This is a genomic window from Nonomuraea sp. NPDC054003 (genome assembly GCF_055585125.1).
Genome location: NZ_JBVJKR010000008.1, coordinates 55398 through 110876 on the forward strand (window position 1 = coordinate 55398; position 55479 = coordinate 110876).

The 55479-nt window shown below is 71.7% G+C and carries 51 protein-coding genes and 1 pseudogene (2 of these 52 running past the window's edge); 21 read left to right on the forward strand and 31 right to left on the reverse strand.

The genetic code is table 11. The features are described 5' to 3' along the window. The 4 genes from ACZ6YG_RS21750 to tnpA (ACZ6YG_RS21765) form a co-directional block, all read right to left on the reverse strand. Positions 1–891: the 5' portion of a glycoside hydrolase family 9 protein gene (locus tag ACZ6YG_RS21750; RefSeq protein WP_466019043.1), read on the reverse strand. The gene continues 1617 nt to the left of window position 1, outside the view; the window shows 891 of its 2508 coding nt (coding positions 1–891); the start codon lies at positions 889–891; the stop codon falls past the left edge of the window. Positions 892–989: 98 nt separating this feature from the next. Further along, the gene (locus ACZ6YG_RS21755) at positions 990–2153 is read right to left on the reverse strand and encodes a macrolide family glycosyltransferase (RefSeq protein ID WP_466019044.1); all 1164 of its coding nucleotides are present in this window, start codon (positions 2151–2153) and stop codon (positions 990–992) included. Between the two features lie 9 nt (positions 2154–2162). Further along, the gene (locus ACZ6YG_RS21760) at positions 2163–2690 is read right to left on the reverse strand and encodes a hypothetical protein (protein ID WP_148034035.1); all 528 of its coding nucleotides are present in this window, start codon (positions 2688–2690) and stop codon (positions 2163–2165) included. A gap of 140 nt (positions 2691–2830) precedes the next feature. Further along, positions 2831–3259, reverse strand: coding sequence for an IS200/IS605 family transposase (tnpA, locus tag ACZ6YG_RS21765; protein ID WP_148034034.1), 429 nt, complete (start codon positions 3257–3259; stop codon positions 2831–2833). A 24-nt stretch (positions 3260–3283) separates the two neighbouring features. On the opposite strand from tnpA (ACZ6YG_RS21765), the gene ACZ6YG_RS21770 reads away from it, so the two are divergent. Further along, positions 3284–4438 carry an RNA-guided endonuclease InsQ/TnpB family protein gene (locus ACZ6YG_RS21770; RefSeq protein WP_466019045.1) on the forward strand — a complete coding sequence of 385 codons (1155 nt, stop codon included), beginning with the start codon at positions 3284–3286 and terminating at the stop codon, positions 4436–4438. Between the two features lie 53 nt (positions 4439–4491). Here ACZ6YG_RS21770 and ACZ6YG_RS21775 read toward each other — a convergent pair whose 3' ends face one another. Further along, positions 4492–5493, reverse strand: a complete 1002-nt coding sequence (locus ACZ6YG_RS21775; protein ID WP_466019046.1) for a hypothetical protein — start codon at positions 5491–5493, stop codon at positions 4492–4494. A 233-nt stretch (positions 5494–5726) separates the two neighbouring features. On the opposite strand from ACZ6YG_RS21775, the gene ACZ6YG_RS21780 reads away from it, so the two are divergent. Further along, complete coding sequence (locus tag ACZ6YG_RS21780; protein WP_466019047.1) at positions 5727–7469, forward strand: hypothetical protein; 1743 nt, start codon at positions 5727–5729, stop codon at positions 7467–7469. 61 nt (positions 7470–7530) lie between these two features. Here ACZ6YG_RS21780 and ACZ6YG_RS21785 read toward each other — a convergent pair whose 3' ends face one another. Genes ACZ6YG_RS21785 through ACZ6YG_RS21805 form a run of 5 tightly spaced genes read right to left on the reverse strand, consistent with a single transcriptional unit; the run spans position 7531 to position 14170 of the window. Continuing rightward, the gene (locus tag ACZ6YG_RS21785) at positions 7531–8754 is read right to left on the reverse strand and encodes an acyl-CoA dehydrogenase family protein (protein WP_364226135.1); all 1224 of its coding nucleotides are present in this window, start codon (positions 8752–8754) and stop codon (positions 7531–7533) included. A gap of 9 nt (positions 8755–8763) precedes the next feature. After that, entirely contained in the window at positions 8764–9741 is a 978-nt protein-coding gene (locus ACZ6YG_RS21790) for an ABC transporter ATP-binding protein (protein ID WP_148034028.1), read from the reverse strand. Continuing rightward, complete coding sequence (locus ACZ6YG_RS21795) at positions 9731–11611, reverse strand: dipeptide/oligopeptide/nickel ABC transporter permease/ATP-binding protein (RefSeq protein ID WP_466019048.1); 1881 nt, start codon at positions 11609–11611, stop codon at positions 9731–9733. The genes ACZ6YG_RS21790 and ACZ6YG_RS21795 overlap by 11 nt, the downstream gene beginning before the upstream one ends. Next, positions 11604–12545, reverse strand: a complete 942-nt coding sequence (locus ACZ6YG_RS21800) for an ABC transporter permease (RefSeq protein WP_308248976.1) — start codon at positions 12543–12545, stop codon at positions 11604–11606. Before ACZ6YG_RS21800 ends, ACZ6YG_RS21795 begins: the two co-directional genes overlap by 8 nt. Beyond that, positions 12542–14170 (reverse strand): ABC transporter substrate-binding protein, encoded by a 1629-nt coding sequence (locus ACZ6YG_RS21805; RefSeq protein ID WP_466019049.1) that lies wholly within the window; start codon positions 14168–14170, stop codon positions 12542–12544. The genes ACZ6YG_RS21800 and ACZ6YG_RS21805 overlap by 4 nt, the downstream gene beginning before the upstream one ends. A 139-nt stretch (positions 14171–14309) precedes the next feature. Here ACZ6YG_RS21805 and ACZ6YG_RS21810 point away from each other — a divergent pair, with 139 nt between their 5' ends. Next, entirely contained in the window at positions 14310–14948 is a 639-nt protein-coding gene (locus ACZ6YG_RS21810; RefSeq protein ID WP_271278127.1) for a TetR family transcriptional regulator, read from the forward strand. On the opposite strand, the gene ACZ6YG_RS21815 is transcribed toward ACZ6YG_RS21810, so the two are convergent. The 3 genes from ACZ6YG_RS21815 to ACZ6YG_RS21825 are packed head-to-tail and all read right to left on the reverse strand — an operon-like array spanning position 14949 to position 18760. Further along, positions 14949–15857 carry a rhamnogalacturonan acetylesterase gene (locus ACZ6YG_RS21815; RefSeq protein ID WP_466019050.1) on the reverse strand — a complete coding sequence of 303 codons (909 nt, stop codon included), beginning with the start codon at positions 15855–15857 and terminating at the stop codon, positions 14949–14951. A gap of 18 nt (positions 15858–15875) precedes the next feature. Further along, on the reverse strand, positions 15876–17396 hold the full coding sequence (locus ACZ6YG_RS21820; protein ID WP_219545603.1) for a long-chain-fatty-acid--CoA ligase: 1521 nt from the start codon (positions 17394–17396) through the stop codon (positions 15876–15878). Further along, positions 17393–18760 carry a PucR family transcriptional regulator gene (locus tag ACZ6YG_RS21825; protein ID WP_271278125.1) on the reverse strand — a complete coding sequence of 456 codons (1368 nt, stop codon included), beginning with the start codon at positions 18758–18760 and terminating at the stop codon, positions 17393–17395. Before ACZ6YG_RS21825 ends, ACZ6YG_RS21820 begins: the two co-directional genes overlap by 4 nt. A gap of 209 nt (positions 18761–18969) precedes the next feature. Between ACZ6YG_RS21825 and ACZ6YG_RS21830 the strand changes: the two genes are divergently transcribed. From ACZ6YG_RS21830 to ACZ6YG_RS21850, 5 genes are read left to right on the forward strand one after another with little or no spacing between them, the layout of a single operon-like run. Continuing rightward, entirely contained in the window at positions 18970–19728 is a 759-nt protein-coding gene (locus tag ACZ6YG_RS21830; RefSeq protein ID WP_466019051.1) for an ABC transporter ATP-binding protein, read from the forward strand. Next, a complete protein-coding gene (locus tag ACZ6YG_RS21835) occupies positions 19725–20435 on the forward strand; it encodes an ABC transporter ATP-binding protein (RefSeq protein WP_466019052.1) in 711 nt (236 codons plus the stop codon). The genes ACZ6YG_RS21830 and ACZ6YG_RS21835 overlap by 4 nt, the downstream gene beginning before the upstream one ends. A 2-nt stretch (positions 20436–20437) precedes the next feature. Beyond that, positions 20438–21319 carry a branched-chain amino acid ABC transporter permease gene (locus ACZ6YG_RS21840; RefSeq protein WP_219545606.1) on the forward strand — a complete coding sequence of 294 codons (882 nt, stop codon included), beginning with the start codon at positions 20438–20440 and terminating at the stop codon, positions 21317–21319. Beyond that, positions 21316–22341, forward strand: a complete 1026-nt coding sequence (locus ACZ6YG_RS21845) for a branched-chain amino acid ABC transporter permease (protein WP_219545607.1) — start codon at positions 21316–21318, stop codon at positions 22339–22341. The genes ACZ6YG_RS21840 and ACZ6YG_RS21845 overlap by 4 nt, the downstream gene beginning before the upstream one ends. Positions 22342–22347: 6 nt before the next feature. Beyond that, complete coding sequence (locus ACZ6YG_RS21850; RefSeq protein WP_219545608.1) at positions 22348–23634, forward strand: ABC transporter substrate-binding protein; 1287 nt, start codon at positions 22348–22350, stop codon at positions 23632–23634. A 69-nt stretch (positions 23635–23703) separates the two neighbouring features. Here ACZ6YG_RS21850 and ACZ6YG_RS21855 read toward each other — a convergent pair whose 3' ends face one another. After that, positions 23704–24600, reverse strand: coding sequence for an NAD-dependent epimerase/dehydratase family protein (locus ACZ6YG_RS21855; RefSeq protein ID WP_148034016.1), 897 nt, complete (start codon positions 24598–24600; stop codon positions 23704–23706). Positions 24601–24622: 22 nt separating this feature from the next. Then, positions 24623–25186: an ArsR/SmtB family transcription factor gene (locus tag ACZ6YG_RS21860; RefSeq protein ID WP_271278122.1), complete on the reverse strand. Its 564-nt coding sequence runs from the start codon at positions 25184–25186 to the stop codon at positions 24623–24625. Between the two features lie 121 nt (positions 25187–25307). Between ACZ6YG_RS21860 and ACZ6YG_RS21865 the strand changes: the two genes are divergently transcribed. After that, positions 25308–27899 carry a M28 family peptidase gene (locus tag ACZ6YG_RS21865; RefSeq protein ID WP_466019053.1) on the forward strand — a complete coding sequence of 864 codons (2592 nt, stop codon included), beginning with the start codon at positions 25308–25310 and terminating at the stop codon, positions 27897–27899. A gap of 206 nt (positions 27900–28105) precedes the next feature. On the opposite strand, the gene ACZ6YG_RS21870 is transcribed toward ACZ6YG_RS21865, so the two are convergent. Together ACZ6YG_RS21870 and ACZ6YG_RS21875 are read right to left on the reverse strand one after the other, a co-directional pair. After that, positions 28106–29602 carry a M28 family metallopeptidase gene (locus ACZ6YG_RS21870; protein ID WP_466019054.1) on the reverse strand — a complete coding sequence of 499 codons (1497 nt, stop codon included), beginning with the start codon at positions 29600–29602 and terminating at the stop codon, positions 28106–28108. Positions 29603–29819: 217 nt separating this feature from the next. Continuing rightward, the gene (locus tag ACZ6YG_RS21875; RefSeq protein WP_466019055.1) at positions 29820–31295 is read right to left on the reverse strand and encodes an alkaline phosphatase PhoX; all 1476 of its coding nucleotides are present in this window, start codon (positions 31293–31295) and stop codon (positions 29820–29822) included. Between the two features lie 127 nt (positions 31296–31422). On the opposite strand from ACZ6YG_RS21875, the gene ACZ6YG_RS21880 reads away from it, so the two are divergent. Next, the gene (locus ACZ6YG_RS21880) at positions 31423–33093 is read left to right on the forward strand and encodes a DUF4434 domain-containing protein (protein ID WP_466019056.1); all 1671 of its coding nucleotides are present in this window, start codon (positions 31423–31425) and stop codon (positions 33091–33093) included. 76 nt (positions 33094–33169) lie between these two features. Further along, a complete protein-coding gene (locus tag ACZ6YG_RS21885) occupies positions 33170–34522 on the forward strand; it encodes a trypsin-like peptidase domain-containing protein (protein ID WP_148034010.1) in 1353 nt (450 codons plus the stop codon). Here the strand turns inward: ACZ6YG_RS21885 and ACZ6YG_RS21890 are convergent. Genes ACZ6YG_RS21890 through ACZ6YG_RS21905 form a run of 4 tightly spaced genes read right to left on the reverse strand, consistent with a single transcriptional unit; the run spans position 34514 to position 38953 of the window. Then, a complete protein-coding gene (locus ACZ6YG_RS21890) occupies positions 34514–35893 on the reverse strand; it encodes a glycoside hydrolase family 5 protein (protein WP_466019197.1) in 1380 nt (459 codons plus the stop codon). The genes ACZ6YG_RS21885 and ACZ6YG_RS21890 overlap by 9 nt on opposite strands. A 2-nt stretch (positions 35894–35895) precedes the next feature. After that, a complete protein-coding gene (locus ACZ6YG_RS21895; protein ID WP_466019057.1) occupies positions 35896–36714 on the reverse strand; it encodes a carbohydrate ABC transporter permease in 819 nt (272 codons plus the stop codon). After that, positions 36711–37679, reverse strand: a complete 969-nt coding sequence (locus tag ACZ6YG_RS21900) for a carbohydrate ABC transporter permease (protein ID WP_148034008.1) — start codon at positions 37677–37679, stop codon at positions 36711–36713. The genes ACZ6YG_RS21895 and ACZ6YG_RS21900 overlap by 4 nt, the downstream gene beginning before the upstream one ends. After that, positions 37676–38953 carry an extracellular solute-binding protein gene (locus tag ACZ6YG_RS21905; protein ID WP_219545617.1) on the reverse strand — a complete coding sequence of 426 codons (1278 nt, stop codon included), beginning with the start codon at positions 38951–38953 and terminating at the stop codon, positions 37676–37678. The genes ACZ6YG_RS21900 and ACZ6YG_RS21905 overlap by 4 nt, the downstream gene beginning before the upstream one ends. Positions 38954–39114: 161 nt before the next feature. Here ACZ6YG_RS21905 and ACZ6YG_RS21910 point away from each other — a divergent pair, with 161 nt between their 5' ends. Beyond that, positions 39115–40128, forward strand: a complete 1014-nt coding sequence (locus ACZ6YG_RS21910) for a LacI family DNA-binding transcriptional regulator (protein WP_148034006.1) — start codon at positions 39115–39117, stop codon at positions 40126–40128. A gap of 40 nt (positions 40129–40168) precedes the next feature. Beyond that, a complete protein-coding gene (locus ACZ6YG_RS21915; RefSeq protein ID WP_466019058.1) occupies positions 40169–40666 on the forward strand; it encodes a DUF6789 family protein in 498 nt (165 codons plus the stop codon). On the opposite strand, the gene ACZ6YG_RS21920 is transcribed toward ACZ6YG_RS21915, so the two are convergent. Continuing rightward, positions 40636–41388: an aminotransferase class IV gene (locus ACZ6YG_RS21920; protein WP_187281357.1), complete on the reverse strand. Its 753-nt coding sequence runs from the start codon at positions 41386–41388 to the stop codon at positions 40636–40638. The genes ACZ6YG_RS21915 and ACZ6YG_RS21920 overlap by 31 nt on opposite strands. A gap of 108 nt (positions 41389–41496) precedes the next feature. Between ACZ6YG_RS21920 and ACZ6YG_RS21925 the strand changes: the two genes are divergently transcribed. Then, positions 41497–41862: a nucleotide pyrophosphohydrolase gene (locus ACZ6YG_RS21925; RefSeq protein ID WP_148034004.1), complete on the forward strand. Its 366-nt coding sequence runs from the start codon at positions 41497–41499 to the stop codon at positions 41860–41862. 26 nt (positions 41863–41888) lie between these two features. Continuing rightward, complete coding sequence (locus ACZ6YG_RS21930) at positions 41889–45023, forward strand: AfsR/SARP family transcriptional regulator (protein ID WP_466019059.1); 3135 nt, start codon at positions 41889–41891, stop codon at positions 45021–45023. A gap of 3 nt (positions 45024–45026) precedes the next feature. On the opposite strand, the gene ACZ6YG_RS21935 is transcribed toward ACZ6YG_RS21930, so the two are convergent. After that, on the reverse strand, positions 45027–45449 hold the full coding sequence (locus ACZ6YG_RS21935; protein WP_466019060.1) for an SRPBCC family protein: 423 nt from the start codon (positions 45447–45449) through the stop codon (positions 45027–45029). A 90-nt stretch (positions 45450–45539) separates the two neighbouring features. On the opposite strand from ACZ6YG_RS21935, the gene ACZ6YG_RS21940 reads away from it, so the two are divergent. Continuing rightward, positions 45540–46226, forward strand: a complete 687-nt coding sequence (locus ACZ6YG_RS21940) for a helix-turn-helix domain-containing protein (protein WP_466019061.1) — start codon at positions 45540–45542, stop codon at positions 46224–46226. On the opposite strand, the gene ACZ6YG_RS21945 is transcribed toward ACZ6YG_RS21940, so the two are convergent. Next, positions 46223–46624 (reverse strand): ClpX C4-type zinc finger protein, encoded by a 402-nt coding sequence (locus ACZ6YG_RS21945; RefSeq protein ID WP_466019062.1) that lies wholly within the window; start codon positions 46622–46624, stop codon positions 46223–46225. The two genes, ACZ6YG_RS21940 and ACZ6YG_RS21945, sit on opposite strands and share 4 nt — an antisense overlap. Between ACZ6YG_RS21945 and ACZ6YG_RS21950 the strand changes: the two genes are divergently transcribed. Further along, positions 46623–47441 (forward strand): alpha/beta hydrolase, encoded by an 819-nt coding sequence (locus ACZ6YG_RS21950; protein WP_466019063.1) that lies wholly within the window; start codon positions 46623–46625, stop codon positions 47439–47441. The two genes, ACZ6YG_RS21945 and ACZ6YG_RS21950, sit on opposite strands and share 2 nt — an antisense overlap. Here the strand turns inward: ACZ6YG_RS21950 and ACZ6YG_RS21955 are convergent. The 3 genes from ACZ6YG_RS21955 to ACZ6YG_RS21965 all read right to left on the reverse strand — a co-directional run bounded on the left by ACZ6YG_RS21955 (position 47427) and on the right by ACZ6YG_RS21965 (position 50382). Continuing rightward, complete coding sequence (locus ACZ6YG_RS21955) at positions 47427–47921, reverse strand: hypothetical protein (protein ID WP_466019064.1); 495 nt, start codon at positions 47919–47921, stop codon at positions 47427–47429. The two genes, ACZ6YG_RS21950 and ACZ6YG_RS21955, sit on opposite strands and share 15 nt — an antisense overlap. Positions 47922–47989: 68 nt before the next feature. After that, positions 47990–49126, reverse strand: a complete 1137-nt coding sequence (locus ACZ6YG_RS21960; protein ID WP_466019065.1) for an aromatic ring-hydroxylating oxygenase subunit alpha — start codon at positions 49124–49126, stop codon at positions 47990–47992. Positions 49127–49212: 86 nt separating this feature from the next. Beyond that, positions 49213–50382, reverse strand: a complete 1170-nt coding sequence (locus ACZ6YG_RS21965) for an RNA-guided endonuclease InsQ/TnpB family protein (RefSeq protein ID WP_466019066.1) — start codon at positions 50380–50382, stop codon at positions 49213–49215. Between the two features lie 72 nt (positions 50383–50454). On the opposite strand from ACZ6YG_RS21965, the pseudogene tnpA (ACZ6YG_RS21970) reads away from it, so the two are divergent. Further along, positions 50455–50683 (forward strand): annotated as a pseudogene (gene tnpA / locus ACZ6YG_RS21970) (IS200/IS605 family transposase); the annotation flags it as partial. A 253-nt stretch (positions 50684–50936) separates the two neighbouring features. Here the strand turns inward: tnpA (ACZ6YG_RS21970) and ACZ6YG_RS21975 are convergent. Next, entirely contained in the window at positions 50937–51698 is a 762-nt protein-coding gene (locus ACZ6YG_RS21975) for an SDR family NAD(P)-dependent oxidoreductase (RefSeq protein WP_466019067.1), read from the reverse strand. A gap of 320 nt (positions 51699–52018) precedes the next feature. Here ACZ6YG_RS21975 and ACZ6YG_RS21980 point away from each other — a divergent pair, with 320 nt between their 5' ends. Continuing rightward, positions 52019–52264 carry a hypothetical protein gene (locus ACZ6YG_RS21980; protein ID WP_466019068.1) on the forward strand — a complete coding sequence of 82 codons (246 nt, stop codon included), beginning with the start codon at positions 52019–52021 and terminating at the stop codon, positions 52262–52264. A 375-nt stretch (positions 52265–52639) separates the two neighbouring features. Here ACZ6YG_RS21980 and recQ read toward each other — a convergent pair whose 3' ends face one another. After that, positions 52640–54448, reverse strand: a complete 1809-nt coding sequence (recQ, locus tag ACZ6YG_RS21985) for a DNA helicase RecQ (RefSeq protein WP_271275488.1) — start codon at positions 54446–54448, stop codon at positions 52640–52642. A 133-nt stretch (positions 54449–54581) separates the two neighbouring features. Between recQ and ACZ6YG_RS21990 the strand changes: the two genes are divergently transcribed. Further along, the gene (locus ACZ6YG_RS21990; RefSeq protein ID WP_148033994.1) at positions 54582–54827 is read left to right on the forward strand and encodes a type B 50S ribosomal protein L31; all 246 of its coding nucleotides are present in this window, start codon (positions 54582–54584) and stop codon (positions 54825–54827) included. A 69-nt stretch (positions 54828–54896) separates the two neighbouring features. Continuing rightward, positions 54897–55100 carry a DUF3040 domain-containing protein gene (locus ACZ6YG_RS21995; RefSeq protein WP_397198385.1) on the forward strand — a complete coding sequence of 68 codons (204 nt, stop codon included), beginning with the start codon at positions 54897–54899 and terminating at the stop codon, positions 55098–55100. Here ACZ6YG_RS21995 and ACZ6YG_RS22000 read toward each other — a convergent pair. Next, positions 55071–55328 (reverse strand): DUF6343 family protein, encoded by a 258-nt coding sequence (locus ACZ6YG_RS22000; protein WP_148033992.1) that lies wholly within the window; start codon positions 55326–55328, stop codon positions 55071–55073. The genes ACZ6YG_RS21995 and ACZ6YG_RS22000 overlap by 30 nt on opposite strands. A 17-nt stretch (positions 55329–55345) precedes the next feature. Further along, positions 55346–55479 carry the 3' end of a maleylpyruvate isomerase family mycothiol-dependent enzyme gene (locus tag ACZ6YG_RS22005; RefSeq protein ID WP_219545631.1) on the reverse strand. It continues 571 nt past the right edge of the window, so only the last 134 of its 705 coding nucleotides appear in the window; the start codon falls outside the window, past its right edge; its stop codon occupies positions 55346–55348.

Below are 55479 nucleotides of genomic sequence, written 5' to 3' on the forward strand. Positions count from 1 at the left end.
GCCGGGCCGCAGGTCGTCGCGGATCTCGATCCCGCTGCGCTGGGTGTAGTAGAACTTCAGCGCGTCCACCCGCATCTCGTCGTACAGGTTCTCGGCGATGTCGAACGGGCGGCTGGTCTCGCCGTCGGCGGTGAGCGTGTAGCCGGCGCCCGGCTTGCGGTGGCCGCTGAAGTCGATGCTCTGCACGTTCTGTCCCGAACTCGCGTCGACGCCGCGCGGGTCGCTCTTGCCGCGTGCGACGGTACGGCCCGACGCGTCCTTCAGCTCCCACTTGAGCGGCTCGGTCGCCTCGGTGACCACGGTCGCGTTCTTGGGGCCGGACGGCAGGTAGCCGACCATGTTGACGCGCACGCGGGGGCCGGTGTCCGGCTCGTACTCCTCGGGCTCCGCGCCGCCCCGCAGCGACACGTCGTCCATGCAGAACCTCCAGGGCTCGGCGCTGCCGCCCATCTGGAAGGCGACCTGGGCGTTCGGCAGCGAGACGGGGGCGGTGAAGGTGTAGCGGTAGACGTTGCCCGACACGCTCATCTCCGGCGCGGCCGACAGGTACTGCGTCCACGGGTCGACCGGGAGCTGCACCAGCGCCCTGCCGACCTTGGCCGGCGTCGCCGAGGCGTAGAACGAGAACGCGTACGTCTCGCCCTCGACCAGCGGCAGGTTGTCCTGGCCGATGATGACGTCCCACGGGTTGGCGGTGCCGCCGGGGACGTCCACGCACATCCGGCCGTCGTCGACGCCGAGCGTGAGGTTGCCGGTGCCCCACCAGGGGCCGGTGCCTTCGTCGAAGGTGCCGTTGACGATCTGTTCCGGGCCCTCGTCGGCGGCGTGCGCGGGAGTGGCCAGGGCGAACGCGGTGAGTAAGGCCAGTGCGGCGGCCAGGCGTCGAATCATGGGGATCCTCGGGTTTTGGGAGCGCTCCCAGGATCTTCTGGTGTCAGTGCCGCCCCGTCAACGGACCGTCACATCCGCCCTGGTCGGCGGTGAAACTTTCACACCCTGGTTAGTTCGGCCTCGATGAGGTCGGCGGCCCGGATCGTGCCGCCCTCGGCACGGGACTCCTCGCGCAGCCGATCGAGCCGCCCGGCCACCTCCGGGTCGGCGGTCAGCTCGGCCAGGGCGCTCCTGAGCGCGCCGGCCGTCGCGTCGGCCGTGTCGATCCGGCGGGCCACGCCCAGCTCCACCAGCCGGTCGGCGTTCATGAACTGGTCGACCGCCTGCGGCACCGCGATCATCGGCACCCCGGCCAGCAGGCCCTCGCCGCACCCGCCCATGCCCGCGTGCGTGACGAACGCGTCCGCCCGCTCCAGGATCGCCTGCTGCGGCACCCAGGAGTGGACCTCCACGTTGCCCGGGATCGGACCCAGCTCGGCCGGGTCGGTGTGCTTGCCGATCTGCAGCACGACGTGCCAGCCGGGCAGGTCGCCGAACGCGGCCAGGCACTGCCGGTAGAACTCCGGCTGCCGGGTGTAGGCCGTGCCCAGCGAGATCAGCAGCACGTTCGCCGCCCCAGCCGGGCGCTCCCAGGCGCCGGTGGGCTTCTTGCACGGGCCGACGAACGTCACCCCGGCGTCGACCCGGTCGGCGTGCGGCTGCATCGCCCGGGGGATCAGCGCCAGGCAGCGGGCCGGGCGGCCGGAGAAGGCGTCGGCGTCGGTCGTGGTCGCGCCGTTGCCCGCCAGCCACTCGGCGAACCGCGCCCGGTAGGCGTCCGCGCCGGGCAACTGCCACAGGTGCGCCGCCACCTCCTCGTCGTAGCCGTCCCAGCCGACCATGGAGGGGGAGAGCTGCACGAGCGGCCGTCCCTGCCGCTCGGCCAGCGCCCGCGCCGCGTACCCGCCGATGTCGTACAGGTAGAGGTCCGCCGGGTCTTTGTCGTACGCGGCCTCCAGTTGCGGCAGCAACTGGATGTTGTCCTCCAGGAAGATCCGCATGGCCGCGATCGGGTCGTCCGGCCAGTCGTGGTCGGCGACGGGCAGCGTCGAGGTGCAGGGCACCAGCTCGGCGCCCGCGCCGGTGACCATTTCGGCCACGACCGGGTCGTTGGCGTAGGTCACGCGGTGCCCGCGCGCCACCAGCTCCCCGATCACCTCGATGCTCGGCAGGACGTGACTGATGGCGGGGATGCCGACCATCGCGATGTGGGCGCTGCTCATAAGGTGATCCTATTGACCGTGCTTCCGGGTCAACGTCCACGTCAGCACGGCCACCGTCGCGGCCGCCGTCAGGACGGCGAGCGCGACGGGGAACACGGGCTCCGAGGGCTGCGTCGCCCGCGGAGCGGCGCCGGCCGCCACGGCCGTCGGCCCCGCACCCGGCGCCAGCACCTCGTTGCCCGAGCAGAGCGACGTGGTCAGCCCTTCGTCCCCCTCGCGGGCGAACACCAGATAACGGGTCCCCTCGGTGAACGCGTAGCCGCAGGCGGGCCCCTGCGCCCTGGTGACCACCTCGAACTCGTCCCGCTCCGGGCCCTTGTACACGCGGTCGGCCCGCAGCGTCGCCGTCACCCGCCCGCCGTTCAGCATCGGCTCGTCCACCCGTACGGCCGTGGCCGTCGCGGTGAGGACGACATCGGCGTCACGCATCCGCTCGGCCGGCTCGCGCGACGCGCACGAGCAGGCGTGCGCCGTGCCCCCGCCCGCCACGAGGAACCCCGCCACCAGCGTCAGCACGGCCAGAAATCGGATCATCATGCCTACCGGAACGTGCCGCAGGCGGGATCGGTTCAGCGTGATCTGGCGTGGGACCCCGGGCGTTCACGCCCGGGAGGAAACGACAGCTAGGGAGGGCCGCCAAGGCCCGAGCGGTGGTGACCGGCCGGCCGTCGAGCGGCTCAGCCCGGGCGTCTCTGTTTGTCGATGTACTCTTCGATGATCGATAGGGGTGCGCCGCCGCAGGAGGCGGCGAAGTACGACGGCGACCAGAAATGCCCGCCCCACAGGTACTTACGGATATGTGCCGGATACTCCTTGCGCAGGAGCCGGGCGGACACGCCCTTGAGGCTGTTCACCAGCGTCGAGAGGGCGACTTTGGGTGGGTAGTGCACGAGCAGGCGCACGTGATCTTCCTCGCCGTTGAACTCGGCCAGCTCCGCTCCGAAACTGTCGCACACCTCGATCATGATGCCTTCGCAGCGACGCAGAATCTCGTCGGTGAACACACCTCGCCGATACTTCGGAATGAAGACCAAATGCGCATGAAGCGAGTAGACAACGCTTCGCCCCCTTCTCACCTCAGAATCCGGTGTCCATCTCGGTGACATGGACCTAATGCTAGTGTGTTCGAGGTGAAGCTGGTGGTGCAGGTCAAGCTCCTGCCGACGCCCGAGCAGGCGGCGGCGCTGAAGGCGACACTGCGCGCGGTCAACGACGCGGCCACCTGGGTGGCGGCGCTCGCCCACGACCGGCGGGTGTTTCGCAACTACGACCTGCGCAAGCACGCCTACGGACAGATCAAGGACGGGTACGGGCTGGCGGCCCAGGCCGCGCAGCACGTCATCAAGAAGGTCGCCGACGCCTACACCACCCTGCACGCCAACCTCCGTAACGGCAATCTGGGCAGGCCCGGCTCCGCGCGGCGTGAGCGGGTCCTGGCCAGGCCGATCATGTTTCGCCCCGGCGCGGCCCAGCCGTTCGACGACCGCTGCCTGTCCTGGCAGATGGACGCCCGCACGGTGTCGATCTGGACCGTGGGCGGGCGGATGAAGGGTGTGGCGTTCACCGCCTCGGCCGATCAGCTCGGCACGCTGGCCGCTCACCGCAAGGGCGAATCAGACCTCGTCTACCGCGATGGCATGTGGTTCCTCATCGCCACCTGCGACCTGCCGGACGTGTCGGTGCGGGCCCCGGACGGATTCATCGGGGTGGATCTGGGGATCGCCAACATCGCCACCACCGCCACCAGCACCGGTGCTGGTGTCCGTCACAGCGGCAAGACCCTGAACGCGGTCCGTCACCGCCACCGGGAACTGCGCCGCCGCCTGCAGGCCAAGCAGACCAAGTCCGCGAAACGGCTGCTGAAGAGACGACGCCGCGCTGAGGCGCGTTTCGCCGCCGACATCAATCACACCATCGCCAAGCGCATCGTGACCGAGGCTGCACGCACCGGGCGCGGCATCGCCCTGGAAGATCTCCAGGGCATCCGCGACCGGGTACGGCTCCGCAAGCCCCAGCGGGTCACGCTGCATTCATGGAGCTTCCACCAGCTCGGCCACTTCGTCACCTACAAGGCGGCCCGCGCCGGTGTCGCTCTGGTCTGGGTGGACCCGGCCTACACCTCGCAGGCCTGCTCGGCCTGCGGGCACGTGGACAAGAACAACCGGCCCGGCCAGGCCGAGTTCGCCTGTACGTCGTGCGGCTTCGCTGAGCACGCCGACGTCAACGCAGCTCGTAACATCGCCGCACGCGGTGTCACCAGCTGGGCAGTGAGTCACGCTGCCTGACGCGGACTGGACCGTCGAAGCCACCGACGGCGAGGAGTCGCAAGCTCAGTCCTTCAGGGCTGAGAAGCTGACCGGACGAAGTTGACCCGCTCCAGGTGGGGTTCGTACTCGGCGGGCCCGGCGACGAGCTTCTCCCTGATGAGGTCCAGGGTGGCTCCGCTGGACAGGGAGACGCGCTGGAAGATCTGCGTCCTGCCGCGCACCCGCATCACGATGACGTGCTTCTCGTCGTACCAGCCGGCGAAGGACTCGGCGTGTCCGCCGACGCGGTGCACGACCCTCCCCGTCGCGGCGTCGACGACGCCGATCCGGCGGCCCTTGTCGTTCTCGCCGAGAACGGTGGCGAACAGGCGGCCCGAGGGCGAGGCGACCGTCACCGCCGCCCATTCGTCGAACGCGCCCACGCCCTTGTAGAAGCGTCGCCGCCGGCCGTCCATGTCGTAGACGGCGACCCCGCCCTTGTGGTCGTGCCGGGCCATCACCCGTCCGGGGCCGGCGAAGAAGAAGCGGAAGCCGCGGCCGATGTCCCAGTCCGCCACCCGACGCTGGGGGCCGGTCCTGACCAGGCGGGGGACGCGGTCGCGCGCGTCCAGCGTGACGAAGCCGATGATGGTGAGAGCGCCGTCGCGGTGCTTCCGGTACGCGGTGAGCAGCAGGGTGCCGCCGTCCGCCGACCACTCGGGCGAGGTCACCGGAGCGGGCATCCTGACGGCGTGCGTGCGGCCGGTCCCGCGGTCGATCAGGTCGATCTTCCCGGTGGCCCGCCACAGCCGCCGGTCGGGCACACCCGCCACCCACCGGCCACCGGGCGCGACCAGCGCCTCCCGGTACCGGGTCTTGACGAACGTCCTCCCCTCGCGCAGGTAGCCGTGGAAGGCCTGGCCGGCGTCCCAGATCAGCGAGTACGAGGCCAGCCGCACCGGCAGCCCGTCGTCGACCGTGCCGACCGTCCCCGCGAGCTTCACCCACGGCTTCTCCTCGGCGACGGCCGACGGCGCCCCCGCCACCCCGACCACCAGCGCCATGAGCACGGCGGCCACGGATCTCTTCAGCATGTCGCCCCCTCTTCGATCACCTGCTTAGACCCGTGATCAAGAGGGGTGGTTCGGGGGGTGCCCGATCCGTCGGGAACATGATCGAATCACCGCTAGGGTGTGGCGGGTTCTATCCGGACTTGTGGGGGTTGCTCGCGTACAGCAAGATCCCTGACCTCCTCCGTACGGCGTCCGCGCCGGATAGGACTTGATCTTCGCGGGCGCTCCTGTCGGGAGATGCGAGGAAGTGACCGATGCGCCGCTACAGGTTCGGCTGGGTCGCCGCCGTGGTAGCCGGGGGATTCGTCGTCGCGGTCGTCGTGTCGGGGGCCGTCGCCGCGGTGACCGATGACGGCGGCCATCTCTGGCTCCTCACCGGCGTCCTAGGCCAGGGTCCTGGCGGGTGGGCGACGGTGCTGCCGATGGTGGCACTGGGGGTGTTGCAGGGCTGGGGGTTGTGGCAGATCCTGCGCGGGCGGTCCATGAAGGAGAAGGCCGAGCCGGCCGGGGACGCTCGTCTCCTGCGGGCCGTCCTGTACGCGTCGCTGCTCTTCGAGTTCGTCCCCTCGCCGTGGTGGGTCGGCATCCTGGAGGACGCCCTGCGGGTGGCTCTGGTGGTGCTGCTCTACCGGGTGCTCAACCGCGCCTCCACGGTGGTGCGAACGGTCGCGCTGGTGGCGGGGGTGTACGGTCCGGTGGCCGGGCTGGCGGACATGGTGCTCGACGTCGGCTCACTCCGTCTGTTCGGGTTGCCGTGGCTCGTCTGGATGGTGCTGACGCTGGTCGCCCAGGGGAGGGACGGCCGGTGGAGCCGTGCCACGGTGTGGTTCGGAGCGGTGCCGGCAGCGGACTTCTTCTTGCCGGTGACTGTTTCCACCCTCGTCCCGGACGGCCTTGCCACCTTCTACTGGATCTCGATCGGTAGCCGGGCGTTCGAGGTGTTCGGGTTGGTATGGCTGGCCCGTACCGCGAACGAGCTCGGGAGCCGGCCGAGGGAGCCGGCGCCTGGCCGCGGGCACGATCCTCGTGGACCGTGGAGGCCGGCGCTCGCCGGGACCGTCGCGATGGCAGTGCTCGTCCTGGTCCCGGTGTCAGACCACGTGCCCGGGCCCGTCACCACGTCAAGAGCCTGCGAGCGGGCGGAAGACGAGCGGCGGTGGGACGCCTCGGCTCCGTCGATCACCGGTGAGCGGGCCTTCGTGTGCGAGGTACGCACATCAGGCAAGCCGTCGTTCGCGCAGGGCATGCCGGACGGCAGGCTGATCGTCTACGGGCACCGCCTGTGCGGCGCCTACACCCGCGCCGACCCGCGCGAGCTGGCAGGACTGCGCGGGAGCGACGGCCTCGACCCGGCGGACCTGGCGACCCTCCTGGCGGGCATCTGTCCTCGCGCCGCCGCCACGCTGAAGGCGGCGGCCGAGGCCGAGCAGCGGGAACTGCTGGCTTGGGAGGCGGCGCAGCAGCGCGAATGCGCCAAGGTGCCCCGTCACCGCCCTTTGATCAAGCCCGTGAAGGCGACGGTGGTGAAAAGTCCCATCTGGCCGGAACTGCCCCTCCAGGCGTACGAAGAGGGAGCCGGGACCGACCCCTTCGAGGACGACCTGATGGACCGCGCGCAGGAGAACGACCTGGTCGCCTCGGCCCCCGGCCACCTCATCGTCTTCGCCAGCACCTCAGTCCGCTCCTGCGTCACCGTCGAAACGTACGCCCGCCGCCCGCCGATGGAGACCAAGGGCTGGGCACACGTCGTCGAGGTCGGCTACCACAGCCCGGAAGGCAGCATCGTCCTGCACGACGGGCTGGCCGGCGCCTTGCTCCCCGACCTCGCCGCCCACGGCAAGGGGCACTACCGGATCCGTGTCCATATGAGCCAGATCCCCTGGGAGGGGGAGGAACGGGGCGCACAGCGGCTGCTCATCATGTCCTACCCCGGCCGCGGTGACCGCGTCGTCGACCACCGCTCCCGCACATCTGGCGGAACACAACCAGGCACCTGAAGTGCGACGAAACCGGGTGACGGCCGCCGCCCGGTGGCAGGTGTGGGCGGCGGCCGTCGGTTCACAAGGGAAGGTCACCCGTGGCCGAGGCGGTGGAGCCGGTGGCCTGGTAGGCGGCGATGGTGCGTTCGGCGATGCGCATCTGGTGGATCTCGTCGGCGCCGTCGGCGAAGCGGGCCCAGCGGGCGTGCTGGAACATGTGGGCCAGCGGCGTGTCGGTGGAGTAGCCGAGCGCGCCGTGGACCTGGATCGCCCGGTCGATGATGCGGTTGAGGCTGTTGGCCACGAAATGCTTGGCCATGGACACCTCGGTGCGGAAGTCCTCGCCGCGGTCGATCTTGTAGGCGGCGTGCAGCACCATCAGCTTGCACTGGTAGAGCTCCATCGCGGAGTCGGCGATGAGCCACTGGACGCCCTGCTTCTCGGCCAGCAGGGAGCCGTGGCTGTGGCGGTTGAGCGCCCGGTCGACCATCATGTCCAGGGCCGTCTCCGCCTGGGAGATCCAGCGCATGCAGTGGGCGAGCCGGGCCGGGCCGAGGCGATACTGGCCGAGGCGGTGGCCGTTGCCGCGTCCGCCGAGTATCTGGCTGTCGGTCACCCGCAGGTCCTTGATGACGATCTCGCTGTGGCCGGTCGAGCCGTGCATGGTCTCGACCTCGCGGACGTCGTTCCAGCCTTCCTGCGGGAGGTCGATGAGGAAGGCGGTGTTGGCGCCGCGGTGGCCTTCGGGGACGTCGTCCTCGGTCCTGGCGATGAGGATGGCGAAGCTCGCCCGGCGGGCGTTGGAGATGAACCACTTGTGCCCGTTGATCACCCATTCGTCGCCGTCCTTGACGGCGCGGGTCTGGATCAGGGTGGGGTCGGAGCCGGCCACCTCGGGCTCGGTCATGGCGAAGCAGGACATCTGCCGGCCTTCGAGGAGCGGCCGGAGATACTTCTCCTTCTGCGAGTCGTCCGCCCAGTGCAGCAGCGTGTGCATGTTGCCCTCGTCGGGGGCCTGGCAGTTGAGCACCCACGGGCCGAGCCGGGTCTTGGCCGCCTCCGACTGCACCATGGCCAGCTCGACGTGGCCCAGCCCCATGCCGCCCCACTCCTTCGGCATGTGCGGCAGCCACAGGCCCTCCGCCTTGGCCTTCTCGCGCAGCGCGAAGATGCCGCGCAGGTAGGCGTCCCGGTCGCGCTCGCTCAGCTCGTCGCTCGCGGGGATCACGACCTCCTGGATGAAGGCGCGTACCCGCTTGCGGATCTCCTCGTGCTCCGGGGCGAGGGTGAAATCGATGGCCATGGCATTCTCCTAGATGTCGGGGAAGTGGCAGGCGACGTAGTGGTCGCCGCCGTTCACCGGGCGGATCTCGGGCTCCTCGCGCGCGCACCTCTCGGCGGCGCGCGGGCAGCGGGTACGGAAGCGGCAGCCGGACGGCGGGTCGACCGGCGACGGCGGCTCGCCGCTGATGAGCCGGTCCGCCGGCGGCAGGTCGAGCCCGCTGCCGGGGATGGCGGCGAGCAGGGCCTTGGTGTACGGATGGGCGGGCCGGGCGATGAGGTCCTCGCTGGGCGCGAGCTCGCACGTCTTGCCGAGATACATCACCAGGATCCGGTCGCTGACGTTCTTCACCACGGCCAGGTCGTGCGCGATGAACACCAGCGTCAGCCGGTAGCGCTCCTTGAGGTCCTCCAGCAGGGCGAGGATCTGCGCCTGCACCGACACGTCGAGCGCCGACACCGGCTCGTCGCAGATCACCACCTCCGGCTCCAGCACCAGCGCCCGCGCGATCGAGACACGCTGGCACTGCCCGCCGGAGAACTCGTGCGGCCGCCGCACCGCCGCCGTCGCCGGGTCCAGGCCGACGGCCTCCAGCACCTCGTCGACGTCGAGGGCGCCGCGCCCCCACACCTTCGGCCCCTCCTCGACGATCTCCCGGACGCGGCGGCGCGGGTTCAGCGACGAGATCGGGTCCTGGAAGATCATCTGCAGCCGCCGCCTGACCCGGCGGAGCGCCTCGCCGCGCAGCGAGGTCAGGTCGAGCCCGTCCAGCCGCACCGAGCCGGCTCGCGGGCGCGGGAGCTGGATGAGCGCCCGCGCGGTGCTCGACTTGCCGCAGCCGGACTCGCCGACGATGCCCAGCGTCTCGCCCTTGGCCAGGTCGAAGCTCACGCCGGAGACCGCCCTGACCGTGCGGCCGCGCCCGGCGGGGAACTCCACGTACAGATTCTCGACCTGGAGCAGCACTTCGTCACGCGGGCGCAGGTGCGCCGTCCCGCTACCGGCCATGGCTCTCGGCTCCTTCCGGCGCGCCGGCGACCGCCGATCCGGTCGGGTGCCAGCAGGCGTAGAGATGGTCGTGGTCGCCGGTCAGCGGCGGGGCCTCCGCGCCGCACCGGTCCTGGGCGTACGCGCAGCGCGGCCGGAACGGGCAGCCCGGCGGGACGTCGGCCAGGTCCGGCGGACGGCCGGGGATGACCCGCAGCCGGTGGTGCGACGGGTCGGTGAGCCGCGGCGCCGCCTGCAGCAGCGCCTCGGTGTACGGCATCCGGGGCCGGGCGAAGACCTGCTCGGCGGGGCCGTGCTCGACGACCTTGCCCGCGTACATGACGATCACCTCGTCGGCCCACTGCCGCACCACCGACAGGTCGTGGCTGACCAGCACCACGGCCATGTCGCGCTCCTCCCGCAGCCGGTGGATGAGGCGCAGCACCTGGTCCTGGATGGTGACGTCGAGCGCGGTCGTCGGCTCGTCGGCGAAGAGCACGTCGGGGCCGCAGGACAGCGCCATGGCGATGGTGACCCGCTGGCGCATCCCGCCGGACAGCTGGTGCGGGTAGCGGCCCAGCGTGCGGGCCGGGTCGGGGATGCCGACGGAGGCGAGCAGCCGCGCCGCCTCCTCGCGGGCCCGCTTGCGGCTCATGCCCAGGTGCACCCGGAGCGGCTCGGTCACCTGGGTGCCGATGGTGCGGACCGGGTTGAGCGCGGTCATCGGGTCCTGGAAGACGGTGCCGAGCCGGCGGCCGAGCACCTGGCGCATCTCCTCGGGCGTGAACCTCGTCAGGTCGTCGCCCTCCAGGCGGACGTGCCCGCCCCTGGACACGTCGGCGGCGGGCAGCAGGCCGAGGATGGTACGGATCAGCATCGACTTGCCGGAACCCGACTCGCCCACGATGGCGAGGGTCCTGCCGCGCTCCAGCGTGAAGGACACCCCGTCGACGGCCTTGACCGTGCCGCGCGGGGTGTGGATGTGCGTGCGCAGGTCGTCGACCTGGAGCAGGGCGCCGGTGACGGGCTCCGCCACGGGAGCCGCGGGCAGCGGCGCGGACTGCCGGGCCGGCTCCAGCCCGATCTGCCGCACGTCGGTCAGCGCCCGCAGCCGGTCGCCGACCAGGTTGAACGACAGCACGGTCAGGAACATGACGATCGAGGGCGCCAGCACCACGTGCGGGGCGGTCTCCATCAGCGTGCGGCCCTCGTTGATGAGCCCGCCCCAGGTCGGGGTGGGAGCCTGCACCGACAGCCCGAGGAAGGCCAGGCTGCCTTCGGCCACGATGACCACGGCCATGCCGATGAAGGCGTAGGAGGCGGCCGGCACCGCCACGTTCGGCATGATGTCACGCCACAGGATGCGGCGGTCCCGTACGCCGAGGACGCGGGCGGCGAGCACGAACTCCCGCTCGGCGAACGACAGCGTGGCGCCCCGGATCAGCCGCACCCAGGCGGGGATGCCCAGCACGCCGAGCACGATGAGCACGTTGCGCAGGCTGGCCCCGGCGAAGGCCACCACGGCCAGCGCGAACACCAGCGAGGGGAAGGCCAGCGCGATGTCGTTGACCGCCATGATCACCGCGTCGGCGAAGCCCTTGCGGTATCCGGCCAGGACGCCGAGCGGGGCGCCGAGCCCCAGGCCGAGCACCACCGCGCCGATGCCGACGCCGAGTGAGACGCGGGCGCCGTGCACGACGCGGCTGAACACGTCGCGGCCGAGGCCGTCGGTGCCGAAGGGGTGCTCCGCGCTCGGGCCGGACCGGGGCGGGCCGACCAGCGTCTCGTCGTAGCCCGGGATGGGCAGCAGGTCGGCCAGCGCGGCCGCGGCCACGACCAGCGAGATCCACGCGGTCGCGATCCAGAATCCGGCTCCGAAGCGCCTACGCACGACGGATCCTCGGGTCGACGGCCGCGTACACGACGTCCACCAGGAAGTTGACCAGCACGTAACCGACCGAGATCAGCACGACGCCTCCCTGCACGGTCAGATAGTCGCGGGAGAAGATGGAGTCGACGATGAGCCGCCCGATGCCGGGCAGCCCGAAGAGCGTCTCGATGATCACCGTGCCGCCGATGAGCGCGCCGAGGTTGAGCCCCACGGCGGTGATCAGCGAGATCGCCGAGGGCCGCAGCGCGTGCCGCCACAGGATGCGCCGCGGCGACAGGCCGCGGGCCCTGGCGAGCGTGATGTAGTCCTCCTGCAGGGTCGCGATCAGGTCGGCGCGCAGCAGCCGCGCGTAGACGGCGAGCTGCCCGCAGCCGAGCGTGATCGCGGGCAGCAGCACCGAGGTGAGGTTCCAGCCCAGGTCCACCGAGATGGGCGTCCACCCGGTGGCTGGCACGACCTGCCAGGTCACCGCGAAGATCAGGATGAGCAGCACGCCGAGCACGAACACCGGCGTGGACAGCAGCGCGAAGCTCATCGCGGTGAGCGCCTGGTCGAGCGCGCCCCCGGCCCGGCGGGCCGCGGCCACGCCCACCGGGATCGCCAGGCCGAGCGCCACGAGCTGCGCGGCGACGAGCAGCTCCAGCGTGACCGGCAGCCGCTCGGCCAGCTCGTCGGCGACCGGCACCCGGGAGATGTAGGAGGTGCCCCAGTCGCCGGAGAGCAGGCCGCTCAGCCAGTCGGCGTAGCGGACCATCAGCGGCTGGTCGAGCCCCATGTCCGCGCGGAGCTGCGCACGGGCCTCCTCGGTGGCCGAGATGCCGAGGATCTGCGTGACGGGGTCGCCCGGCAGGAGGTTGAGCAGCCCGTAGGACAGGAACGTCACCACGAGCAGCACCACCACGAGCCGGACGAGCCGGTGGACGACGAGGATCACTGTGTGCTGATCCAGACCCCGGAGAACGGGTGGTAGGGGATCGGCGCGCCGGTCAGCGGGAGACGCTTCTCCCCGTCGGGCAGCACCTGCTCGTCGATGCCGCGGACCTTGGTCTTCGCGATGATCGCCCCCGTGGTGAGGTGGTCGAGGAAGACGTACGGCACCTGCTCGCGCAGCCGCTCCTGGACCGTGGCGTACGCCTGCTTGCGCGCGGCCTCGTCAGGGGAGACCCGGCCGATGTCGAGCGCCTTGCTGAGCTGCTCGTCCTTGAGCCGGGTGAAGTTGAGCGAGACCTTGCCGACGGGCTGCGCGTAGGCCTGGTGCAGCCAGATGTACTCGCCGTCGGGGTCGGAGGAGGAGAACGCGGTCCACACGGTGGCGTGGTAGTTGCCGATGACGGCGCGGTTGATCAGGTCCGGCTGGTCGGCCTGCTTGATCGTCACGTCGATGCCGGCCTTGCGCCACATGTCCTGGACCAGTTCGACGCCCTGCATGGTGTTGGGGTCGGGCGTGGAGATCACCTCGAACTCGACCGGGCCCTTCTCCGCCTCCACCTCCTTCACCAGGGCGGTGGCCTTGGCCAGGTCGAAGGCGGGGTAGGCGCCCTGGTCGGAGTACCACTTGGAGTCCTTGGTCCAGGGACCGTCGGCCGGTTCCGTCAGCCCGCCGCGCAGGGTCGAGACGACGGCGTCGCGGTCGGTCGCGTGCGCGAGGGCCCGGCGCACCCTGACGTCGTCGAGCGGCGGGACGGCGGTGTTGAGCATGAACGTGTACTCGGGCGCCGGCATGCCCTGCGTCCGGTACACCGCGTAGGCGTCCTTCTGCTCGCCGTACTTGACGATGTCCTCGTCGCGGGTGGTGCCCATGGCGTCGACGCCGCCGGCCTCCAGCGTCTGGGCGCGGGTCTGGCTGTCGGGCAGGACGCGGAACTCGATCTCGTCCAGGTACGGGAGACCGCTGCGCCAGTAGCGGGGGTTCTTGGTGACGACCATCCGGCTGTCCGGCACGTACTCCTTGAACACGAACGGCCCGGTGCCGACCGGCTTGAGGCTGGCGGCCTGGGGGTCGGCCAGCGACGCGGGCGGCACGATCATGCCGACCTGCGCGGCCAGGTAGTAGGGGAAGGCCACCCAGGGCTGCTTGAGCTTGACCGTGACCGTCATCGGGTCGGTCAGCTCGATGGAGTCGAGCGGCTGGAAGACGGCCGTGTTGAGCGGGGACGCCTTCTGCGCCTCCAGGTTGGCCTTGACGATGTCGCCGGTCAGCGAGATGCCGTCATGGAAGGAGATGCCGTCCCTGACCTTGATCGCCCATTCGTCGTACTTGTCGTTGGGGGTGAGCGACTCCGCCAGGTACGGCTTCCAGGCGCCTTCGGCGTCCATGCTCACCAGCGGTTCGATGATCGTGGTGACCATGCTGTAGCTCTGCGCCGCGAACTGGTCGGTCACCGGGTTGAGCCCGTTGGCGTCGGCGCTCAGCGCGTACACGAGCTTGCCGCCCGCCTTCGGCCCCGACGAGTCCGACGGCGACTCACCCGCCGGCGCCGCGCCGGGCCGCTGCCCGCTGCACGCCACCAAGGTCACAGCCGCCAGCACGAGGGCCAACGGCCTGGTCCAGCGTTTCATCCACGCCTCCTCCCGGTCATCCCCCGAGAGCAATTTCACCGATAGTACTATCGGTGAAACTTCGCACAAGCGCCAGAGGGCGGATCGTTACCGGGGATCGGTCCAACTACAGTTATCGGTGGACGAGAGAAGGTAACCCGTGACCAACACACCGCTCACCAGGAGCGAGGCCAAGGACCTGACCAGGCGGAGGCTGATCAGGGCCGCCCTGGAGATCCTCGACAAGGAGGGTGAGGCGGGCCTGACGACGGTCAAGGTCGCCAAGGCCGCGGGCATCGCCCAGTCCAGCTTCTACGTGCACTTCAAGGACAAGCAGGATCTCCTGCGCGCCCTGGGCGACGAGGGCGGCGAGCGCCTGCGCCGCGCCATGCGCGAGGCCCGCCGGCAGGCCCGCGAGGCGCCCACCGAGCTGGAGAGCCACCGCGACACCTTCCGCATCCCGCTCGACGCCATCTCCCGGCATCCGGAGCTGCTGCGCATCCAGCTGCGCGCCCGCCACGACCCGTCCTCGCCGCTGCGGGAGTTCGCCACGGAGACCGCCAAGGCCTACCGCGACCATCACGCGGCCGACCTGGCCGCGCTCGGCTACACCGCCGACAACGAGCGCGACCGCCGCCGCCTGGAGATGATCGCCGAAGGCATCAACGCGGCCACCAACGCCCTGGCGATCGGCCACATCGAGGGCCGCTACCCGGAGATCGAGGAGGCCGTCGACGTGCTGGTCGCGCTGTCGAGGGGCGCGCTGCGGTGGCTGCGCTCCACCCAGACGGGCTCCTGATCAGATCATGTACGGGGCCACCAGCCCGAGCCTGCGCAGCCCGGCCGCGACCAGGTCGGCGAAGAGCGTCGCACCGTGCTCGGAGGTGTGGGTGTCGTCGCCCTTCTCCCGCGTGAGGTAGAGGCGCTCGGACCCCTCGGGGCCGAGCGCCTCTACCAGCGCGCGGCTCTCGGCGGTGAGGTCGATCAGCGCCACCCCCTGGGCCGCGGCCACCGCGCGCATCTCGGCCGGCAGGTCGACGCCGAGCCCGTTGACGATCAGCCCTTCCTGGTCGAGGCATCCGCCCCGGAACCGGCGCCGCACCACGGGTGTGACCAGCACCGGCGCGGCGCCCCTCGCCTCGATGCCGTGCACCAGGCGGGTGAGGTTGGCGCGGAACTCCACCGCGCTGGTGTGCTTGTCGTTGTGGCCGAACTGGACCAGGGCCACGTCGCCGGGGCCGAGCTGGTCGCGCATCGCCGCCCACATGGCAGGCTTGGCCAGGAACGACGCCGACGACTCGCCCGAGCCCGAGTGGTTGACCACCGACAGCCCGCGCCGGAAGTGACGCGGCAGCCGCTGCCCCCAGCCGGTGTAGGGGGCCGTCGCCTGGTCGGTGACGGTCGAGTCGCCCGCCAGGAACAGGCTCCGCCCCCTGGCCGGGCTCAGGTGCACCGAGCTCACCTCGGGATCCGGGCCGGTGAACGTGAGGGTGAGACCGGGGCTGCCGTCGCCGTCGAAGCCGTTCTGCTGGCTTTCCGGGGTGCGGACGTTGACCGTGAAGTCGCGGCGCGCGGGCCGGTCGCCGGGCGACGCCCACACCATCAGCCGCCTGGCCTCCGCCAGCACCTGGGTCGTGGCGCCGCCGATGACCACGCTGACGTCGTAGTGGCCTGGCTCCACGTCGAAGATGTGGGTGATCGGCTTCACACGGGCCCTCCTGCGCGGTCAGCCGCGAGCTGCACGCCCGCTGGCACGGGCCGGCGGGGGGAGCGTGCTGAGCGGCAGCGCGATCGCACGCTTGAGGATCTTACCGGTCGGGCTCACCGGAAGTTCGTCGAAGACCGAGATGTGGCGGGGATACTTGTACGGCGCGACCCGTTCCTTGACGAAGGCGCGTAGTTCGTCCGGATCCACGGGCTCCCGCAGCGCCACCACGGCGGCGATCTCCTCGCCGAGCTCCGGGTGCGGAACCCCGATGACCGCGGCCTGCCGCACCGCCGGGTGCTCGTACAGCACCTCCTCCACCTCGCGCGGGTAGACCGTGTAGCCGCCGCGGAGGATCACGTCGCGGCGCCGGTCGACCAGGAAGAAGAACCCGTTCTCGTCCACCCGGCCCAGGTCGCCGGTGTGGAACCAGCCGTCGCGGATGGCCTCGGCGGTGGCGGCCGGATTGTTCCAGTAGCCCTTCATCACGTTCGGGCCGCGCACCACGATCTCGCCGATGTCGCCGCACGGAACCTGGCGCCCGTCCTCGCCGACCACCCGCATCTCGATGCCGCGCACCGGCCACCCGATCGAGCCGGGCCGCCGGCCGTCGCCGCCCCTGTTGGTGGCGGCCACCGCGGAGGTCTCGCTGAGCCCGTACCCCTCGACGATCGCGCAGCCGAAGCGCTCCTCGAAGGCGCGCAGCACGTCGAGCGGCAGCGGGGCGCCGCCGGAGACGCAGATGCGCAGCAGCGACAGGTCGGCGGCGCCCGGGTGGTCGAGCAGCGCGATGTACATGGTCGGCACGCCCTGGAAGACCGTCACCCCGTCGCGGCGCATCATCTCCAGCGCCCGGCCCGCCTCGAAGCGGCTCATCAACGTCAGCCGCGCCCCGGCGTGCACGGTCGCGTTGAGCGAGCACGTCTGGCCGAAGGAGTGGTAGAGCGGCAGCGCGCCCAGCACCACGTCGTCCACGCCGAGCGCGTGCATGCGGGCGATGGTCGCGGCGGTGCCGCCCAGGTTGCCGTGGGTCAGCTCGATGCCCTTGGCCCGGCCCGTGGTGCCGGCCGTGTAGTGGATGACGGCGGTGTCGCCGTCGTCGCGCGCGGCCACCCCGGGGTCGGCGGCCAGGCCGCGCAGCAGCCGGCGGAACTCGTCGGGCACCACGAAGAAGCAGTCGGTGCCGGTGGCGGCGGCGCCGGCCTCGGCGGTCTCGGCGAAGGCGTGCCAGGCGATCAGCAGGCGCGGCCCGCAGTCGCTCACGTACGCGGCGATCTCGCGCTTGCGCAGCAGCGGGTCGAGCGGCACCACGACGGCGCCCATGCGCAGCACCCCGTAGTAGACCGCGGCGAACTCCGGCACGTTGGGCAGCATGATCGCCACCCGGTCCCCGGTCCCGATGCCGCGGCCGCGCAGCAGCGTCGCCACCCGCGCGGACATCGCGTCCAGCGCCCGGTAGCTGAGCACCGCGTCGTCCAGCGTGATGACCGCTCTCTCACCGAGTCGCTCGGCGGAGGTGTGGAGCCGGTCGGCGAGGTTCATGGGAACGACCGTACGTCCGAGGTCCCCCGGTCCTCATTGGTCGCGGTGGCCAGTCTTTTCCGCTCGGGATTGGTGGGAGGCAGCGAGTCCTGCAGCGCGATCGCGACCAGCAGCTCGACGAGGTCGTTGATGTGGCGCAGGCTCCGGCCGGTGCGCTCCTGGATGCGGCGCAGCCGGTACTGAGCGGTGTTGGGGTGGATCTGCAGCCGCTCGGCGGCGGTGCGCAGGTTGAGGTCGGCGGCGGCGAACGCGCGGATGGTGGCGGTGAGCACGCCGCCCCTGGCCCGGTCCTCGTCCAGCAGCGAGGTGATGCGCGGGTCGACGAGGTTGCGTGCGGTGTCGTCGGCGCCCAGGGCGAGGTACTGGAAGGGGGTGATGCGCGGCAGCGCGGCCACCCCGCCGTCCTCGGGCAGGAAGTCGATCACCGCCCGAGCCTCCTGGTAGGCCTGCGGGATCCGGGCGATGCCCCCGCCGACCGTGCTGATGCCCATCGCCAGCACGATACCTTCGGCCAGCAGCGACTCGCGGAGCGCCTGCAGCCGGTCGCACAGCTCCTCCGGGTCGCCGTTCTGGCCGAGCACCGGGACGGCCACGATCTCCGACTGGCGCACCACCGACAGCGTCCGCCCGCCGGTCCTCGCGTTCGCCCCGGTGTTCAGCCGCGCGAGCGCCGCGCACGCGGCGTGCCGGGCGTCGGCGCCCCGGTCCGGCCCGCGCGGCACCGCGGTGCGCGGGCCGAGCACGACCGCGACCACCACGAGCAGCGGCGTGCGGGTGTCCTCGCACAGCCCGTGCGCCTGCGCGGCGGCGAGCTGCGGCCCGCGCGTCGGCACCGCGCCGGCCAGCAGCGTCTCCAGCAGGTCCCGGGTCTCGCGGACGGCCTCCGCGGCCGCGTACTGCTGGAACTCCATGTACGCGTGGGCGGCGTGCGTGCTGGCGAAGTCGCAGTACCGCATGAGCGGGGCCGCCAGCGACAGCGCGGCCTCGCGCCCGGCGGCGGTGTGGCCAGCCCTGGCCAGCACCGACTCCCAGAACACCTGCTGGCCGACCCTGAAGGCGTTGATGTAGTCGGCCAGCGCGATCCCGGCCCTGGCCCGGCGCATCGCGGCCTGGCGGACGTAGGCGATGTCGTCCGGCTTCACTGTCCTGTCCTCGAACAGCACGGCGAGCTTGCCCCGGTAATGGCGCACCACCTGGTCGCGCACGTCGGCCAGGAACTCCTCGCTCTGGGCCGCGTAGGCCGGGATCTCGGCGCGCATCGTGACCACGGCCGCCCCGGCGAGCTTTTCGACGTCGGAGAGTAGTTCGGAGAGGATCCGCGCGCGCTGCGCCCGGACCGGCTCCGCACCAGTGAACGTTTCCATACCGGAACCACTGGACATGTCCGGGATGATCCCCGGTGGTTGCGGGGAGGTCAACGGCTCGTAACCGCTCCGAGACAGTCGCTGTGTCCTGTGGACAACCTTCGGTGCACATGTTGGGTCGCCGTGCCCAATGCGGCCGGAGACGGGCCGAACCTACGCTGACCCCAACTTCAGAACATTCTTCCGCTCGCTGTGCCCCAGGAGGCCGGATGCTGGAAGTACACGATCTTACCGTCCGGTTCGGCGGCATCACGGCGCTCGACGGCGTCGGATTCTCCGTGGGGAACGGCGAGATGGTGGGCCTGATCGGACCCAACGGCGCCGGCAAGACCACCCTGTTCAACTGCCTGACCCGGCGCTACCAGGCCGACGCGGGGCAGGTGCGCTACAAGGGCGAGGACCTGCTCGCGGTGCCGCCGCACGCCATCGCGGCGCTCGGCATCGCCCGCACCTTCCAGAACCTCGGCCTGTTCCCGCGCATCTCCGTACGGGACAACGTGCTGGTCGGCGCGCACCACCGGGGCAGGGCCGGGTTCCTCACCGCGGCGCTGCGGCTGCCGGGCGTGCGCGGCGAGGAGCGGCGGCTGCGGGCCCAGGCCGACGCCGTGCTGGAACGGCTGGGCCTGTCGGCCGTCGCCGACCACCCGGCCGCCGGGCTGCCCTTCGGCACGCTCAAACGGGTGGAGCTGGCCAGGGCGCTGGCCGCGGAGCCGCGGCTGCTGCTGCTGGACGAGCCGGTCAACGGGCTCAGCTCGGCCGAGGTCGAGGAGTTCGCCGGCACCCTGCGCGCCATCCGCGACGACCTGGACCTGACCGTGGTGGTGGTCGAGCACCATATGGGCTTCGTCATGAGCACCTGCGACCGGATCGTCTGCCTGGACTTCGGCAAGAAGATCGCCGAAGGCCCGCCGGCCGAGGTCCAGCGCGACCCCGGCGTCATCGAGGCCTACCTGGGGACGGCGGTATGAGCGAGCTGGTGGTCTCCGGGCTGAACGCCGGATACGGCGGCGCCCAGGTGCTGCACGACGTCAGCCTCACCGTGGGGGAGGGCGAGATCTGCGCGATACTCGGCCCCAACGGGGCGGGCAAGACGACCCTGCTCCGGGCGCTGTCCGGCATGGTCAAGGGGCGCGGCGGCGTCCGGCTCGGCGACGCCGAGCTGCTCGGCCTCTCGCCCGACGCGCTGGCCAGGATGGGCGTCGCGCACGTGCCGGAGGGCCGGGGCACGTTCATGCCGCTCACCGTCGAGGAGAACCTGCGCCTGGGCGCCTACACCCGGCGCGACCGCCTGGAAGAGGACCTCGACCGCATCTACGGCTACTTCCCCGCGCTGAAGCCCCGGCTCAAGCAGGCGGCGGGCAGCCTGAGCGGGGGCGAGCAGCAGATGCTCGCCCTCGGCCGGGCGCTCATGCTGCGCCCCCGGCTGCTCCTGCTGGACGAGCCGTCGCTCGGCCTCGCCCCGCTGATCACCCGGGAGCTCTTCCGCATCGTGCGGACCATCAACGAACAGGAGCGCACCACCGTGGTCGTCGTCGAGCAGAACGCCCATCTCGCCCTGGGCATCGCCCAGCAGGCGCACGTCCTGGAAACCGGGCGGATCGTGCTCTCGGGCACGGCGGCGCAGATCCAGGAGGACGAGCAGGTCGCCCAGTCTTACCTCGGCTATCGGGTCTGACCATGACCGGATTCCTGCAACAGGTCATCCAGGGGCTGAGCACCGGCGCCATCTACGCCAGCCTGGCCCTCGCGCTCGTGCTGATCTACCAGTTCACCGGGATCGTCAACTTCGCCCAGGGCGAGCTGGCCATGTTCTCCACCTACATCGCCTGGCAGTTCACCGCGGCGGGCATGCCGTTCTGGCTGGCGCTGGTGCTCACGCTGGTCGTGTCGTTCGCCGGCGGCATGCTCATCGAACGGGTGATCATCCGGCCGGTCGAGGGGGCGCCGGAACTGACCCTGGTGATCGTCACCGTGGGGCTGTTCATCTTCGTCAACGCCGCCGCCGGATGGATCTGGTCGTTCCTCATCAAGGACTTCCCCAACCCGTTCCCCGGCGGCGCCTTCGAGGTGGGCGGGCTGACCGTCGGCTTCCAGACGCTGGGCGTCTTCGCGGTCGTCGGGATCGTCATGGGCCTGCTCTACCTGCTGTTCCAGCACACCAAGATCGGGCTCGGGATGCGCGCGGTGGCGACCAACCCGGTCTCCGCCCGGCTGGTCGGCATCCGGGTCGGCGTGACGCTGGCGCTCGGCTGGGGGCTGGCCGCCACCGTCGGCGCGGTCTCCGGCGTGCTCGTCGCGCCGCTGCTGTTCCTGGAGCCGAACATGATGGGCGGCGTCCTGATCTACGCCTTCGCCGCCGCCACGCTCGGCGGCTTCGACAGCCCGGCGGGGGCGGTCGCCGGCGGGCTGATCGTCGGCGTGGCCGAGACCCTGGCCGGCGCCTACGTCGGGGCCATCGGGCCCGACCTCAAGGTCGGCGTGCCGCTGGTCATCATCCTGGGCGTGCTGCTGCTGCGGCCCCAGGGCCTGTTCGGGCGAGCGGTGGTGGAGCGGGCATGAGCGAGTCGACACAGGTCACCAGCAGGGCCGGCGCGCCTCCACGGGGGCAGGCGCAGGCGCCGGGCCGACGGGTCCGCCGGCAGTGGATCGTGGCCGGCGTGCTGCTGGCCGCCGCGATCTACGCGCCGTTCCAGCTCGTGCCGTTCCACGTCTTCCAGCTCACCATGGTGCTGGTCTACGCGGTGGCGCTGCTCGGGCTGAACGTCCTGGTCGGGCACGCCGGGCAGATCTCGCTCGGGCACGGCGCGTTCTTCGCCGCCGGGGCGTACGCGGCAGCGATCATGATGTTCCACTGGGAGCTGCCGTACCTGGCGACGCTGCCCGTGGCCGCCGCCGTGGCGTTCCTGCTGGGGCTGGTGCTGGGCGTGCCCGCGATGCGGCTGCGCGGCCTCTACCTGGCGCTCGTCACACTGGCCATCGCGATCTTCCTGGTGCCGCTACTCAAGCGGTTCGAGGAGGTCACCGGCGGGTCCATGGGGTTGTCGCTGGCCAAGCCGGCGCCGCCCGCGTGGAGCGGCCTGGCCGAGGACCAGTGGCTGTACTTCCTCGCCCTGGCCGTCGCCGTGGCGGCGTTCCTGCTGGCCGCCGGGCTGCTCCGGTCTCGGGTGGGGCGGGCGCTGCACGCCGTGCGCGACAACGAGATCGCGGCCGAGGTCATGGGGGTGCGGCTCTCGTACTACAAGACGCTCGCCTTCGCCTGGAGCGCGATGTTCGCCGGGGTGGCGGGCTGCGTCTACACGTGGGTGATCGGGTTCGTCTCGCCGGACTCCTTCCCCGTCACGCTGTCGATCACGCTGCTGGCGGGCATCGTCGTCGGCGGTCTCGGGTCGCTGTCGGGCCCGGTGCTCGGCGCGCTGTTCGTGATGTTCGTGCCCAGCCTCTCGCAGGACATCAACGAGGCCGCGCCCGGCGTGATCTTCGGCCTGCTGATCATCGCGGTGATGTACGTGGCCCCGACCGGCCTGGCCGGCCTGGCGGGGCGCGCGGCCAACTCTCTCAAGAAGACCCTCCGGAAGGGGTAACACGACATGCGTTTTACTGCGATCGGCCGTACGGCGGTGACGGCCACCCTGGTGATCGCCGCGGCGGCCTGCGGGGGGCGAGGGGAGACCGGAGAAGGGCAGGCGACGACCAGCGCCGCCCAGGGACAGTGCCAGGGGCAGCAGACCACCGGCATCACGGACACCACGCTCAAGCTCGGCGGCATCTACCCGCTGTCGGGGCCGGCGTCCGCCTACGGTGACATCCCCAAGGGCATCAAGGCGTACTTCGACTACGTGAACGCGGAGAAGGGCGGCATCGACGGGCGCAAGGTCGAGCTGGTCGTCCGCGACGACGGCTACCAGCCGCCGAAGGCCGTCGAGGAGGCGCGCAGGCTGGTCGAGCAGGAGCAGGTGTTCGCCCTCTTCCAGACGCTGGGCACCCCCTCCACGACCGCCACCTGGGACTACACCAACCAGCGCAAGGTGCCACAGGTCTTCGTCGCCACCGGCGCCTCCCAGTGGGGCACCGACACCGAGCACCCGTGGACCATCGGCTGGCAGCCGAACTACGTCTCCGAGGCCCGCGTCTACGCCCAGTACCTCAAGACGGAGAAGCCCGGCGCCAAGGTCGCCGTCCTCTACCAGAACGACGACTTCGGCGAGGACCTGTTCGGCGGCTTCAAGCGGGCCATCGAGGGCACGGACGTCACCGTCGTGGCGGAGCAGAGCTACGAGGTCACCGACCCCAGCATCGAGCCGCAGATGCGCAACCTGGCCGAGTCAGGCGCCGACGTGTTCCTGAACGTCACCACCCCGAAGTTCGGCTCGCAGGCGCTGGCCGCCGACGCCAAGAACACCAAGTGGAACCCGCTGCACATCGTCAACAACGTCGCCGCCTCCGTCACGGTGCTCAAGCCGGTCGGCTTCGAGAACGTGCAGGGCGTCGTGTCGTCCTCGTACTATAAGGACCCGAACGACCCGCAGTGGGCGGACGACGCGGAGATGAAGCTCTACAAGGAGAAGATGGCGCAGTACGCGCCCGGCGCCGACCCCAACATCCCGTACCACACCTTCGGCTGGGCCGTGGCGAGCAGCTTCCACAAGGCGTTGGAGGCCGCGCCCTGCAAGACCCGCGAGGGCCTGATGGAGTCGGTGCGCAACCTGAACAACGTCCAGGTCGACATGCTGCTGCCCGGCGTGACCATGCAGACCTCGGCCGACGACGCCTTCCCGATCGAGTCGATGCAGCTCATGGAGTTCAAGGGTGAGCGCTGGGAGGTGTTCGGCGAGGTGATCGACACCCGTAAGGAGTTCGGTCCGCTCAGCAACTGACGCCGGTCAGGGGCCGTCCGCCTTCGGAGGCGGACGGCCCTTCGGCGTCCGGCGGTCAGAGGCGAGGCGTCACGGGCGCGCCTTCTCCGGCAGCGGCCGCCCGTCCTCGCCGAGGTAGTCGCGCCAGGAGCGCGACGGCCGCCAGCCGAGCAGGCGGACGGCCTTCTCGCAGGAGATGCCGGACGCGTCGGGCCTGGACAGCGGCCTGATCGGGATCGCCTCGCCGTAGACCGTGGTGATCAGGTCGGCCAGCCCCCGGTTGGCCGCGTTGTCGGGCGAGGCGATGCAGAACACCTCGTGACCGGGCAGCCCGGACTCGACGGCCAGCACGATCGCGTCGGCCAGGTCGTACACGTCGATGTAGCTCCACAGCCCCGCGCTCGGCTGGTAGGGGTCGCGGAGCTGCGGCCCCAGGTTGCGGGCGTAGTTGCCCTCGTGCTGCACCCAGCTCGGCCGCAGCGACACGCACGGGATGCCGGTGCGGCGCACCGCGGCGTCCATGAGCTGCTCGCCGAAGTGTTTCGAGAGCGCGTACGGATCCTGCGGCGCGACCGGGTGGTCCTCGTCGATCGGCGCGTACGACGGCAGGAACGGCCGGTCGGCGAAGAAGAAGCCCGGCACGGTCTCGCTGGAGATGTTGACGAACCGCGTCACGCCGAGCGCCACCGCGGCCTCGATCATGTTGAACGTGGCCATCAGGTTGTTCTGGAACACCACGTGCGGCGGGTTGTGGGTGGGGTCGGGGATCGCGGCGGCGTGCACCACCGCCTCCGCCCCGCGCACCACCGCGAACGCCTGGCCGGCGTCGGTCAGGTCGGCCTGCCGGTAGCCGGGCTCGGCCGGGTCGGGCCGCTCCCAGACCGGGCGGGTGACGTCGACCGCCGTCACCTCGTGGCCCGCGCCCATCAGCGCCCGCACGGCCGCGCGGCCGACCTTGCCGTGCGCTCCCGTCACGACGACCCGCATCGCACCCTCTTCCCGTGATGGCTCACCCGTCGGACTCCGGATAGGCGAAGAAGCGGGTGTGGACGCGCCGCGCCCCGGGGCCCGCCTCCTCGGCCGTCTTGTCGTACTTGCCGAGGAGCGCGATGTATTCCTCGAAGAACTCCGCCAGCTCCTCCAGCGTCACCCGGATCGTGCCCCGGGAGTAGGGGAAGGCGTCGCCCCAGCCGCCGGGATCGACCGCCGCCTGCGCGCGGCGGAACGCCTGCATGTCGTCGGTGATCGCGCGGGCGTTCATCTCGTCGATGATCGCCCTGGTCTCCTCGTCCTGCTCGCTGCGGAGCGGGAAGCGCAGGTCGGCGGGGACGAAGCGCCACCAGCGCTCGCGGCCGTGCGCCTTCTCCGGCAGCTCCTCGACGAAGCCGTGCTTGGCCAGCTCGCGCAGGTGGTAGCTGGTGGCGCCGGTGTTGAGGTCGAGCTCGCGGGCCAGCTCGGCGGAGGTGGCGGGGCCGTGGGCGCTGAGGTGGTTGAGGATGCGCTGGCGGCGGGGGTGGGCGAGCGCGCGCAGCGCCTCAAGGTCGTCGAGCTTGCGCGTGCCGTGCTCAGCCATGGCGTCAACCTAACTGTCGCGTGAGTTCTGTGCAACTTTGCCCGCTGCTAGCTGGGGTTCGGGGGTGAATTGTGCACAACTCAGCTTGCACAATCCATTGTGCACAGTTCATTATGCATCTATGGATGCTCTCTCCCGGCGGCTGCCGGCCGCCGTCGCCCTCGTCGCCGTCACCCTGCTCGCGGTCGCCGCCTGGCTGGCCGAACTGCCGCCCGCCCCGGCCGGGCGGGACGCGCCGCCCGGCTCGTTCAGCGTCGAACGGGCCTGGCCCGTCCTCGAACGCATCGCCGGCGAGCCAACGCCCGTCGGGTCCGCCGCCGGCGACGCCGTCCGCGACCATCTCGTGGCCGAGCTGACCCGGCTCGGGTTACGGCCCGAGGTGCAGACGGGGGCCGGCGCGCACCCGTTCGGCGGGGACGTGGTGGCCGGGGTCACCGAGAACGTGATCGCCGTCGTCCCCGGCGCCGACTCCACCGGCCGCGTCGTGCTGGCCGCCCATTACGACTCCACGCCCACCACGCCCGGCGCCAGCGACGACAAGGCGTCCGTGGCCGCCATCCTGGAGATCGCCCGCGCCCTGCGCGCCGGGCCTCCGCTCCGCAACGACCTGGTGCTGCTGCTCAGCGACGGCGAGGAACCCGGGCTCATCGGGGCCGAGGCGTTCCTCCGTCACCCCATGGCGCGGGACGGCGGCGTCGTGGTCAACCTGGAGGGGCCGGGGAACGCCGCCCCGTCGTCCGTCTACAACGTGACCCCCGGCGGCGGCGCCCTGGTGGGGGCGTTCGCGCGGGCCATGCCGCACCCGGTGGGCGAGTCCGCGATGGTGGGGGCCTACCGGGGGACCGGCTTCCACTCCGACCTGACCGTGCTGGAGGAGAACGGGTGGATCGGGATCGACCTGGGGCTCGCCGGCGGGCGCGCCTACTACCACCATCCCCGTGACACCCCTGCCGCCCTCGACCGGGGGGCGCTGCAGATGCAGGGGGACAACGCGCTCGCCATGGTCCGCGAGCTCGGCACGGCCGACCTGCGTGAGCTCCGGCAGCCCCGGGACGAGGTGTTCTTCACGATCTTCGGCGTGGTGTTCCGCTACCCGGCGGGACTCGCCACCCCACTGGCTGTCCTGGCCGCCCTCGCCGTCCTGGCCCTCGCCGCGTACACCCGCCTCTCGGCACGACCCCGGAGGGCGGAGCCGGGGACCGTCCCGGACGGTGGGGTGGGTGCGGGGCCGGCGTCCGGCGGCACCCGCCCTGCTCGGACACGGGCCGCCACCAGGTTCGGGGGTGCGGCGCCTGTGACGGTGCCGCGGTTGGTCGCCGGGATGGTCGCCGTGCTCGGGGTGCTGGTCATGGTCACCGGGCTGAGCATGGGGTTGTGGCCGGCGCTCGTGGCTCTGGAGCCGGGGTACGGGGATCTGGTCAGCGATCCGTACCGGCCGGAGCCGTATCGACTCGGCCTGATCATGATGGCGGTGGCCGTCGTGTGGGGGGCGTACGTGGCGCTGCGGCGGTGGCTGAACGCGGTGGTGCTGACCGTCGGGGTGCTGTTCTGGCTGGCGGTGCTCGGGGTCGCGGCGGCGTTGCTGATGCCCGGGGCGTCGAACTACGGGTCGCTCACCGCGCTCGCCGGGGCCGCGGGGCTCGCGGGCGCGCTGGCGCTGCGGCGGCGGCCCGTGCTGGGGACGGTCGTGCTGGCGTGCGGGGTGGCGCCGGCGGTCGTGATGTTCAGCGTGGGGGCGCGGTCCATCAGCACCGCGATCGGGCTGGTGATGGCCGCCCCCGCAGGTCTCTTCTACGCCTTCGCCGCCCTGTCGGCGCTCCCCCTGCTCGCCGCCGTCACCCCGGGAGGTGGCCGGACCCCGGCGGCAGTTCCTGCGCGCGGCGAAGCCCCGGCGGCCGTCCCTGCGAGGGGCGGCGCGCCGGTCCAGCCGACCGGCGTCGGGCCGACGACGGGCGCGGAAGGCGGTCCGGGTGTGCGCGTCGGGCGGCGGACGGGCGGGGGAGGGGGCGGGCGCTTCTGGCGGTGGGTCGGGGTGTGGGGTGGGCCTGTGGTGGCTGGGGTGCTTGCTCTGGTGCTGGGCGGGGTGGGGCTGGGGGTCAACCGGTTCGGGGAGGAGCGGCCCCGGCTGGCGCATCTGGCGTACGTGCTCGACGCCGACGCCCGGCAGGCCGCGTGGGTGAGCATGACCGAGCCGCCGCACCCGTGGGCGGCCGAGCGGGCGCCGGACGTGCCCGGCTCCTGGGACCTGCCGCTTCCGTACCGGCAGGTGCCCGCCCGCGTGGGGACCGCGCCCGCCGCAGGGCTGCCCGCGCCCGAGCTGACCGTGCTGGAGGAGCGGCGTGACGGCGGCGAGACCACACTGCGGGTACGGGTGCGGTCCCAGCGGGGGGCCTACCAGCTGAACCTGCATGCCGACGTCGCGGTCATCGGTGGCTCGTTCGAGGTGCCGGGGCTGGCGCCGGTGACGCTTCCCGCGTACGAGCCGGAGGGCGGGGCGTGGCCGTTCGAGGTGCAGTTCTTCGCCCCGCCGGAGGAAGGGGTGGAGTTCACGCTCCGGTTCGAGAGCGCGACGCGGCCACGGCTGGCGGTCGCCGACATCACGCTCGGCCTCGACGGCGTCCCGGGGCACCGGCCGCGCCCGGCGGGGGTGGACATGACCCCGTCCGGCGGCGGGCTCCCCACCGACTCGGTGACGGTGGTCAGGGTGCTCTGAGCATCCTGGGCGCGGAACTTCGCACCGAAGGTCAAAAGCTGAAAATCTTCTTGGGAAACCCCTCGGGCCGGGCGCCGTAAGCAAGCCTTCGGCCTGCCCGGCCCGCCGTGGTCAAGGAAGAGCACATCCCGCCTCGGGACAGAGTCCTGACCGGCGACATGGAACGGCGGGGTCCTGTGAGGGCAGGGCCCCGCCGTTCCGGGGCGTCAGTTCTGGGCGGTTGCGGAGGAGAGGGCGGCGCGGGCGCCGGCCGGGCGGTCCGGGATGGTGCGCAGGTCGAACGCGTACCGGGCGGTGGAGTCGGCGATGGCGTCGGAGTTCACGTCCAGCGCGAACGCGTTCACGTTGGTGAGGGTGTCGCAGGCCAGGTGGTAGCACGGGTCGTAGGCCTGGCCCGCCGTGCCGCCCCACAGGGCCGCCTCATCCGGCGTCTTGATGCCTTCCGCGCCGGTGAAGATGCCGCCGGAGGGGATGCCGACCGCGATGAACGGACCGTAGTCGGAGCGGCCGTCGAAGTCGGTGCCGCGGGTCGGCACCTTGCGGTCCTTGAAGAACTTCTCCAGCCGCGCCTCGATCTGCGCCGATCCGGGCGGGCCGGCGGGAGCGCCGGTGGCGTCGGAGTCGTCGCCGTCGTAGAGGAACAGGCCGTAGTTGGGCGAGGCGACCATGTCGAAGTTCAGGTAGACCCTGATCCGGTCGCGCTGCGCCTGGGTCAGGCTCTCCACGTACTGGTCGGAGCCCAGCAGGCCGATCTCCTCGGCGGCCCAGAAGGCGAAGCGGACCTTGTTCTTGACCGGGAAGTGCCGCATCTGCAGCGCGGTCTCCAGGATGGCGGCGCTGCCGGAGGCGTTGTCGTTGATGCCCGGGCCCTCGGGGACGCTGTCCAGGTGGGCGCCGACCATGACCACGTCGCGCGAGTCGCCCCAGCGGCTCTCGGCGATCACGTTGTCGTTGGTGCCGAGCGTGAGCGTCGCGTCGACCGCCAGGCGCACCGGCGTGGCCGTGGTGGCCAGCGCGTTGCCGACGGCGAAGTCGGCGTAGATCATCGGGATCCCGGCCCGCCACTCGCCGATGTCCAGCGGGTTGGCCTCGGTCCGGCCCGGCTGACCCTCGTTGAAGACGATGATCGCGGACGCGCCGGCGAACCCGGCGTTACGGACCTTGGTGGCGAACGGGCAGGTGCCGCGCTGGATGAGCGCGATGTTGCCCGCGGTGAACCCCGCGAAGTCCGCCATCTCGCAGCCGCTGGTCGAGGTCGGCGTGGGGGCCGGCGGCAGGGTCAGGTCGACGCCCTGCACCGGGGCGGTCACGTCGCCGGCCGGCGACGGCTGGAAGGTGAAGAAGTCCTCGTTGGGCGTGTAGTCCGCCAGGACGGGCGGGCTGTTCTCGGCCCAGCCCGCCACGAAGTCGATCGGCTGCAGGGTGACCTTGTAACCGGCCTTGCGGAGCTTGTCGGCGACGTAGTCACGGGACGCGTCGTAACCGGAGGTGCCCGCCGCCCGGTTGCCCCCGTTGGCGTCGGCGATGGCCTGGAAGGCCTTGAGATGCTTGCTGACGTTGGCGCCCTTCACCTGCTTCACCAGCAGCTTGGCGAAGACCTCGTCGAGCCCTCCGGCGGCCTGGGCCGGAGACGTGAGGGAGAGCGGGAGAGCGAGTGCCGTGACCAGGGCGAGGGCACGGACGACGCCTCGGCGAATTGTCATGTCGCACTTTCCATGTGACGGCAGTGGAGTCATGCGCCCGTCTGGGCGCGGGGCCATCTCAGGGGATGGCTAGAGGGAGATCCGCACGGCAACTCATGCCCCCGAAGCGTGCTGAACGGAACGTATGCCCGAAGGCAGCCCCTGAGAAGGCCCAGTCAGCCCATCACCTGCGGCAGATTTGGGACACTCTCGCAGTTGACGACCCCGCGTACGCGGTCTATAGGGGCCCTCGCCGCCACGGCCCCCTGATCGCGTACGTGCGCCCTGGCGGATCGAGCGAGGCCGTCGAGCCGAGCTGGTTGACGAAGAGCACCGACCCGTCGGGGCTGAAGCACGCCCCGGCGAACTCGCTGTCGTCGGCGATGTTGACCGCGAACTCGAAGGGCCGGCCGCGGCGCGGGTCCAGCCCGATCAGCCGGTTCACGTTGGCCAGGCCGGGGGCCAGCGGGTGCGGGTCGGCGTCGGCGTCGGAGGCGTCGTCCTCGCACAGCACGATGCCGCCGCGCGGGGTGAACGTCAGGTTGTCCGGCGAGTCCAGCTCCTTGCGCCCCGGCGACTCGTACACCAGGACCAGGGTCCCGCCGTCGCGGCCGGGGATGTACCGCCAGACCTGGCCGTACCCCTCCACGTAGCCGTCGGCGCCCGGCGCGTCGCCGTTCTTGGCGTCGCCGCCGCTGGTGGAGTTGAAGAACACCGAGCCGTCGCCCCACCAGCAGCCCTCGAGCCGGTTGAACTTCGCCCCGCCCTTGGCCAGCCCCTGCTGCGTGCAGGTGGGGGCGCCGCCCTCCAGGTCAGGGTCGGGGTCGTCGACGCGCACCCACTCGACCGGCAGCCGGGCACCCATCCGCTGGCCCTCGCGGCAGTCGTAGCCGTCCACGCCGCGGATCTTGAGCATCTCCAGCACGCCGCCCTGGGCCAGTTTCTCGGGGTCGCGCGGGCGGAACCGGTAGAACCCGTCTGGTTTGCCCGAGTCGTCCTCGGTCTCGTACACGTACCCGGTGCGCGGGTCGACGGCGACCGCCTCGTGCGAGAAGCGGCCCATCGCGGTGAGCGGCATGGACGCGGCCGGTCTGCCGGGGGAGGGGCCGCGCAGCGGCACCTCGAAGATGTAGCCGTGCTTGCGCTGCCATCCGCCCGCCGGCCCCGCGGTGGTCTCCTCGCAGGTCAGCCAGCCCCGGTCGCCGAGCATGCGGCCGCCGGCGCAGTTGATGATCGTGCCGTTGAGGCTGACGAAGTGGCGCAGGACCTCGCCGCTGCGCAGGTCCACCTCCAGCGTGGTGGTGCCGCCGACGCCCAGCTCGTCGTACCGGGCCGAGCCGGGCACGTGCACGCGGCCCTCGGGCGTGCCGGGGGCGGTGCGCACCTCGTGGTTGCGGATCAGGCGGACGGTGTGCCGGCGGGTGCCGGGGAAGGCGGCCATGCCGTCGTGCGCGATGGGCGTGAGCACGCCGTCGGACATCGGGGTGCCGGTCCTGCCGAGCACCACGTACGAGAACCCGGACGGCAGGGCGAGCAGCTCCTCGCCGGTGTTCGCGCTGGGGGCGCGGCGGAGCGGGCCGTAGCCCTCGCCGCCGGTGGCGGCCTCGCGGCCCGTCTGGGCCCAGGAGGCGTGCGCGGCCAGGGTCTGGACGGCGACGGCGGTGGCCAGGGCGCCGCCGGTGGAGAGGAAGGATCGTCGATCGAGCGCGGTCATGGGCGGTTCACCTCGCTGACAGCTCGGGTTCACAAAGCCTAGACGCCGGATTCGAGGGCAAGGAGGCCCAACCTGATCGGGCCGCGCGAAGTAGCGTGTGAACCGTTCCCGGCGCGAAGGGGCAGGTGTGCTGCAGCGGATCCTGCGGATGGCGGTCGCCGTCACGGTGGTGGTGCTGGCCCTCGTGCCCGACAGCCTGGTCGGCCGGGTGCCCGGGGCAGGCCCCGGGGAGTGCCCGCCGCGCGACACCCGGGTCCTGGCCCGCTACCCGATCACCGGTTACTGGATGATCCCGCGGTCCGACGCGTGCGTGACCCGGCGGATGGTCGAGGCCATCCACGGGGTGGGCGCCGACACGCTGATCACGTTCGGCGCGCGGCTGCTGCCCGCGTCCGTCGGCCCGGACGGTCGGGTGGGCGGCGCATTCGACGACTGCGTCGAGGACGGCAGGACCTGCTACCAGGCCGCCCGCGACACCGGCAGAACGATCCGGCAGGTCTACACGTACACGGCGAGCGAGCACTTCGGGGCCGGGGTGCTGCGCTGCCCCGGCCTGGACCGGCGAATCGAGAACGGCGGGCGCGTCTACTACCGGCTGATGCTCGGCGACTCGTGCGAGGCGTCCTCGTACGACCTGCTGCTGGTCGCCGCCGACGGCGACGGCGTGGGGCACATGATGACCGAGGCCGCCGCGCAGGGCATGAAGGTCTTCCCCGGCCTGCCGGTGCCCCCCAAGGACGGGGCCAAGCCGTGGCTGCCCGACCTGGCCCACCTGCCGGCGCTCAACGCCTTCACCGCGCGGGTGGTCGCCGACTACCGGCAGCGGTACGGGGCCTCGCCCGCGCTCGGCGGCCTCTACCAGTCGTTCGAGCTGGCCATGCGGGGCCGGGCCGGCGACGACCCGATCATCGCCCTGTACGCGGCGCAGCACGAGGTGGTGGCCGGCGCGTGGCCCGGGGTGACGATCATGGTGAGCCCGTTCTGGGACGCGCGCCGGGGCCGCGGCTTCCCGCCGGAGCAGGTGGAGAAGGGGTTCGACGAGATCGCGGCCACCCGGGCTGGGGCGCCGATGGTCATCGCGATCCAGGACGGGCGCGGGGTCGGCAAGGTCCCGGTGCACGGGCCTGACGAGGCGGACGCGCCGGTGGACCCGCGGCTGGAGCCGGTCACGGGCAAGGTCACCAACCGGCAGGCCTACTACGGCTCCGCCCGCGACTACATCGAGGCCGCGGCCCGGCGGGTGACGCCCGGCGTGCGGCTGTGGGTGAACGTCGAGGTGTTCGAACCCACTCAGGTGGCGGGCGAGTGCGGCCGGGCCGACCCGTTCCCGCTGCGCGGCCGTACCACCAAGGCCCGGGTGGACGAGCAGGTCGCGTCGGCCGCCGCGCACGGCACCAAGATCATCGCGTACGGCTGGGACCCGTTCCTGACCTGCCGTGACGACCCGTCGGCGCCGTCGCTGGCCGACGAGCTGGCGGCCGGCTGGCAGGAGCCGATCGTGGCGCGCGCGACCCCGGCCGTGCGGGACGGGGTGGCCGGCGTCCTGGTCGAGGGCTACCACCTGGGGGGCGGCACGCTGCGCTTCACCTACCACCGGGCGGGCTCGGGGCCGGTGACGGTGGAGGCGTCCCAGGAGTGGCACGACCCCGGCACGGGCCGGGACATCCCGCTGGAGTCCGCGTGGGCCCCCTTCGAGCCGGAGGATCCGGATCCGGCGCGGCCGTGGGTCACCATCACGGCCACCAACGGCGCCGGGCACACCGCCACGTCCGGTTACGCCATGTCCGTCAGTCCGTGACCTTGTGGCGTCGCTCACCTATCGTGTCGTCGTCGTGACTTAGTGTGCTTCTGGGATTCGTTCTGGAGGGGGACCGATGTCACGCCGAAGCACCCTGGTCGCGCTGGTGACGGTGAGCACCGCGCTGGTCGCGCCGCCCGTGGAGGCCGCCGCCGCGCCGCCGCCCGTGCCGGGAGCGGAGGTCTCACCGGTCATGGATCCGCAGCGGGCGATCGACTACTGGACGGCCAGGAAGCAGTCCAGGGCCGACGCCGTCGACCTGCCGGAGAACGTCGTCATCCCGCGGTCGGCGGGGTCGAGGGTGAGCGTGCCGCGCAACGAGCGGCTGACGCCCGGCTCCGACGCCAACGGCTACGCCCGCGTGCGCAAGCCCTACCGGCGGACGCTGGAGAGCAGGGCCACCGGCCGGCTGTTCTTCCTGGACGCCGCCGGTCACCGCAGGTCGTGCAGCGGCGCGGTGGTGCGCTCCGCGCGCAAGCTGCTGGTGGCGACGGCCTCGCACTGCGTGTACGGGGTGGCCGGGAGGGGCGGGCGCGCCACCTGGTCGGAGCACATCGCGTTCGTGCCCGCGTACGACGGCAAGGCCGCGAGCCTGCGCGAGCGCGCCCCGTACGGCGTGTGGGGAGCGCGGCGCGTCTACAAGCCGCGGTCCTTCACCGGCGTGTCGCCCTATGACTGGGACTCCATCTACGACCTGGCGCTGGTCGAGGTCGGCAGGCGGGGCGGCGCGACGCTGCAGGGGACGGTGGGCGGCTTCACGCCGCTGCGCAACGAGGGCGGCCGCCACACCGTCGCCAGCCTCGGCTACCCGAGCGACGCCCCGTACGACGGCACCCGCCAGCTCTGGTGCCTGGCCCGCACCCGGCCGTGGGCCGGACACGCGGTGCGCGGCGAGACCGGCGGGCGGCTGCGCACCGACAACTGCCACCTGTACGGGGGCAACAGCGGCGGTCCCTGGCTGACCAGGGACGACGGCCTGCTGATCGGGGTGCTGACGTCCGGGGCGAACGACGAGGCCGGCCACGGCTACGCGGTGGCCAACCCGCTCGGCCGGGACAGCTTCGGCGCGGTGGTGCGCCGGGCGGACCCGGCGGGCGTGTACGACGCGCTGTCGGTCGAGGGCTCGGGCACCGCCCGCGAGGTCACCGCCACCGTGACCATGAGAGGGCTGATGGCGGCGGCCCAGGTGCCGGTCACGTTCACGCTCCCGCCCGGCTCGCGGGCGGGGGACGCGCCGGGCTGCGAGGGCGAGGGGCGGCGGGTGACGTGCACGCTCGCGCTGATCCGCCCGGGTGAGTCGGTACGAGTGAGCGTCCCCGTCCGGATCCCGCGTGATGACCGGCCGAGCGCGACCGTGTCCGTCGGCTCCACCTTCCTGGACCCGGACCCGCGCGACAACAGGGACACCTTCCAGCTCGCGTCACGGTGACGCGGCCCCGTCCAGGGCGGCGCCCAGCAGGTCCAGCAGGGGTTCCCGGCGGCGGCAGTTCTCCAGCGCGAACGAGTCGGCCAGCGCGATGAGCTCGGTGTCGTCGAGGCCCCTGAACAACTCGGCGTACTCGGGCAGCAGCGCCTGGGCGATGAGTATGTGCCTCACCAGGTCGTCGGTCTGGTAGCGGGCGCCCCACGGGTACGGGTCCCAGGCGGGGAACTCGGTCTCCACCAGCGCGTGCAGCGGGGCGAGCGCCTCGGCGCCCTCCTCCATCGTGGAGCCCCATCGGTCCGCGCCGAGCCGCCGCTTCTTGTCGATGAACGGGCCGAACCTCTCCAGGTACGGCCCGCTCGCGCACACCAGGCCCTGCAGGCCGACGTCCTTGTAGGTCCACAGGGACCAGCCGGCCTCGTGGCGGTCGTAGATCTCCAGCTGGTCGCGCAGGATCTGGTAGCGCTCCCCGTCCCGCTCCGGGTTCCCGGTGTAGACGGGCCCGAACTCGCCCACCCACAGCGGGGTGCCGGTCTCCCGCTGGAACCGCGACCGCTGCTCGAACGTGCGCTCCAGCTCGTCCTTGTCACACCAGCGGCCCTGGGTGTAGCCGGGATAGCCGCCGCCGTGGGCGAACCCGGCCAGGGCGTAGTCGTGACAGACGAACACCGTGTTCTCGTACACCTCCCTGAAGATCGAGAAGTCGGTCGAGTAGGTGTTGCCGTCCAGGAACAGCACGTGCCGGGGATCGGCCGCGCGCACCGCCTTGACCAGCCGGTCGTAGAACGGGCCGATGACCTTGCCGGTCGGGTCGCCCGGCTCGTTGACCGGGTTGTAGCCGGCCACCCACGGGTTGTCGCGGTAGTGGTCGGCGATGGCCTCCCACAGGTGCACGGCCCGGTCCTGGAAGTGCCGGTGCTGCCAGAAGGCGGCCACGTGCGTCGGGTTGTCGGAGTGCCAGTGCTGGTTCTGCGAGCCGGGCAGCGCGTGCAGGTCGATCACGCTGTAGATGCCGTGCGCGCCGAGCAGGCCGATCACCCGGTCCAGGTGGCGGAAGCCGTACTCGATGATCTCGAAGGGCCGGTCGTCCGCCTCGAAGTGCCGATAGCTGATCGGGATGCGGACGCAGTTCATGCCGAGCCCGGCCAGCAGCGCCGCGTCCCGCTCGGTGAAGAAGGAGGTGAGCAGCCGCTCGAAGAAGAGCGCGGCCCGCTCTTCGCCCAGCACCTGACGCACCGCCGCGCGCATCGACGCCTCGTTGGCCGGATAGCCGGTGATGAAGTTCTCCATGTTCATCCAGCCGCCCAGCCCGACCCCGCGCAGGCGTACGGGCCGGTCGTCGGCCGTGCGGAGCCGAGCTCCGGAGACGTGCAGCATGGTCACCCTTTCGTCGCTCCCGCTGTGAGACCACCGATCAGGTGGCGTTCCGCTATGGCGTAGAACCCCAGCGCCGGCACCATGGCCAGCACGAGGTAGGCGAGGACCCGCGCGGTGTCGGAGCTGTACTGGCCCTGGAACTGCTGCACGCCGAGCGGGAGCGTCCAGCTCAGCTCGTCGCTGAAGACGACCAGCGGGAGCATGAAGTTGTTCCAGCTCCCCACGATCGCCAGCACCGACACGGTGGCCAGCGCCGGGCGGGCCATCGGCAGCAGGATCCGCCAGAAGAAGCCGAACGGCGAGCAGCCGTCGATCGTGGCCGCCTCCTCGATCTCTCCCGGGATGCTCCTGAAGAACTGGCGCAGGATGATGATCGTCAACGGCAGCCCGAACGCGGCCTGCACGAGGATCACGCCCAGCGGGTTGTCGATCAGGTTCAGCGTGCGGAGCATCACGAAGATGGGCAGGATCGCGACCGCGAACGGGAACATCAGGCCCGCCGTGAACAGTGTGAACAGCGCCTCCCTGCCCCGGAAGGCGAAGCGGGCGAAGACGAACGCGGCCAGCGCCGACAGCGCGACGACCAGCACGGTGGTCGCGACGGCGATGAACGTGCTGTTCCAGACCTGGCGCCAGAACGATCCTTCGGCCAGCACCTCGGTGTAGTTGCCCGGCTCCCACGGGCTGGGCAGGCCGAACGGGTTCACCGAGAGCTGCTGGGTGCTCTTGAACCCGCCGAGCAGCGCGTACACCACGGGGATGAGGATGAACGCGCCGACGACCCAGGCGATCGAGTGCAGGGGCAGGGTCGTGCGCTTCATCGTTTCCCTCCCATGGCGGTGGTCGCGCCCTCCAGGTCACGCCGCATGACCAGGCGCTGGTACGCCAGAGCGAAGACCAGGCTGAGCCCGAACATCACCACGCTGATGGCGCTGGCGTAGCCCACCTGGGCGCGCTCGAAGCCGAGCGTGAACATGGTGACGGCGAGCGTCTCCGACGCGTGCGCGGGCCCGCCCTCGGTGAGGATCCACACCAGGTCGAAGAGCTGGATGGTGTAGATGACGGAGAGGAACACGCTGATCCTGATCGTGGGGCCGAGCAGGGGCAGCGTGACGTACCGGAAGATCTTCCAGCCCGCCGCTCCGTCGATCTTGGCGGCCTCGATCAGCTCGTTCGGGATGTTCTGCCGCCCGGCGAGGTAGATCATCATGTGGAAGCCGAAGTACTTCCAGGTCATGACCACGAAGATCGACCAGAGCGCGCTGTCCGGGTGCGACAGCCACTCCGACTCCAGCCCCAGCGGGCCGAGCAGCTGGTTGGCGATGCCGTTCTCCGGCGACAGGATCAGCGAGAACAGCACGCCGGTGATGACCTCGGACAGCACGTACGGCGCGAAGAACACCAGCCTGTAGAGCGCCCGCCCCCTGATGCGCTGGTGCAGCAGCATCGCGATGCCCAGCGCGAACGGGAGCTGGATCACCAGGGTCGCCACGATCAGCAGCAGCAGGTTCCCCAGGTCGGTGTAGAAGATGTCGCTGGCGAAGAGCCTGGTGAAGTTGCCGAAGCCGATGAAGTCGGTGGGCAGGCCGCCGAAGCCGTTCCACCTGAACGCGCTGGCGTAGCCGGCCACCAGGATCGGGGTCACCACGAGCAGCAGGAAGAGGGCCAGCGCCGGCAGCACGAACAGGGCGATCGTCAGCCGGTTGCGGGGTCTTCCCCGCCTGCGGCGGCGGCGCGGACCGGCCGGAAGCGTCTCCGCTTCCGGCCGGCGGGTCACGGTCGTCATTCGCTCTCGCTCTTGGCCACTTCGGTGATGTCCTGCGCCACCTGCTCCGGGGTCTTGGCGCCCGCGAACAGCTCGGCCACGCTGTCGTTGACCTCGGCGCCGACGGCGGGCGGGTACGCCTGGTCCAGGTAGAGCTGGAAGCCGGTGGCGCTCGCCAGCGACTCGGCGACGACCTTGAGGTTCTCGTCCTTGACCGCGCTCTCCACGCCCTTGAGGACGGGGAGGACGGCGCCGGACTCGACGGCCTTGGTGTGGTTCTCGGTGCTGGTGAGGAACTTCAGGAAGTCGAGGGCCTCCTTGGGCGCGTCGGCGCCCAAGGCCATGCCGCCGCCTCCGCCGAACGCCTCGGTGATGGCGCCCTTACCGCCCTCGACCTCGGGGAACGGGAAGAAGCCGAGGTCCTCGCCGAGGCCCTCGCCGGAGTCGGCCTGCACGGTCGGCGCCCACTGGCCCATCAGCTCCATCGTGGCCTTGCCGTTGGCGACGCTGGCGGACTGGCCGTCGGGGGTCGAGTAGCCGGCCCCGAGGAAGCCGCGCTGGAACGGCTCCAGATCGACCAGCGCCTTGAGCTGCTGTCCGGCCTGGACGAACTCAGGCTTGGTGAAGTCGTGGTCGGTGCCGGCCTGCTGCAGCGCCGGCAGCCCGGCGATGCGCATCGCGAGGTAGGCCCAGTAGTAGTGGCCGGGCCACTTCTCCTTGCCGGCCAGCGCGATGGGGGTGATGCCGGCGGCCTTCAGTTTCTTGACGGCGTCGAGGAAGCCGGTCCAGGTCGTCGGCGGCTCGGCGATGCCCGCCTTCTCGAAGTGCTTCTTGTTGTACCAGAAGCCGACCATGCCGATGTCCGTGGGCAGCGCGTACGTCTTGCCGTCGAACTGGTACGCGGCCATGGAGGCCGTAGTGAAGTTCGTCAGATCGACGTCGGCGCTGATGTCCTTGATGAGCCCGGCGTCGACCTGCTGCTTCAGCACACCGCCGCCCCAGGTCGCGAAGACGTCGGGCGCCTTGCCCGACTGGGTCAGCGTGGTCAGCTTGGCCTTGTACGCCTCGTTCTCCAGAACCGTCATCTTGACGGTGATGTTCGGGTTGGCGGCCTGGTATTCCTTGGCCCGGGTCTCGTAGATCGTCTTCAGCGGGTCGGACGTCGACAGGTGCCACCACTCCAGGGTGACCTTGCCGGGCGCACCGCCTTCCTCGGGTTCAGTGGTGGCGGTCTGCCCGCCGCCGCACCCGGCCACCAGGACGGCTGCCGCTATCAACGCACAGGTTCTCTTCATAGGGGTTCCCTCCTCGGCTGGCGAAAGTTTCGTGAACCCCCCGATATTTTCATTGACCGGAGCATAGGTATATGGCTGACAAAGCGTCAATAGCCGCGTCGGTCGCGATCGGATCACGACCGGTTATCCGGATTCCGAAAGTTTCGGCTAAACTCCGGATCATGTCTGGGAAGAGGCGGGTGACGATCGCTCTGATAGCCGAGGAAGCCGGGGTGTCGATCCCCACGGTGTCCAAGGTGATCAACGGCCGGCCCGAGGTCGCCCCGGCGACCCGCCATCGCGTCGAACGGCTGCTGCACAAGCACGGCTATCAGCGGCGCATCAGCCAGGACGAGACCCCGGCCGGGCTGGTCGACCTCGTCTTCACCGAGATGGAGTCGCCCTGGGCGATGGAGATCGTGCGCGGCGCGGAGAGCGCCGCCCACGAGGCCGGGGCCAGCGTCGTCATCACCGTCCTGCACACCCACGCGGGGCCGGGCCGCGACTGGCTCGAACGGCTCGCCGGCCGCCGGACCGACGGCGTGGTGATCGTCGCGTCGAAACTGTCGTCCGGCGTGCAGGACCAGCTGAGCGCCCGCTCGCTGCCCTTCGTCGTGGTCGACCCGGAGGGCGAGCCCGCCCCCGGCGTCGTCTCCGTCGGCGCGACCAACTGGAACGGCGGCCTGGCCGCCACCCGCCACCTGCTGGAGCTCGGCCACCGCCGCATCGGCATGATCAGCGGGCCCGCCGACATGCTGTGCAGCCAGGCCCGCATCGACGGCTACCGCGCCGCGCTGGAGACGGCCGGGGTGCCCGCCTCGCCCGAGCTGATCCGCCGCGGCACGTTCATGGTCGACTCCGGCCACGACCACGGCCACGCGCTGCTCTCCCTCGACGACCCGCCGACGGCGATCTTCGCGGGCAGCGACATGCAGGCGTTCGGCGTCCTGGAGGCGGCCCGCCAGCGCGGCCTGCGGGTGCCCGAGGATCTCAGCGTGGTCGGCTTCGACGACATCCCGCTGGCCAAGTCGGCCTGGCCGCCGCTGACCACGGTGCGCCAGCCGCTGCAGGAGATGGCCGCGCTCGCCACCCGCACCGTGCTGGCCATGCGGCGCGGCGAGACGCCCGAGGCCCGCCGCGTCGAGCTGGCGACCGAGCTGATCGTGCGCGAGAGCACCACCCCGCTGCCCGCCTGACCCGGGTTTCGGCCCTGGCGGCGCGGGCAGCCGCAGGGCCATGATGCGCAGACTCGCGAACGGTGCCATCAGCGGCGCCGCGGCCACCATGACGATGAGCACGGTCATGCTGGCGGGCCAGAAGGCCGGTTTCATGCCCGGCCAGCCGCCCAAGCACATCGTCCGCGGCCTGCTCCCCGGCAGCAAGGCCCGCCACAAGCCGGGCGAGGGCGTGCTGGGCGCGGTGGCCCACCTCGGTTTCGGCGTCGCCTCCGGCATGGCCTTCGCCCTGCTGTCGCGCCGGCCGCGCCGCAGGGTGCCGCTCGGCGTCGGCTACGCGCTGCTGATCTGGGTGGTCAGCTACGAGGGCTGGGCGCCGCGGCTGAGCGTCCTGCCGCCCATCGACCGCGACCTCCCGGGCCGCCCGGCCGTGATGGCCGCCGGCCACATCGTGTACGGGGCCACGCTCGCGGCCCTGCTCAACCGCCTCGAACCCGGTGAGAAGCCACCGGTGAAGGAGGAGGCCGTTCAGAAGGAGTCCCAGCCCGCGCTCTCGTAACAGCCGGTCACCCGCGCCATCAGCGCCTCGTCCACCTCGATCCGGTGGCCGTCCACCCGGTCCACGGCCACCACCCCCCAGGAGTTCGCCAGGAACACGGCGGGGAACTCCGTCAGGTCGGCCACCCGCAGCACCCGCCGCTCGCACGGCACGCCGGCCCGCGCCAGCTCGCCCTCCAGCAGCCGCATGGTGACGCCGCGCAGCATCGGCGCGTCCGGCCAGATCACCCGGTCGCCGTCGAAGCACCCCAGGTTGGTGACCGCCCCTTCCGAGATCACCCCGTCGTCCGACGTCAGCAGCGCCTCGTCGTACCCCTCCCGCTCGGCGAGCCTGCCCAGGTAGCCCTGCGGGAAGCCGCCGGTGTGCTTGATGTGCGGCAGGAACCGCTGGTAGCGGACCGACCTGAGCCTCTTCGGGGTCGCCGCGAGCCGCACCGGCGGGCCGGACACGGCGATCACCCGCACCCCGCCGGCGTCGCACACGAACACCCGCACGCTCGCGTCCACCGCCTCCAGCGCCCGGACGGAGGCCCGCACCAGGTCCAGGTCGAGCTCCTGGCCGAACAGCTCACGGGTGGCGCCGCTCAGCCGGTCCAGATGCGCCGCCGGCCCGCGCACCTTCCCGCCCCGCACCTGCATCGCCGTGAAGTGCCCGTATCTCGCGGACATGGCGAGCGCCACGTCGCCGGCCTCCGCCGCCCGCCCGTCGATCACCGCACCCATCAGGCCCGCCCTCCCACGCCGCTCCAGGATCATTATCCCGAGCTGAAACCTTCAGCGCACCTTCCTCGAAAGTTTCGCACCAGGCGAGGACTCGTAAGGTCGTCAACCATGACGACGGACTTGGACGGGCTGGCGGAGCGGCTGCGGGCGTTCGCGCGGGCCCGCGACTGGGAGCAGTTCCACACGCCGAAGAACCTGGCGATGGCGCTGGCAGGCGAGGTGGGTGAGCTGGTCGCCGAGCTCCAGTGGCTCACTCCCGACGAGTCGCGCGACCCCGGCCCCGAGACCCTGTCCCGCATCACGGCGGAGCTGGGCGACGTCACCGCCTACCTGGTACGGCTCGCCGACGTCCTGGGCGTCGACCTGGTGGCGGCGGCCCACGCCAAGCTGGACGCGGGCGAGCGCCGCTACGACCCCGCCCGCTACCGCGGCTCCGCCAGGAAGGCCCCGCACCTCCCGCCGGACGCTTTCTGACGGACCCGGCGCGTAGGGTGACGGGCATGCGTTTCGGGGTGCTGGGCCCGCTGGCCGTCTGGACCGACGCGGGAGAGCCCGTGACGGTGCCGGGGCTCAAGGTGCGCGCGCTCCTCGCCGACCTGCTCGTGCACGACGGGCGGCCGGTCTCCACCGACCGCCTGCTCGACGACCTGTGGGGCGACGACCAGCCAGGCAACCCGACGGGCGCCCTCCAGGTACGGGTCTCCCAGCTGCGCAAGGCGCTGGAGGACGCCGAGCCGGGCGGCAAGCACCTGGTCGTCTCCAAGGCCCCCGGCTACCAGCTCGCCGCGGGCAAGCAGGTCGACGCCGCCCGCTTCACCGACCTGCTCGCGCGCGCCGAGGCCGCCGACGACCCGCGCACCCGCGCCGGCCTGCTCGCCGACGCGCTCGACCTGTGGCGAGGCCCCGCCTACGCCGACTTCGCCGACGAGGAGTTCACCAGGGCCGCCGTCGTGCGGCTGGAGGAGCAGCGCCTCACCGCGCTGGAGCTGCGCGCCGAGGCGCGGCTGGAGCTGGGCGAGCACGGGCTGCTGGTGGGCGAGCTGGGCGACCTCGTCTCCCGCCACCCGCTGCGCGAGCGGCTGCGAGCCGCCCACATGCGCGCCCTCTACCGCGCGGGCCGCCAGAGCGAGGCGCTGGCCGGCTACGCGGAGCTGCGCGAGAGGCTCGCCGAGGAGCTCGGCCTCGACCCGGGCCCCGAGCTGGCGGCCCTGCACCGGGCGATACTCGGCCAGGACCCGGCACTGAGCGGCCCCGCCGAGCGCCCGGCCACCAACCTGCCCGCCTCGCTCAGCAAGCTCATCGGCCGGGGCGACGCGCTGGCCGAGGTGCGGTCGCTCGTGCGGGAGGAGCGGCTGGTCACCCTCACCGGCACCGGCGGGGTCGGCAAGACCCGGCTGGCGCTGGAGGTGGCGGGCGAGCCGGCCGCGGAGTTCCCCGACGGGGCGTGGCTGGTGGAGCTGGCCCCGCTCGACCGGCGCACGGCGTCGCTGCCCGAAGCCGTCATGGCCGCGCTCGGCATCCGCCAGGACGACGCCGCCGCGCCCGCCGACCGGCTGGCCGACGCGCTGCGGGCCCGCCGGATGCTGCTCGTGCTCGACAACTGCGAGCACGTCGTCGAGCAGGCCGCCGAGCTGGCCGCGCGGCTGCTGCGCGCCGCCCCCGGCCTGCGCGTCCTCGCCACCAGCAGGGAGCCGCTGGCGGTCGACGGCGAGGTGCTGTGGGCGGTGCCGCCGCTCAACCTCCCCGCCAGCACCGACCTGGCGGTCATGGCCAGGTCTGACGCGGTGCGGCTGTTCGTGGCGCGGGCGGCGGCGTCGGCGCGCGGGTTCGCGCTGAACGCGGGCAACGCGCAGGCGGTGGCGCAGCTCTGCCGCCGGCTCGACGGCATCCCGCTGGCGCTGGAGCTGGCCGCCACCCCGGTGCGGGTGCTCGGCGTGCGGGGCGTGGTGGACCGGCTCGACGACCGGTTCAAGCTGCTCGCCTCCGGCCGGCGCGGCGCGCCCGCCCGCCAGCAGACGCTCATGGCCGTCATCGGCTGGAGCTGGGACCTGCTCACCGAGCCCGAACGGGCGGTGCTGCGGCGGCTGGCCGTGCACGCCGACGGCTGCACCATCGAGGCCGCCGAGGCGGTCAGCCCCGATGAGGACGTGCTCCACCTGCTGGCCCGGCTGGTGGACCGGTCGCTGGTGGTGGTCGTCGACGGCGCCGCGGGCGTGCGCTACCGGCTGCTGGAGTCGGTGGCCGAATACTGCCTGGCCCGCCTCGCCGACGCGGGCGAGCTGGAGAGCGCACGAGCCGCGCACGCCCGCCACTACCTGGCCCTCGCCGAGCAGGCCGCGCCACACCTCTACGGACACGAGCAGCGGGCCTGGCTGCAGCGGCTCGACCAGGAGGGCGCCAACCTGCGCGCCGCCCTCGACACGGCCGTGGAGCAGGGCATGACGGACGTCGCGCTGCGGCTGGTGAACGCGCTGGCGTGGTACTGGTTCCTGCGCGGCCGGCTCGCGGAGGGCCGGCGGTCCCTGGAGACGGCGCTGGCCGCGGCCGGGTCCGACGGCGGTGACGCGTCCGCCCGCGCCGCTGGATGGCTGGCCGGGTTCACCGCGCTGCTCGGCGAGGAGGTCGACTGGGAGCCGGTGTTCGCCCGGATCGACGACCGCGCCGCGCGGGCCAGGGCCACGCTCTTCGTCGGCCTGGTCGTCCTCGACCTGCCGTCGAGCGAGGAGCTCGTGGGCAGGGCGCTGAAGGAGTGCCGCGCCCTCGGCGACCGGTGGGGCGTCGCCGCCGCGCTCAGCAGGCAGGCCAGGACCGCCTTCGCCACCAGCGACCTGGAGACGCTCAAGGAGGTCGGCGAGGAGAGCGCCCGGATCTTCCGCGAGCTGGGCGACCGCTGGGGCCTGCTCCAGGCCACCGAGTGGCTCGCCGGGATGGCCCAGACGGTCGCCGACGGCGAGCGCGCCAAGGAGCTGTTCGCCGAGGGTCTCCACATGGCCGAGGAGCTGGGGCTGTGGCCCGAGGTCGCCCGGCGCACCTCGTGGCTCGGCTGGCTGGCCATGTACGAGGGCGACCACGCGCGCGCGATGGAGCTGTGCGGCAGGGCCATGCGGCTGGCCGTCTCCCACGGCTACCAAGAGGGCCGGATGATGTCGGAGATGGGGCTCGCCTTCGCCGCCCAGAAGGCGGGCGAGCTCGACCTGGCGGAGCGGCACCTGCTCAACCTGCTCGACGGCGTCCCGCGCGGCCCCGGCGTCGAGCCCGCCCTGCACCTGCCGACCACCCTGGGCGCGCTCGGCTACGTCACCGAGCAGCGCGGCGACTGGGCCACCGCGCTGGCGCTGCACCGTGAGGCCTACGACGCGTGCCGCAAGCTGGGCGACCCGCGCACCACCGCGTTCACCGTGGAGGGCATGGCCAGCGCGCTGGCCGCCGGCGGCTCTCACCCGGCCGCGGCCCGCCTGCTCGGCCTCGCGGCGGCGGCCCGCGCCCGGCACCGCACGCCGCCGGTGCCCTCCGAGCAGGAGGAGATCCAGCGGGTCGCCGAGGCGTGCCGGGAGGCGCTGGGCGAGCCGGCGTACGCGGCCGCGTACGCCGAGGGCGGCAAGCTGGAGCTGGACGAGGCGACCGCGGCGCTCTGAGCGTCAACCGGTCAGGTGCTCGTGGAGCCGGTCGAAGAACTCCATCCAGCCCTGCCTCGACTCCTCGCCCGCGTTCGCCCCGTGCTCGCGGAAGGTCATCGCGGTCCTGCCGTCGTCGTCCGCCAGCCCGACCGTCAGCACCGAGACGGGATCGTCCGGTTCGCCGGTGGTGAAGACGAGCCGCGCGGGCGGCGCCACCTCGCGGTAGGCGCCGTCGAACGTCACCTCGAAGCCCTCCTCGGCGGTCAGCGTCACCTGCCATCGGCCGCCCGGACGGGCGTCCAGGACGATCCGGTCCACCGGCGCGGCCATGAACCGCGGCCCGAACCACCGGGCGAACCGCTCCGGCGTGGTCCAGGCGGCGAACACGTCCTCGCGGGGCACGTCGAACACGCGGATGATCTCGTACGAGGCGGTCTGCGTCATGGTGGCCTCCCTCTCCAAGTCGGCGAGGGCCCACCATGACCGGGCGGGCTTACGATCCACTTCATCCGGTCTTAAGGCTAGGCTGCGCGGGTGGACAGCGCAGAACTCAAGGAACGCGTACGCGAGCTGCGGGCCGAGGGCCGCTCGCCCAAGGAGATCGCCCGCGCGCTCAAGGTGCCGCCGTCGGCCGTCGCCCCGCTGGTGCGGGCCATCGCGGCCGAGAACGCCGGCGGCGGGGACGACCGTGAGGCCGAGCTGATCGGCTGCTGGATGAGCGTCGGCTGGAGCAACGGACTCGGCGTCGACCCCGCCCGAGGCTGGACCGACGAGGCGCCCGACGCCGAGGGCGGCAAGGTGTCGGTGCTGGTGGTGAGACGTCACAACTGGGACAAGCTGACGGTCGTCGGCTGCTTGGCCGACGTCTACTGCACCGGCATCAAGCACATCATCGGGCCCGACGTGGTCGACGAGCGGGAGCTGCGCCGGTTCAGGGAGTTCTTCTTCTCCGACTACAAGGGCTTCCAGGAGGTGCCCGTCGAGCTGACGCGCCACCTGGTGTTCGGCGCCGACGACTACGCCCGCTCGCTGGGCGTCGAGTCGCACGAGGAGATCGGGCAGCTCTCCGGCCTGCTGGGCGACTGGGAGGGGCCGTCGGCGATCACGTTCGGCCGCCGGGGCAGGCCCTACTACGTGCCGGACACGTACGACGACCCGCAGAAGGTCGTCCACATCCTGCGCCGCAAGCTCTCCTACGACGAGTTCGACTACGACATCTAGCTCTTCTCGCCGGAGAACCTCTCCCACGCCGACTGCCGCGCCGTGCCCATGGCGGCGCCGATCCGCGCCCATGAGACGCCCCGGTCGCGCAGCCGGTCGACCCAGACCTGGAGGTTGGCGTCGACCTGGGCGCTGACGGCGGCGAAGCGCGGCAGGAAGTCGAGGATCTCCTGGTCGGACATGGTGTCCGGCCAGGGGATCTCGGCGGTGGACGACGACTCGCGCGGCATCTCCAGCACGGCGTTGCACAGCCCGACGCACTCGTCGCAGATGTAGACGCCGGCGCCGGCGATCATCTTGCCCACCTCGTCCTTGGCCCCTCCGCTTCCCGATACGGTGGCGCTACCCGCCTGGCACAGTGCCCCCCGCCGGGGCGTACGCACGAAGGAGCGCGACATGGCCGAGTCACGGGAGCACAGGTTCGTCGGCACGCGAGGTGAGAACGTCGTGCGGGAGTGGCCGAACGAGCGGCCCCGCTACGTCGCCGTCCTCGTGCACGGCTACGGCGAGCACATCGGCCGGTACGAGCACGTGGCCGACGCCCTTGTGCGCCACGGCGCCGCCGTCTACGGCCTCGACCACATGGGACACGGCAAGTCGCAGGGCGAGCGGGTGCTGATCGAGGACTTCGAGGACGTGGTGACCGACGTGCACGCGGTGGACGAGCGCGTCCGCGCCGACCATCCCGGCGTGCCCGTCGTGCTGATCGGCCACTCGATGGGCGGCCTGATCGCCGCCCGCTACGCGCAGCGCTACGGCGACAGTCTGGCCGCGCTGGTGCTGTCCGGGCCGGTGATCGGCTCCTGGGAGGTCATTCCGCAACTGCTCGCGCTCGACCCGATCCCGGAAGTGCCGATCGACCCGGCCACGCTCTCCCGCGACCCCGCCGTGGGCGTCGCCTACGCCGCGGACCCGCTGGTGTGGCACGGCGCGTTCAAGCGGCCCACGCTGGAGGCGCTCGCCACCACCATCGAGGTCATCGCCAAGGGCGGCACCTTCGGCCCGCTGCCCACGCTGTGGATCCACGGCTCCGACGACCGGCTCGTCCCGCTGGCGGGCACCCGGCCCGGCATCGAAGCCGTCAAGGGCGGCGACTTCACCGAGATCATCTACCCGGAGGCCCGCCACGAGGTCTTCAACGAGACGAACAAGGACGAGGTGCTGGCGGACGTGACGACGTTCGTCGACCGCGCCCTCGCCTCACGCCACCCGTAGCCAGGCGTGCCCCGAGCCCCGGGTCCTGGACAGCTCCACCTTCCAGCACCCGGGCGCGGGGAACACCCACCCGGTGCCCCACTCGTAGCCGGGCCGCCGCCAGTTGGACCCGCCGTGGTCCTCCAGCCAGACGAGCTTGGCCCGCTTCCCGCCGGGCCCCGTCGCGGAGACCTTGAGCGGGCCGTCCCCGGTCATCCGCCACACGATCTTCACCTCGGCCCCGGCCTCGAACGGCACCTCGGCGAACAGCAGCCCCCACAGCTCGGCGTCCTCGGAAGTGCCCCGCACCTCGGTGAAGCCGTCGGCGGGAGTGAGCAGTTCGGTCCCGTTGCACGTCTCCCCGGTCTTCACGGCGCCGGCCACCGGCCCGTCCGTGCCCGATGGAGGCGCGTGCGTGGACTCGCCCGTACCCGTCGTGCCCGCCGCGCACCCGCCGACGAGCACGACCACCGCCACCACCGCCATCGCCAACGCCCGCACCGACGCTCCTCCCGGCCGTTCCGTCCATCCCTTCCTCTACACGCGGACGGCCGGAAAGGTTCCTACGTTCAGGGGGAGCGTTCGAGTTCGCGGCGGTAGGCGTCGAGGACGAGACCGTGGAAATGATGGACCGCGTGCTCCGACAGGCCGGACCCGCCGGGATCGTAGACGATCTTGCCTTGGGTGAACGCGGGGCTGCGCATCCCGCGCTGGACGCTCTCCACCAGGGCGATGTCCTCCTTCTGGAGCACCTCGTCGATGTAGCGGATGCTGTCCACCTCGGCCTCGTCGGGCTCGGCCGTCTCCAGGTAGAAGTCCCAGTTCTCGCGGGTCCGCTCCGGGCCGTCGGGGACGATCTGCAGCACCATGAAGTTGCCCCGGCCGGGATAGCGCAGCAGGCAGGTGTTGGGCCACAGCCACCAGACCGCGTGCTCGGTGACCGTCGCCCCCGACACGTCGTAGGCGGAGTTCTCCGCCTTGCCGGCCTGGGCCATGTGGCTGGACCAGATCCCGTGGGTGGTGACCTCGTAGGTGCTCATGTCGACCAGGGACACGAAGTCCTTGTGCGCCACGTGGCAGTGGTAGCACTCCAGGAAGTTGTCGACGACGTTCTTCCAGTTGGAGGCGATGTCGTAGGTGAGCCGGCGGGCGAGGGTCAGCTTCGCCACGTCCGGCGCCCGCGCCAGGATCTCCGCCTCCAGGTCCCCGGCCTGTTCGGTCAGGGGCGCAGCCCCGGGATCGAGGTTGACGTAGACCATGCCGCCGAACTCGCCGGCCTGGACCTGGTCCAGGCATACGGCGGAGGCGTCAAACCCGGGCATGTCGCCGGTGTTGCGCGCCCGCCGCAACCGGCCGGTCAGGTCGTAGTTCCAGGCGTGGTACGGGCACACGATGCTGCGCCGGACACCGGACCCCGTCAGCAGTTCGTGCGCCCGGTGCTTGCACACGTTGTAGAACGCCCGCAGCGCGCCGGCCTCGTCGCGGACGGCGACGATCGGCAGGCCGGCGACCGTGCCCGTCACATAGCTCCCCGGCTCCCGCAGCTTCTCCACGTGACACAGCCACTGCCACGTACGAGCGAAGATCGCCCGCTGGTCGACGTCGGACCAGCGCGGATCGGTGTAGGCGTCGGCGTGCAGGGACATCGACAGGGCGGGGTCGGGGTCGTATCCGGCGGAGATGTGATCGAACGGACCAGGTGTCACCGTACCTCCAAGACGTCAGCTTCTCGGCCGTGAACGACCGAGCTTGCAGCTCCTGGCCGCCGGTGGCTTCGACGGCCCGGTCCGCGTCAGGCAGCGTGACTCACTGCCCAGCCCGCCGCACCGCGCGAGGCGATGTTACGGGCCGCGTTGACGTCGGCGTGCTCAGCGAAGTCGCACGACGTGCACACGAAGGTTTCCTGGCTGGTCCGGTTGTTCTTGTCCACGTGGCCGCAGTGTGAGCACTGCTGGGAGGTGTAGGCCGGGTCCACATGGATGACGGCGACCCCCGCCCGGACCGCCTTGTAGCCGATGAAGCTCCCCAACTGGTGGAAACTCCAGGAATGCAGCGTGACCCGCTGGGGCTTGCGAAGCCGTACCCGTTCGCGGATGCCCTGGAGGTCTTCCAGGGCGATGCCGCGCCCAGTGCGTTCTGCCTCGGTCACGATCTGCTTGGCGATGCGATGGTTGACGTTCGCGGCGAAGCGGGCTTCCTTGCGGCGGCGGCGCTTCAGCAGTCGCCTAGCGGACTTCGTCCGCTTGGCCTGCAGACGGCGGCGTAGTTCGCGGTTGCGGTGGCGGACCGCGTTGAGGTGCTTCCCGCTGTGCCGGATCCCGGTGCTGGTGGTGGCGATGTTGGCGATGCCCAGATCGATCCCGAGGAATCCGTCCGGCCTAGCGGTCGGGGCATCGGCGACCTCGACGCATGCGTGCAGGAACCACATCCCGTCCCGGCACACCAGATCCGACTCACCCCGGCGGCAGGCGGCCAGCAGGGCCAGGTGTTCGGCCGAGCCGGTGAAGGCCACCCCTTTCAACCGCCCGGCGGTCGTCCAGATCGACACCGTCCGCGCCTGGTGTTGCCAAGACAGGCACCGGTCGTCATACGGCTGGGCCGCCAGCGGCCGGAAGGAGATCGGCTTGCCTTCCGCCTTGATACGCCGTGCCGATCCCGGCTCGCCGAGATTCCCGGCGGCCAGGTTGGCGTGCAGGGTTCGGTAGGCGTCACACACCTTCTTGATGACGTGCTGGGCGGCCTGGGCGGCCAGCACGAACTCGGCCTTGATCCGGTCGTAGGAGTGCTTGCGCAGATCGAAGTTACGGAAACACCGGTGCCGGAACGCCAGTGCCGCGACCAGATTCGCCGCCCGGTTGGCGGCGTGCAGGGTGGCTTCCAGCGCCGCCGCCTGCTCCGGCGTCGGCAGGAGCCTCACCCGCACCACCAGCCTCACAATCGAACACATTACCTTCAGGTCCATGTCGCCACGATGGAAATCCAACCCCGAAATCCGACGGGGCCGCAGCGTGGTCCACGACCTGCATGCCCACACGACCATGTCCACCTACTGGTGCTCTATCCGCCCAAGGTCGCGCTGTCGACTCTGGTCAACTCTCTCAAGGGTGTCTCGGCCCGGATGTTGCGCAAGGATTTCCGGTCCACATCGGCCGGTATCGATGGGGTGGCCATTTCTGGTCCCCTTGTATTTCGCCGCATCCTGCGGCGGAGCACCCCTGTCGATCATCAAGGAGTACATCGAGAACCAGAGACGGCCGGGTTGAGCTCCGCATGGAGACGACCGTCCGGGCACCGCTAGGGCCTGGGGCCCTCCCACGCTGTCGTTTCCTCCCGGGCGTGAACGCCCAGGGTTCCACGCCAGATCACGCTGACACCGGCGCACGGGGAGCCGCGTGGCGACACCCGAATCCGGCGCCAACTCAATCGAGGCTGATGATCCTTGAGGCGAACAATCAACCCTTGATCACTCAATCGGCGGCCTCGCGGTTTTCCGTCCGTTTCGCAGGCGCTGCTGCCTCAATCCCGGGCCTCGGGGTCCAGCCCGAGCACCGAACGCCCCCCGTCCACCGGCAGCGTCACCCCGTTGACGAAGGACGCCTCCGGCGAGAGCAGGTACGCGACCGCCGCGGCGATCTCACCGGCCGTGGCCACCCGGCCGAGCGGATGCAGCCGCGCCATCTCCCGCTCGACCTCGGCCGCCGCCTCCGCCGGCTGCGCGGCCAGGAACTCCTCGTACCGTTCCGTCGCCACCGACCCGGGTGCGACGGCGTTGACCCGGATCCCCCGCTTGCCGTACTCGACGGCGAGCGCCCTGGTCAGCCCCTCTATCCCGGCCTTGGCCGTGGCGTACGGCAGGCTGCCCGGCACCGCGCGCCGGGCCTGGTGGGAGGTGACGTTGACGACGGCGCCGCCGGTGCCGGCATCCAGGAAGCGGCGCACGGCGACCGCGCAGCCGACGACCGCCAGGTCCAGGTTCGCCGCGATGAGTCCGCGTACCTCCTCGATGGGCGCGCTGTGCACGGAGGCGTCGCGGAAGACGGCGGCGTTGTTCACCCAGCCGGCCAGCGTGCCCGCCTCCTGCGCCAGGTCGGCGGCGCGGCCCGCGACACCCTCGTCCGCCGCGTCGCCGACCACCCCGACCACCCGCTCGCCGGCCCAGCCCAGCGCATCGGGGTCGCGCTCGACGACCACCACCGTGTGCTTCTCTCCCAGCAGGCGCTCCACGACAGCCCGGCCGATCCCTCTGCCTCCACCGGTCACCACATACGAAAGGCTCATGATTGGACGATATGTGGATCTAGCCCTCATCTCTTGCAGGCAGCGCCAACGGGCCCCAAGCATGGGCTTCGCCCACCAGCGCTCCGCGCCGGACATCTCAGGCCGCGCCCCTTTGTGGGGCGCGCCCCCCAAACCCCCATCTCAGACCCCGCCTCGCCGCTTCGTATGAAACCTGGCCCTCGACTCCTTGCAGGGAACAGCCCGCACACCCCGCTGAAGCAGGTCATCGACGTGCTTCACCGGCGGGTGTGTCGAGTCGTCCGTGCACTCGTGGTCGGAGACTCCGGCGTGAGCCGCAGGAGGGCCCAGACGGTCCGGCCGTGTCCGTCGCCGTGCACACCCCAGCGGGTGGTGAGTTGCTCGACGGGATGGAGGCCGCGGCCGTTCAACTCGTGGCCCTGGGCCTGGTGCAGGCGAGGGACCGATGGGCCGCCTTGGTCGAGGACGGCGAGGACCACCAGGTCGTGGCCGGTGTGGACGGCGATGCCGAAGGTGCCGCCCGCTGTGCCGCTGCGGGAGTGGCGACATGGGGCTTGTCCTGGCTGGGACAGCGTCTCACGAGCTGAGACCACCATCCGGCTCGACGGTCTGAGCAGCCGGTTCATGGATGGGGGAGATCCCTGCCAAGCTTCGGACCTCCACGCCGAGAGCTTCCACACCCGATCCGCGATCGACCACCTCACATCCGGGGGTGCAGGGGGCCGGGAGGCCCCCGCCAAGGGGTGCGGGGAGCTCGGCTCCCCGCTGAGAGGAGCCCGAGCCGGTCCGCGCGGAGCGCGCCTCCCGGCGAGGACCATGCCTGGGGCAGACGGGCAAGGGCCACGCCTGGGGCAGACCGGCAAGGGCCACGCCTGGGGCAGACCGGCAAGGGCCACGCCTGGGGCAGTCCGGCAAGGACCACGCCCGGGACAGACCGGCGAGGACCACGCCCGGGGCAGAGATCAGGAGTCGGACAGGGTGGCCAGGACCTGGTCGCCGTACTTGGCCAGTTTGTTCTCGCCCACCCCGCTCACCGTGCCCAGCTCCTCCAGTGACGACGGCCCCAGTGTCGCGATCTCACGCAGCGTGGCGTCGTGGAAGATGACGTAGGCCGGGACGCCCTGCTCCTTGGCCGTGGCCGCGCGCCAGGCCCGCAGCCGTTCGAAGATGGGGGCCGCCTCCGGGGGCAGGTCGGCCGCCGGGCGGGACTTCGGGGCCGACGCGGCCTTGGCCGGGCGGCGGGGGTCGCGGCGCAGGCGGACCTCGTGCTGGCCGCGCAGCACCGCCGCGCTGGCGTCGGTCAGGACGAGGGCGCCGTAGTTGGGCTCGACCGCGAGCAGGCCCTGCGCCAGGAGTTGCCGGGCCACGCCGTGCCATTCGGCGTTGCCGAGCTCGGTGCCGATGCCGAAGACGGTCAGCGAGTCGTGGCCGTGCTGCAGGACCTTGGCCGTCGTCTTGCCGAGCAGGATGTCGACGATCTGCCCCACGCCGAACTTCTGTCCCCGTTCGCGGGCCAGCCGCAGCACCGTGGAGAGCACCTTCTGCGCCGGCACGGTGCCGTCCCAGGACTCGGGCGGCGTCTGGCAGGTGTCGCAGTTGCCGCACGGGGAGCCGCCCGGCTGGCCGAAGTAGTCGAGCAGCATGACCCGCCGGCACGTCACGGTCTCGCAGAGGGCGAGCATCGCGTCGAGGTGGAGGGCCTGGCGGCGGCGGTGCTGCTCGTCGCCTTCGAGGGCCATGCGCCGGTGCTGGACGACGTCCTGCAGGCCGTAGGCCATCCACGCCGTGGCGGGCAGCCCGTCGCGCCCGGCCCGCCCGGTCTCCTGGTAGTAGCCCTCGACGGACTTGGGCAGGTCGAGGTGGGCCACGAAGCGCACGTCGGGTTTGTCGATGCCCATGCCGAACGCGATCGTCGCCACCACGACCAGCCCTTCCTCGCGCAGGAAGCGGGCCTGGTGGTGGGCGCGGGTGCGGGCGTCGAGACCGGCGTGGTAGGGGAGCGCGGGGATGCCGTTCTCGACCAGGAACGCGGCGATCTTCTCGGCCGACGAGCGCGACAGGCAGTAGACGATGCCGGAGTCGCCGGGGTGCTCGGCGCGGAGGAAGTCGAGGAGCTGCCGCTTGGGCTCGCTCTTGGCGGTGATCCGGTAGTGGATGTTGGGGCGGTCGAAGCCGGCGACGAAGTGGCGGGCCTCGCCCTCGCGCAGGCCGAGGCGCTCGGCGATCTCGGCGTGGGTGGCCGGGGTGGCGGTGGCGGTCAGCGCGATGCGCGGCACCTCGGGCCACTGGGCGTGGAGCTCGGACAGCGCCAGGTAGTCGGGCCGGAAGTCGTGGCCCCACTGGGAGACGCAGTGGGCCTCGTCGATGGCGAACAGCGAGATCGCGCCCTTCTTCAGCAGCCGCACCGTCGACTCCAGCCGCAGCCGCTCGGGCGCGAGGTAGAGCAGGTCGAGCTCGCCCGCCAGGAACTCGGCCTCCACCAGCTGCCGCTCGTCGAAGTCCTGCGTCGAGTTGAGGAACCCGGCGCGCACCCCGAGCGCGGTGAGCGCGTCCACCTGGTCCTGCATGAGCGCGATCAGCGGCGAGATGACCACGCCCGTCCCGGGCCGGACGAGCGCGGGGATCTGGTAGCACAGCGACTTGCCGCCGCCGGTCGGCATGAGCACGAGCGCGTCGCCGCCCGCCGCCACATGCTCGATGATCTCCTGCTGCCCCGGCCGGAACGTGTCGTAGCCGAACACGCGGTGCAGGACCTCGGTGGCTGTATTCATGCGGCTACCTTACGTGTTCGGAATCGCTCTCGAGCCGGGTTCGCCCACGGCGATCGTAGCCGCTGCGCATCGTCCTCCCTTGCCCCTTTCGCGGTATGGGAATGAAAACCGTTCCTATCTGGTTGACGGGCACATGAAGAAGAACCTGCATCCCGCGTACCGTCCCGTCGTCTTCCGCGACCCGAGCGCCGGGGTCGCCTTCCTCACCCGGTCCACCGCGACCGGCACGGCCACCGTCGAGTGGGAGGACGGCCGCACCTACCCGGTGATCGACGTCGACGTGTCGTCGGCGAGCCACCCCTTCTACACCGGCCGCGGCCGCGTCCTCGACAGCGCGGGCCGGGTCGAGCGCTTCAACAAGCGTTACAGCAGGCCGTGACCCCGTACTGAACGGCCCGTCCCTGGGTAGCAGGGGCGGGACCGGCGGTGGGAGCGGTGGTGATGGCATATGGCCCTGTCGGAGCGGGAGCGCCGCATCCTTGAGGAGATCGAGGATGCCCTGGAACGCGACGACCCCAAGCTCGCCAGGCGCGTGTCGGGGGTCGCCTCCGGGGCGGGCCGTCTCCGGAGGCTGCTCCTGAGTGGTTGGTTCATGGTCGCGGTCATCGTCGTGACAGTCGCCCTACTGGTGCTGGCGGTCGCGCTGGCGTGAGAGGCGGCGCTGGATGATGACCAGGTCGACGGCGGCGAAGACCGCGACGGCCGCCGCGATCGCGGCCTCCCATGCCCACACCTGCTCGCCCGTGCTCATCGCCTGCGTGATGAAGTAGACCGCCGCCGCGGTGCCCAGCACGAGCGCGGCCAGGGACAGGATCCGCCGCAACCGGTAAGGGCTGCGCGCGGTCAACGGCTCCGTTCCCGCGCGGTTGCGCAGCCACATGGGGATTCACACTCCTCTCAGGCGAGACAACGCAGCGCCGACACGAGCCGCGGGCTGAGCCCGTTGCCCGGAGGGAGCCGGCCCACCGTCGCCTCGACGAAGTCCGGATAGGACAAGCTGGCTTCGGCGTCGCCGAAGTGCACCCAGATCT

Coding starts and splice junctions, on each gene's coding strand:
- ACZ6YG_RS21755 (WP_466019044.1), bottom strand. CDS start 2,153: ATGAGCAGCGCCCACATCGCGATGGTCGGCATCCCCGCCATCAGTCAC.
- ACZ6YG_RS21760 (WP_148034035.1), bottom strand. CDS start 2,690: ATGATGATCCGATTTCTGGCCGTGCTGACGCTGGTGGCGGGGTTCCTC.
- tnpA (WP_148034034.1), bottom strand. CDS start 3,259: ATGTCACCGAGATGGACACCGGATTCTGAGGTGAGAAGGGGGCGAAGC.
- ACZ6YG_RS21775 (WP_466019046.1), bottom strand. CDS start 5,493: ATGCTGAAGAGATCCGTGGCCGCCGTGCTCATGGCGCTGGTGGTCGGG.
- ACZ6YG_RS21780 (WP_466019047.1), top strand. CDS start 5,727: ATGCGCCGCTACAGGTTCGGCTGGGTCGCCGCCGTGGTAGCCGGGGGA.
- ACZ6YG_RS21785 (WP_364226135.1), bottom strand. CDS start 8,754: ATGGCCATCGATTTCACCCTCGCCCCGGAGCACGAGGAGATCCGCAAG.
- ACZ6YG_RS21790 (WP_148034028.1), bottom strand. CDS start 9,741: ATGGCCGGTAGCGGGACGGCGCACCTGCGCCCGCGTGACGAAGTGCTG.
- ACZ6YG_RS21805 (WP_466019049.1), bottom strand. CDS start 14,170: ATGAAACGCTGGACCAGGCCGTTGGCCCTCGTGCTGGCGGCTGTGACC.
- ACZ6YG_RS21820 (WP_219545603.1), bottom strand. CDS start 17,396: ATGAACCTCGCCGACCGGCTCCACACCTCCGCCGAGCGACTCGGTGAG.
- ACZ6YG_RS21825 (WP_271278125.1), bottom strand. CDS start 18,760: ATGGAAACGTTCACTGGTGCGGAGCCGGTCCGGGCGCAGCGCGCGCGG.
- ACZ6YG_RS21830 (WP_466019051.1), top strand. CDS start 18,970: ATGCTGGAAGTACACGATCTTACCGTCCGGTTCGGCGGCATCACGGCG.
- ACZ6YG_RS21835 (WP_466019052.1), top strand. CDS start 19,725: ATGAGCGAGCTGGTGGTCTCCGGGCTGAACGCCGGATACGGCGGCGCC.
- ACZ6YG_RS21840 (WP_219545606.1), top strand. CDS start 20,438: ATGACCGGATTCCTGCAACAGGTCATCCAGGGGCTGAGCACCGGCGCC.
- ACZ6YG_RS21845 (WP_219545607.1), top strand. CDS start 21,316: ATGAGCGAGTCGACACAGGTCACCAGCAGGGCCGGCGCGCCTCCACGG.
- ACZ6YG_RS21850 (WP_219545608.1), top strand. CDS start 22,348: ATGCGTTTTACTGCGATCGGCCGTACGGCGGTGACGGCCACCCTGGTG.
- ACZ6YG_RS21855 (WP_148034016.1), bottom strand. CDS start 24,600: ATGCGGGTCGTCGTGACGGGAGCGCACGGCAAGGTCGGCCGCGCGGCC.
- ACZ6YG_RS21860 (WP_271278122.1), bottom strand. CDS start 25,186: ATGGCTGAGCACGGCACGCGCAAGCTCGACGACCTTGAGGCGCTGCGC.
- ACZ6YG_RS21865 (WP_466019053.1), top strand. CDS start 25,308: ATGGATGCTCTCTCCCGGCGGCTGCCGGCCGCCGTCGCCCTCGTCGCC.
- ACZ6YG_RS21870 (WP_466019054.1), bottom strand. CDS start 29,602: ATGACAATTCGCCGAGGCGTCGTCCGTGCCCTCGCCCTGGTCACGGCA.
- ACZ6YG_RS21875 (WP_466019055.1), bottom strand. CDS start 31,295: ATGACCGCGCTCGATCGACGATCCTTCCTCTCCACCGGCGGCGCCCTG.
- ACZ6YG_RS21885 (WP_148034010.1), top strand. CDS start 33,170: ATGTCACGCCGAAGCACCCTGGTCGCGCTGGTGACGGTGAGCACCGCG.
- ACZ6YG_RS21890 (WP_466019197.1), bottom strand. CDS start 35,893: ATGCTGCACGTCTCCGGAGCTCGGCTCCGCACGGCCGACGACCGGCCC.
- ACZ6YG_RS21895 (WP_466019057.1), bottom strand. CDS start 36,714: ATGAAGCGCACGACCCTGCCCCTGCACTCGATCGCCTGGGTCGTCGGC.
- ACZ6YG_RS21900 (WP_148034008.1), bottom strand. CDS start 37,679: ATGACGACCGTGACCCGCCGGCCGGAAGCGGAGACGCTTCCGGCCGGT.
- ACZ6YG_RS21905 (WP_219545617.1), bottom strand. CDS start 38,953: ATGAAGAGAACCTGTGCGTTGATAGCGGCAGCCGTCCTGGTGGCCGGG.
- ACZ6YG_RS21910 (WP_148034006.1), top strand. CDS start 39,115: ATGTCTGGGAAGAGGCGGGTGACGATCGCTCTGATAGCCGAGGAAGCC.
- ACZ6YG_RS21915 (WP_466019058.1), top strand. CDS start 40,169: ATGATGCGCAGACTCGCGAACGGTGCCATCAGCGGCGCCGCGGCCACC.
- ACZ6YG_RS21920 (WP_187281357.1), bottom strand. CDS start 41,388: ATGGGTGCGGTGATCGACGGGCGGGCGGCGGAGGCCGGCGACGTGGCG.
- ACZ6YG_RS21925 (WP_148034004.1), top strand. CDS start 41,497: ATGACGACGGACTTGGACGGGCTGGCGGAGCGGCTGCGGGCGTTCGCG.
- ACZ6YG_RS21930 (WP_466019059.1), top strand. CDS start 41,889: ATGCGTTTCGGGGTGCTGGGCCCGCTGGCCGTCTGGACCGACGCGGGA.
- ACZ6YG_RS21935 (WP_466019060.1), bottom strand. CDS start 45,449: ATGACGCAGACCGCCTCGTACGAGATCATCCGCGTGTTCGACGTGCCC.
- ACZ6YG_RS21950 (WP_466019063.1), top strand. CDS start 46,623: ATGGCCGAGTCACGGGAGCACAGGTTCGTCGGCACGCGAGGTGAGAAC.
- ACZ6YG_RS21945 (WP_466019062.1), bottom strand. CDS start 46,624: ATGTCGCGCTCCTTCGTGCGTACGCCCCGGCGGGGGGCACTGTGCCAG.
- ACZ6YG_RS21965 (WP_466019066.1), bottom strand. CDS start 50,382: ATGGACCTGAAGGTAATGTGTTCGATTGTGAGGCTGGTGGTGCGGGTG.
- ACZ6YG_RS21975 (WP_466019067.1), bottom strand. CDS start 51,698: ATGAGCCTTTCGTATGTGGTGACCGGTGGAGGCAGAGGGATCGGCCGG.
- recQ (WP_271275488.1), bottom strand. CDS start 54,448: ATGAATACAGCCACCGAGGTCCTGCACCGCGTGTTCGGCTACGACACG.
- ACZ6YG_RS21990 (WP_148033994.1), top strand. CDS start 54,582: ATGAAGAAGAACCTGCATCCCGCGTACCGTCCCGTCGTCTTCCGCGAC.
- ACZ6YG_RS21995 (WP_397198385.1), top strand. CDS start 54,897: ATGGCCCTGTCGGAGCGGGAGCGCCGCATCCTTGAGGAGATCGAGGAT.
- ACZ6YG_RS22000 (WP_148033992.1), bottom strand. CDS start 55,328: ATGTGGCTGCGCAACCGCGCGGGAACGGAGCCGTTGACCGCGCGCAGC.